Annotated in this window: 46 protein-coding genes and 2 pseudogenes; 6 read left to right on the top strand and 42 right to left on the bottom strand. The window is 69.9% G+C overall.

Annotated features, from left to right (window positions below; all coding sequences use genetic code 11):
* Nucleotides 1-515: 515 nt before the first annotated feature.
* The 3 genes from ACFV3E_RS41015 to ACFV3E_RS41005 are packed head-to-tail and all read right to left on the bottom strand — an operon-like array spanning nt 516 to nt 3,501.
* The gene (locus tag ACFV3E_RS41015) at nt 516-920 is read right to left on the bottom strand and encodes a DUF6009 family protein (RefSeq protein WP_500540794.1); all 405 of its coding nucleotides are present in this window, start codon (nt 918-920) and stop codon (nt 516-518) included.
* Complete coding sequence (locus ACFV3E_RS41010; RefSeq protein WP_500540792.1) at nt 917-2,455, bottom strand: DNA primase family protein; 1,539 nt, start codon at nt 2,453-2,455, stop codon at nt 917-919. The genes ACFV3E_RS41015 and ACFV3E_RS41010 overlap by 4 nt, the downstream gene beginning before the upstream one ends.
* The gene (locus tag ACFV3E_RS41005) at nt 2,452-3,501 is read right to left on the bottom strand and encodes a bifunctional DNA primase/polymerase (protein ID WP_500540800.1); all 1,050 of its coding nucleotides are present in this window, start codon (nt 3,499-3,501) and stop codon (nt 2,452-2,454) included. Before ACFV3E_RS41005 ends, ACFV3E_RS41010 begins: the two co-directional genes overlap by 4 nt.
* A gap of 1,470 nt (nt 3,502-4,971) precedes the next feature.
* Between ACFV3E_RS41005 and ACFV3E_RS41000 the strand changes: the two genes are divergently transcribed.
* The 6 genes and pseudogenes from ACFV3E_RS41000 (at nt 4,972) to ACFV3E_RS40975 (ending at nt 12,648) form a co-directional block, all read left to right on the top strand.
* Nucleotides 4,972-5,166: a hypothetical protein gene (locus ACFV3E_RS41000; protein WP_500540790.1), complete on the top strand. Its 195-nt coding sequence runs from the start codon at nt 4,972-4,974 to the stop codon at nt 5,164-5,166.
* 61 nt (nt 5,167-5,227) lie between these two features.
* Nucleotides 5,228-5,683, top strand: coding sequence for a hypothetical protein (locus tag ACFV3E_RS40995; RefSeq protein ID WP_500540788.1), 456 nt, complete (start codon nt 5,228-5,230; stop codon nt 5,681-5,683).
* A gap of 48 nt (nt 5,684-5,731) precedes the next feature.
* Entirely contained in the window at nt 5,732-7,648 is a 1,917-nt protein-coding gene (locus tag ACFV3E_RS40990) for a hypothetical protein (protein WP_500540786.1), read from the top strand.
* Between the two features lie 30 nt (nt 7,649-7,678).
* Nucleotides 7,679-9,751, top strand: coding sequence for a hypothetical protein (locus ACFV3E_RS40985; RefSeq protein WP_500540784.1), 2,073 nt, complete (start codon nt 7,679-7,681; stop codon nt 9,749-9,751).
* Between the two features lie 517 nt (nt 9,752-10,268).
* A pseudogene (gene istA, locus ACFV3E_RS40980) lies at nt 10,269-11,905 on the top strand (IS21 family transposase).
* A gap of 38 nt (nt 11,906-11,943) precedes the next feature.
* Nucleotides 11,944-12,648, top strand: coding sequence for an ATP-binding protein (locus ACFV3E_RS40975; RefSeq protein WP_500540798.1), 705 nt, complete (start codon nt 11,944-11,946; stop codon nt 12,646-12,648).
* A 145-nt stretch (nt 12,649-12,793) separates the two neighbouring features.
* On the opposite strand, the gene ACFV3E_RS40970 is transcribed toward ACFV3E_RS40975, so the two are convergent.
* From ACFV3E_RS40970 to ACFV3E_RS40780, 39 genes and pseudogenes are all read right to left on the bottom strand, one after another.
* Nucleotides 12,794-13,393, bottom strand: a complete 600-nt coding sequence (locus ACFV3E_RS40970; RefSeq protein WP_500540782.1) for a hypothetical protein — start codon at nt 13,391-13,393, stop codon at nt 12,794-12,796.
* Between the two features lie 197 nt (nt 13,394-13,590).
* Nucleotides 13,591-14,877 (bottom strand): DNA cytosine methyltransferase, encoded by a 1,287-nt coding sequence (locus ACFV3E_RS40965; RefSeq protein WP_500540780.1) that lies wholly within the window; start codon nt 14,875-14,877, stop codon nt 13,591-13,593.
* A gap of 90 nt (nt 14,878-14,967) precedes the next feature.
* Nucleotides 14,968-16,263, bottom strand: a complete 1,296-nt coding sequence (locus tag ACFV3E_RS40960) for a DNA cytosine methyltransferase (protein ID WP_500540778.1) — start codon at nt 16,261-16,263, stop codon at nt 14,968-14,970.
* Nucleotides 16,264-16,507: 244 nt separating this feature from the next.
* Nucleotides 16,508-17,320: pseudogene (locus tag ACFV3E_RS40955) on the bottom strand (deazapurine DNA modification protein DpdA family protein); the annotation flags it as partial.
* 44 nt (nt 17,321-17,364) lie between these two features.
* A complete protein-coding gene (locus ACFV3E_RS40950) occupies nt 17,365-18,261 on the bottom strand; it encodes a Mom family adenine methylcarbamoylation protein (RefSeq protein WP_500540776.1) in 897 nt (298 codons plus the stop codon).
* Between the two features lie 90 nt (nt 18,262-18,351).
* Nucleotides 18,352-19,737, bottom strand: a complete 1,386-nt coding sequence (locus ACFV3E_RS40945) for a hypothetical protein (protein WP_500540774.1) — start codon at nt 19,735-19,737, stop codon at nt 18,352-18,354.
* Between the two features lie 85 nt (nt 19,738-19,822).
* Nucleotides 19,823-20,713 carry a hypothetical protein gene (locus ACFV3E_RS40940; RefSeq protein WP_500540772.1) on the bottom strand — a complete coding sequence of 297 codons (891 nt, stop codon included), beginning with the start codon at nt 20,711-20,713 and terminating at the stop codon, nt 19,823-19,825.
* Nucleotides 20,714-20,958: 245 nt separating this feature from the next.
* Entirely contained in the window at nt 20,959-22,173 is a 1,215-nt protein-coding gene (locus ACFV3E_RS40935) for a hypothetical protein (protein WP_500540770.1), read from the bottom strand.
* Between the two features lie 162 nt (nt 22,174-22,335).
* Complete coding sequence (locus ACFV3E_RS40930) at nt 22,336-23,550, bottom strand: hypothetical protein (protein WP_500540767.1); 1,215 nt, start codon at nt 23,548-23,550, stop codon at nt 22,336-22,338.
* Between the two features lie 173 nt (nt 23,551-23,723).
* Nucleotides 23,724-24,002, bottom strand: coding sequence for a hypothetical protein (locus ACFV3E_RS40925; RefSeq protein ID WP_500540765.1), 279 nt, complete (start codon nt 24,000-24,002; stop codon nt 23,724-23,726).
* Nucleotides 24,003-24,013: 11 nt separating this feature from the next.
* Nucleotides 24,014-24,940 (bottom strand): hypothetical protein, encoded by a 927-nt coding sequence (locus ACFV3E_RS40920; RefSeq protein ID WP_500540763.1) that lies wholly within the window; start codon nt 24,938-24,940, stop codon nt 24,014-24,016.
* Between the two features lie 129 nt (nt 24,941-25,069).
* Entirely contained in the window at nt 25,070-25,624 is a 555-nt protein-coding gene (locus tag ACFV3E_RS40915) for a hypothetical protein (protein WP_500540761.1), read from the bottom strand.
* A gap of 33 nt (nt 25,625-25,657) precedes the next feature.
* On the bottom strand, nt 25,658-26,644 hold the full coding sequence (locus ACFV3E_RS40910; RefSeq protein WP_500540759.1) for a phosphoadenosine phosphosulfate reductase domain-containing protein: 987 nt from the start codon (nt 26,642-26,644) through the stop codon (nt 25,658-25,660).
* Between the two features lie 132 nt (nt 26,645-26,776).
* On the bottom strand, nt 26,777-27,244 hold the full coding sequence (locus ACFV3E_RS40905; protein WP_500540757.1) for a hypothetical protein: 468 nt from the start codon (nt 27,242-27,244) through the stop codon (nt 26,777-26,779).
* Nucleotides 27,245-27,349: 105 nt separating this feature from the next.
* Entirely contained in the window at nt 27,350-27,994 is a 645-nt protein-coding gene (locus tag ACFV3E_RS40900; protein ID WP_500540755.1) for a hypothetical protein, read from the bottom strand.
* Nucleotides 27,995-28,121: 127 nt separating this feature from the next.
* Entirely contained in the window at nt 28,122-29,438 is a 1,317-nt protein-coding gene (locus tag ACFV3E_RS40895; RefSeq protein WP_500540753.1) for a hypothetical protein, read from the bottom strand.
* 104 nt (nt 29,439-29,542) lie between these two features.
* Nucleotides 29,543-29,791 carry a hypothetical protein gene (locus tag ACFV3E_RS40890; protein ID WP_500540751.1) on the bottom strand — a complete coding sequence of 83 codons (249 nt, stop codon included), beginning with the start codon at nt 29,789-29,791 and terminating at the stop codon, nt 29,543-29,545.
* Nucleotides 29,792-29,879: 88 nt separating this feature from the next.
* Nucleotides 29,880-30,155 (bottom strand): hypothetical protein, encoded by a 276-nt coding sequence (locus ACFV3E_RS40885; protein ID WP_500540749.1) that lies wholly within the window; start codon nt 30,153-30,155, stop codon nt 29,880-29,882.
* A 141-nt stretch (nt 30,156-30,296) separates the two neighbouring features.
* Entirely contained in the window at nt 30,297-31,163 is an 867-nt protein-coding gene (locus tag ACFV3E_RS40880) for a DNA-processing protein DprA (protein ID WP_500540747.1), read from the bottom strand.
* A 56-nt stretch (nt 31,164-31,219) separates the two neighbouring features.
* The gene (locus tag ACFV3E_RS40875; RefSeq protein ID WP_500540745.1) at nt 31,220-31,906 is read right to left on the bottom strand and encodes a hypothetical protein; all 687 of its coding nucleotides are present in this window, start codon (nt 31,904-31,906) and stop codon (nt 31,220-31,222) included.
* A gap of 82 nt (nt 31,907-31,988) precedes the next feature.
* Nucleotides 31,989-32,327 carry a hypothetical protein gene (locus ACFV3E_RS40870; protein ID WP_500540743.1) on the bottom strand — a complete coding sequence of 113 codons (339 nt, stop codon included), beginning with the start codon at nt 32,325-32,327 and terminating at the stop codon, nt 31,989-31,991.
* An 81-nt stretch (nt 32,328-32,408) separates the two neighbouring features.
* A complete protein-coding gene (locus ACFV3E_RS40865; RefSeq protein ID WP_500540741.1) occupies nt 32,409-32,987 on the bottom strand; it encodes a hypothetical protein in 579 nt (192 codons plus the stop codon).
* 116 nt (nt 32,988-33,103) lie between these two features.
* On the bottom strand, nt 33,104-33,526 hold the full coding sequence (locus ACFV3E_RS40860; RefSeq protein WP_500540739.1) for a hypothetical protein: 423 nt from the start codon (nt 33,524-33,526) through the stop codon (nt 33,104-33,106).
* A 212-nt stretch (nt 33,527-33,738) separates the two neighbouring features.
* On the bottom strand, nt 33,739-34,839 hold the full coding sequence (locus tag ACFV3E_RS40855; protein WP_500540737.1) for an N-6 DNA methylase: 1,101 nt from the start codon (nt 34,837-34,839) through the stop codon (nt 33,739-33,741).
* Between the two features lie 189 nt (nt 34,840-35,028).
* Nucleotides 35,029-35,799 carry a hypothetical protein gene (locus ACFV3E_RS40850; RefSeq protein ID WP_500540735.1) on the bottom strand — a complete coding sequence of 257 codons (771 nt, stop codon included), beginning with the start codon at nt 35,797-35,799 and terminating at the stop codon, nt 35,029-35,031.
* Between the two features lie 250 nt (nt 35,800-36,049).
* Nucleotides 36,050-36,550 carry a hypothetical protein gene (locus tag ACFV3E_RS40845; RefSeq protein ID WP_500540733.1) on the bottom strand — a complete coding sequence of 167 codons (501 nt, stop codon included), beginning with the start codon at nt 36,548-36,550 and terminating at the stop codon, nt 36,050-36,052.
* An 86-nt stretch (nt 36,551-36,636) separates the two neighbouring features.
* Nucleotides 36,637-37,413: a GP88 family protein gene (locus ACFV3E_RS40840; protein WP_500540731.1), complete on the bottom strand. Its 777-nt coding sequence runs from the start codon at nt 37,411-37,413 to the stop codon at nt 36,637-36,639.
* Nucleotides 37,414-37,565: 152 nt separating this feature from the next.
* On the bottom strand, nt 37,566-38,066 hold the full coding sequence (locus ACFV3E_RS40835) for a hypothetical protein (RefSeq protein WP_500540729.1): 501 nt from the start codon (nt 38,064-38,066) through the stop codon (nt 37,566-37,568).
* A 118-nt stretch (nt 38,067-38,184) separates the two neighbouring features.
* A complete protein-coding gene (locus ACFV3E_RS40830) occupies nt 38,185-38,880 on the bottom strand; it encodes a hypothetical protein (RefSeq protein ID WP_500540727.1) in 696 nt (231 codons plus the stop codon).
* A gap of 209 nt (nt 38,881-39,089) precedes the next feature.
* Nucleotides 39,090-40,022: an ArdC-like ssDNA-binding domain-containing protein gene (locus tag ACFV3E_RS40825; RefSeq protein WP_500540725.1), complete on the bottom strand. Its 933-nt coding sequence runs from the start codon at nt 40,020-40,022 to the stop codon at nt 39,090-39,092.
* Between the two features lie 136 nt (nt 40,023-40,158).
* Nucleotides 40,159-40,692 (bottom strand): HAD domain-containing protein, encoded by a 534-nt coding sequence (locus tag ACFV3E_RS40820; RefSeq protein ID WP_500540796.1) that lies wholly within the window; start codon nt 40,690-40,692, stop codon nt 40,159-40,161.
* A 238-nt stretch (nt 40,693-40,930) separates the two neighbouring features.
* Nucleotides 40,931-41,065 carry a hypothetical protein gene (locus ACFV3E_RS40815; RefSeq protein WP_500540723.1) on the bottom strand — a complete coding sequence of 45 codons (135 nt, stop codon included), beginning with the start codon at nt 41,063-41,065 and terminating at the stop codon, nt 40,931-40,933.
* A 63-nt stretch (nt 41,066-41,128) separates the two neighbouring features.
* Nucleotides 41,129-41,602: a hypothetical protein gene (locus ACFV3E_RS40810; RefSeq protein WP_500540721.1), complete on the bottom strand. Its 474-nt coding sequence runs from the start codon at nt 41,600-41,602 to the stop codon at nt 41,129-41,131.
* Nucleotides 41,603-41,692: 90 nt separating this feature from the next.
* The gene (locus tag ACFV3E_RS40805) at nt 41,693-42,430 is read right to left on the bottom strand and encodes a hypothetical protein (RefSeq protein ID WP_500540719.1); all 738 of its coding nucleotides are present in this window, start codon (nt 42,428-42,430) and stop codon (nt 41,693-41,695) included.
* 113 nt (nt 42,431-42,543) lie between these two features.
* Nucleotides 42,544-43,272 (bottom strand): hypothetical protein, encoded by a 729-nt coding sequence (locus ACFV3E_RS40800; protein WP_500540717.1) that lies wholly within the window; start codon nt 43,270-43,272, stop codon nt 42,544-42,546.
* A gap of 238 nt (nt 43,273-43,510) precedes the next feature.
* On the bottom strand, nt 43,511-44,071 hold the full coding sequence (locus ACFV3E_RS40795; RefSeq protein WP_500540715.1) for a DUF6573 family protein: 561 nt from the start codon (nt 44,069-44,071) through the stop codon (nt 43,511-43,513).
* A gap of 105 nt (nt 44,072-44,176) precedes the next feature.
* Nucleotides 44,177-45,073: a hypothetical protein gene (locus tag ACFV3E_RS40790; protein ID WP_500540713.1), complete on the bottom strand. Its 897-nt coding sequence runs from the start codon at nt 45,071-45,073 to the stop codon at nt 44,177-44,179.
* A 77-nt stretch (nt 45,074-45,150) separates the two neighbouring features.
* Nucleotides 45,151-45,765 (bottom strand): hypothetical protein, encoded by a 615-nt coding sequence (locus tag ACFV3E_RS40785; RefSeq protein WP_500540711.1) that lies wholly within the window; start codon nt 45,763-45,765, stop codon nt 45,151-45,153.
* A gap of 76 nt (nt 45,766-45,841) precedes the next feature.
* Complete coding sequence (locus tag ACFV3E_RS40780; RefSeq protein ID WP_500540709.1) at nt 45,842-46,156, bottom strand: hypothetical protein; 315 nt, start codon at nt 46,154-46,156, stop codon at nt 45,842-45,844.
* Between the last annotated feature and the right edge of the window lie 699 nt (nt 46,157-46,855).

The following is a 46,855-nucleotide window of genomic DNA, read 5'->3' as shown; positions in this document are numbered from 1 at the left end:
TCTGGCACGTGCTCCACCACGCCCAGGTTCCCTACCGCGAACTGGGCGCCGACTACTTCACCAAACGCAACCCCGAACGAGCCATGCGCCGCATGGTCAAAGAAGCCAACAGCCTCGGCCTAACCCTCCGCTTCGCACCCATCTCAGCGGTCTGACCTCACGCACAGACTTTTCGTGTCAGTAGTGCGCCCACAGAACAGCCTGATCACAATCAGCACTCGCGATTTGAGTACTAATTACTCACTAGATCTCCAGTTCCGTCGAGTTGACTTGAGTTTGGCAGAAACGGATGCCAGACCTTCCGGTGCCCTGGGGTTATGAGGGTTCGTTCACACGCTGAGGACAAGTCAACTAGGCTCCCAGCGGCGCCCTTGTCGAAGGCACGTCAGGATCCACTCTCATGAGAGTCGAGTGTAGAGAGCGATCCAGAGTCGCTTTCCTGATTTCCTCGTCGAAGCTGCACGGAAGTGAGCCGAAAAGACCGCTGCCGGTCACGGTCAGCCTAACTACCTTGCTTAGTCTGTCGGTAGAACTATCCCGAGTTCGAGCATTGCTGGTGAAGCAGGGCCCCCTTCAGAGCGCTCGGTCTTGTAACCCTTCACTCGAGGAGCAACAGTGCGGGGGTCGACGGCCTCGGAAGGGGCTCCAGTGGAGTAGAGACCGCTGGGCTGCTGGTCACGGTCATGCGGCAAGAGCCAGAATACGCGCCGCCGGAAGGTGCCGGAAGCGCGGGATGGCTTGGCGTCTTTGCTGAGAATGGCATAGCCCACCATGCGCCCGTCACGGTGGTAGGCCGGCCTGCCTCGCCGTGAGGGAAGTCGGTCGAGAGACTGACGTACGTATTCGAGCGCGCAGGGGTCCTCTAGCCAAACCAGATCGGTCTCGTGCGCGAGTTCTTCGGGGTCGATCAACGCGCTCACAGTTGCCGCTCCTCGGTCGCCAGGTCGGTAACGAGGCCGATGCCTGGATAGTACTTGCGTGAATTAGACAGGACCATCTCCTTCGGTGAGGCCATTCCCAGAGTCTCACGAACTCTGGCAGCAAAGGCGCGGCCGGAGACAGGGTTTGCGCCTTCAAAGCTGCACCAGCGGCTGTAAGCGCCGTACAGTTGGGCTTGTTCAGCGCGCAGTCCGTCGCCGATCTTGCAGGCTTCGATCAGAAAGCGGCCGACGTGGTCTTCAGTCTCGGCGTAAGCGGTGGTGGCAACCTGGACTCGGTCTGGGCCAGCGAGGTCCTTCTCGCCGGAGAAGTACCGGCGGGCGCCAGCGACTAGCCAGGCAAGGATGCCGGGACCTTCTTCGCGGACGAGGACGCTCGCCAAGTTGTCGATCTTGCGTTCCTCGGGGACAACGCGTTCGAAGGGGATCAGGCGCATCCGGCGCCAGAACGCGAAACCTCCGGTGTTGACCTCGGGGCGATGGTTGCCGAGCAGCCACAGTTTGTGGGTGGGGTGGAAGGAGAAAAAATCCTGCCGCATACGGCGGGCCTTGAGTTTGTCGCCGCCGGTCAGGAGCTTGACGCGGGCTTCGTCGAAACGGTCGCCGGGTTTGAGCTCGGAGCAGACTATGATGCGACGGCCGTGAAGCTCTGCCAGGTCGGTGGGGTGTCCTTCGAACACCTTGGCCATCAGAAATCCAGGCGGGGCCGCGTCGGCATAGTCGCCCATCAACTGCAGCATCACGTCGAGCAGCACGCTCTTGCCATTCTTCCCATGCCCGTACAGGAACGGCATGACCTGGGCCCCGACATCGCCGGAGATGGAGTAGCCAAGCAGCAGGTGAAGGAAGTCCGCGGTCCGTAGGCCTTCGGTGTCGATGCCGAAGGTGTCGTCGAGGAACCGCTGCCAGCGTGGGGTGGCCATGGTCTTGGGGGCGACGGTCGTGGAGCGGGAGTGATGCTGGGTCGCGGGGTTCGGTGAGGCCAGGGCGCCGGTGCGGAGGTCGACCACTCCTTCGGGAGTACACAGGGCATATGGGTCGGCGTCAAGGAGACTGGCGTTCATAACCATGCCCGGGGATGCCTTGGCTTGCATCAGCAAGGCGTTCATGCCGGAGGTGGAGAGGGCGCGGCGGCGGTGTCGGCGCAGGTCGGTGCTGGTGTAGGTGCCGGTGGGGTCGCTGGTGGCGATGGCTTCGGCCATCTCGCCGACGGCCCAGAGCACGGTGTCTTCTTCGTCGAGCTGCCAGCGGTGGCCTGCCCAGCGGTACCAGCCTAGGCCTGGGACGTGTCGGTAGTCGCGGCCGTAGAGGTGGACGAAGAGTTTAGCGTTGCCACGATCGCTGAGGGAATCCGGCAGCAGCCCGTGAGCGGTGGCTGGCTGCGGGGCGGCGGGCGCGGGCGTGGCTTGTGCTGGGAAGCCGGAGATGGTCAGGGCTTCCTGGACGGGGCCTGCGAGGATCTGCTGGGCCGCAGCCGCCGCATCGAATCCGCCTGTCCCTGGCTCGGTCGGCGTCATGAGGGTCGTCCTTCGAGGTGGAGCGGTCGCCGGGTGCCAGCATCGAGTCCACTGCGGATGATCTGGGCGCAGCGCCGTTCCTGTCCGGGGCGGGCGTACAGCGCGGCGTCCATCAGTATCCGCTCGGCGTCGGGGGCGTTGAGGTAGCCGCCGGCTGCGAGGCCTCCGGCGGTGTAGGCGGCTCGGTTGAGCTTGTCGGAGAACCCTGCGCCTTCGGCGACTTGGGCGCAGGCTGTCACGTCGGCCAGGACGGTCTCGAGGACCTGGGCGGCGCGGTTGCGGCCGCCGCCGGCTGCGATGACGGCTTGGCGGGCGCGCTGCGGGACGCTGTGGGGAGTCTGGGGGCGGCGGGGTTCGGGGATGTCGAGGTGTCCGGTGCGGGCGAGTTCGGTGGCCACCCACTCGGGGAGCGGTGCCGGTTTTCTCGCCGGGCCGAGAGGGATGTAGGTTCCCGCGGCCGTGCGCGTGCCGGGGGCGATGATGTAGCCGCCGGTGGCGCGGACGTCGACCTGCCAGGCAAGGGCCCGTCCGGCGCTGGACCCGGCGGAGCATAGGAAGCGACGCGTGGCGTCATTGCGGTACCAGATGTGCAGGCCCCCGGAGGGGGTCCTGACGCGCAGCGTGGTCTCGTCTGTGGCCGGGTCAGGCTTGCCGCGTAGGGCGGCAAGCAGGGCCAAGGTGTGGAAGCCGTTGGCGAGGCCGGTCAAGTCGACCTGGTCGTGGATGGCGATGCCGGGCAGGAGGCGGTCGCGGGCCGGCACGGGCTGATGGTGGGCGTCTACGTCGATCACCACGAGACCGGCTGGGCCGCAGGCCACTCCCACGCCGAAGTTCGGCTGGGTTGCCCACCAGGCTTCGATGCGCTCTGTGTTGGTGGTTGCGGCGTGGAATCCGTGGCACCACCGGCCGGCGGCAAAACAGGCACAGTCCGCGGAGCTGTGGCGACGGGCTTGGCACGGGGCGCAGTTTGCTGCGGGGGTCTTGCGGCCTGGAGCCAGAGGGAGGACCGGCCAGCCCTGGGCTGCACACCAGCGGGCGTAGACCACGGAGCACGAGCGCTGCTCGTGGCGGCTGTCCTCAGCCAGGCTCGGCTGCACGGCGTCCTTCCAATTCGTTCAGTCGCTGTCCGTCAGGCTCGCGAACCAGGCTGACCAGGAGAACAAATCTCCTGGTCAGCCTGGTTCGCGAGCGTTTCCGAAGCGACCGAAGCGACTCAACATCCAAACAGGGTCAACATAGATTACCGAAGGACGGATTTTCGGTGTGCCACACCGGTCGAAAGGCCACGTCGTTGTGTCCAACCCGGGGCAGAGCGACTGACGATCGACTCAGTCGCTTGACCTCCAGCGGGAGAGACACCCAGCTCACAGCGTCTCTCGAGGGCTCATGAGCGACCCAAGCGACCGGCAGTCCGGTTTATGACGCGCACACACACGTGCAGGAACGTGGTCATAGTTCTAACCTTGAGTCGCTTCGGTCGCTGTGGGGTTGCCAGAGTCGCTCTGACCCGCAGGTTTCTTCAGCGACCGAGCGCAGCGACCGACCAGCGACTCAAGCCCGCTTCCCTCGGGAAGCGGTTCAGCGACCGCCAATGCTCGCCGTATCGGAGCGCTTACAGTCGCTCGCTGGCGCTGCTGCCGCACACAAAAGGCGCAGCACCCAGCTGTCTGAGCGACCCAAGCGACCCAAGCTAGGAATCACCTTCACAGTCTGCTCACACGTCCGCAGCAATCCCGAAGCCCAGTCGCTTCAGTCGCTGCCCCCAGTTCCCGCCGCCTGGCTATGGATCGGCGTGCCTCCGCGGGAGGCACTACCGCGCACCAATCGCTCAGTGTGCTGGCACCGGACCAATGCCCCGGATACCCTCCAAACACGAATGGTGTTTTCCACTCGGAGGACAGCATGAGCGCCCAGCCCGCGGACACCGGTCCTGTCCCTCAGGCCGCACCCACCATCCGCAGTGTGCGCGCAGCCCTTCCCCGCGGAACACCGGGCCGCGTTCAACGAACACATCGACAACACCGAGCTGCACTTGATTGGTGGGGTCCTGGCTGACTGGGACGCTCGTGCACGAGCTCTCGCAAGCCCCGCGATGCTGGCCATGGCAGAGCGCATCGCAGAGGAGCGAGCTGGCCGCGCCGAACCTCCGGCCACGGCGTCGGATGCCGAGATTCGGGCCGTCGCGCCGTCCTTCCGCCCGTAGTCTGGCTTCGTGCCGTATGAGATCGACCTCAGTACCGAGGTCGTCGCCGATTTCCAGGGGCCTCCAGCCGTGGGCCCGTCGCTCCCTGGAAGCTGCCCCGCTGGCGCCCCGCACCGGCTTCCCGCTATCCCGCAGCAGTCCGAGCACTCGCGGCTCCTGAGCTTTGCCGCCGGCCGAGGGCTGTGCCTGGTAGAGGTCGACGAGGAGAGCAAGCGCCTGGCTGTCCGACTCATCGAGCCGCCCCGCTGAACATAGCGAATCGAACCTGCACACAGGGTGCACAACTCCGACTACCGATCGCTACCCTTACTCGGTGGAACAACAACTCTCGCTTGCTGAGGCCGACGGTCCTGTGCCCAGCCGGGAGCAGGATGCGGTACGCATCCTGCTGCTCATCGATGACGCGTGTGATCCGGTGAAGGGGGCGGAGCTCGGGGACCCTCGCCTGACAGAGGCCGTCGGGGTTGTCCGCACTCAGGTACGTCTGCAAAAGCTGGACTCTGGCTGAGGAACCCGGACTACCTCGCCGACGAACTGCTCGCGGAGTACGAGGTGAGGCGTGAGCTTGCTTGCTGTCGTGGGCCAGCGCGATCTTGGATTCAGAGGAGCCCGAGGTCCGCCGTTACCCGATGCTGCGCCATCACTTCGGGGCGTACGAGCCCTTGGACGATGCGCTCGCTGTGCTGCGCATCGCAAGCCTGGTGGCGCGTCGCCGCCGGGGTACGGTCAAACGGGTGCGTCAGCACGACTACTTCCTCCTGGCCGCCGGCCGCAAGGTCGCGCGTGAGGTGATTCAGGAGGCACCGGTCTTCCAGTACTACGTCGACCGCGTGCGTCTCGTGCTGCTGCTGGCCGAGGGGAAGGGCGGCAGTCAGCTGAAGGAGCAGCAGTACCTCCAGCGTGAGTACGCCGAGGCGGCCCGTGGGGAGCGGATCGGCTCGGTCAGCGCCCGGGCACGGAAGCGCCTGGAGAGACTGCGATCTCAGGTAGCGATTGAGGGGGATGGGGTAGGGGGCCATGGCTGACGGTGATGTGCTGCAGAGACCCGGATTGCCGAGCAGGCGAAGGTCTCGGTGGAGGACGTACGGGATGTGTTCGCCGGATACGGCCTCCCGCTGGTGACTCCGCCGGCGCGGCCGCGCACGGTGCGGCCTCACCGGTTGCGCGTTGCCGGCGTGCGTACGGGATCTGTATATCCCGGCCCCTTCGACACCTCGCTGCCGTTCTCTGAGGGCCTGGCTGCCCTGGTCGCGGCGAATTTCCGAGGGAAGACCAGTGTCCTGGAGCTCGTGACGTGGTGCCTGCGGGGCTCCCCGTGTGAGCCGATCGGCGGCCGGCCGTGGCTGCGCGAGGTCGACCTGGACGCGGAGGTCGCCGGTCAGCCCATGGGCTTTCGGCTGAACTTTGCCGATGAGCAGATCACCTCCGCGGTCCTTCTGACCGGCTCGGATCTCCCCACGTTGGCTACTGTCCGGACACCGGACCCCGCCAGGGACATCGTCCCGGTGCTGCGCGCGTCCAGCACCGGGAGCTATGCCGAGCAGATCCAGGCCTTGATGATGGATCGGCTCGACCTGCACCCGCTGGTGAACAGCCACAAGGAAACAGGCACCCAACCCCACGGCTGGCCGGTGTACTTCGGGGCCATCTACCTGCCTGCCGGCCGTGACAAGGCGCTGCTGGGCGATGTGCTGATGAGCGGCCTGTCAGGTCGCCTCCTGCAGGTGTTCCTGGACTTGCCTTCGGCTGCGGCCCTGACGCGGGTGAAGACGGCAGGGGACGCCCTGGCCGCGAGGCGCAAGGCTCACCAGACTGCGGACACGACCGCTCGCGCCAGGCGCGATGAAGAGCGACGGCAGATCGAGACGCAGCTTTGGCAGGCGAGGGAACGCCTGGCATTCGTCACTTCAGAGAGCTCGGGCGAGACGGAGTCGCTGACCGATCTGGCGGCCGAGGCCGTGCGGCTGGCCCGCGCGGTCGCCGACACCCAGGACGGATGGGAAGAGCTGATGCAGGCGCACCGCCGCGCCCGAGCGCAGCGGCAGCATGACGCGAAGCTCCTCAACGATGTCACCGAGAGCGCTACCGCCCGGGTCCTCTTCCATGGCTTGCATCCGCGGGCGTGCCCCCGCTGCGATCAGGAAATCGCCGCTGACCGGCGACGGCAGGAACGCGATGAGCACGCGTGCGCGGTCTGTGCTCGGCCGGTGCCGGGTGACGATGCCTTGCCCGAGGAGATCATTGTCGAGGTGAAGCAGCGTCTGGAGGACAGTACCTCCGCTGAGAAGGCCGCCAAGCAGGCACTGGAGGGCGCGGAGACGGAGCTGCAGCGGATGTCGGATGGCCTCGACGCGGCGCAGGAGCGGCTACGGCGCGCGGAGTACGCCGTACAGGCGCCGGCCCGGCTTACGGCCCGGGAGGAGGTGTTGCGGCTGGAGGGTGCCCTGAGTGTTTTCCCCGAGCTTCCAGCGCTGGTCGACGACCCGGTTGAAGCCAAAGCCCTCAAGGTCCTCAAATCTGCTGTCAAGGTACTGGAGGCGGACCACGGGTCGGCTTCTCAAGCCCTGTTCGCGGCGGTCAATGATGAGATCGCGGAGCTGGGGCGGCGTTTCGGGATCGATTCTCTGGAGTCGGTCGAGATCAATCGCGCCGCCCATCTGGACGTGACCGAGGGTGGCGGCCACACCAAGCCATTCGGCCACCAGAGCCCCGGCGAGCGACTCCGCCTGCGCATTGCTGTGATCATCGCCCTGCTGCGCGTCGGGGCGGCCCATAACGTATCCACCCACCCCGGTCTGCTGCTCATCGACAGTCCCAAGGCGGAAGAGGTCCAGGACCTGGACATCCGCAGGCTGCTGGGTGAACTCGCCAGCCTGGCCTCCGAGAAGCACCTGCAGGTGCTGATCACCACGCGCGATTTCGCCCTCGCCCACGATGTACTGCCGGACGACCACATCATCGAGGCCCCGGACGGAAAGCCCCTGTGGTGACCGACCGTCGCACAGCCGGAAGGACCGGTCATGGCGCAACTTGCTGAACGGCTGTCCGCACTGGCTGCCGCCGGGGAACCCATCACGTTCCACGCTGTAGCTCTCACGCCCGAAGCCGTCACCGGGGAGGTCGCCGAGGTCGCGGCCAGCCCGTACGCCCCACTGCTGGCCGAAGCCGTCGTGCACGCCTTCGACCCTGCTGGCGACAGCACCGACTGGAACGACGCGGCACAGTGGTTCCCCGCGGGCTTCGCCGGCCAGCGCAGCGTCCTCGCCTTCAACTCGGCCTTGGAGACGCTGCTCAACAGCCCCGTCGCCGCACGCGTGCTGGGCCGGGACCTCACCAACGCACTCCTGGAGGACCTCGGCGACACCGTGGTGGCGGCACCGCTACTGGCGGCCGCTCGCCTGGAAGGTGCGGTGCGCCTTGCCGTCGCCGGTGCCGCCAAGCCCTACCGGGTCTGGGACGCCCTGGACGACCTCACCATCAACGAGCCGGAAGACTTCCTCGAGCGACTGCCCCGCATCCTCGGACTCGCCCTGGACCAGTGGTGCCAGGAGCGCGAGATCACCGAGACGGCACGCGACTTGCTGGAGCGCCTGGCCCATTATGAAGCAGCCGATGTCGACGCAATGTTCGAACTCGGCTGCGACCGGCTCCGCCGCGCCCTCGCCTCGGACAGCATCGCCGACGTCACCAGTCGCATGGCCGAAGCCCGCCAACTGTTCGCCGCAGCCGCGGCTGCGGAGGAGGCACGCGATGACGCCGAGGCCTACACCGCGGTGTGCGATGCGGTCCTGGGCTTCTCGGCCGGGAACACCCAGCAGGTCGGCGCCGCGGCGGACCGTATCGCCCAGGCCCTCGAACGCCGGGCGGCCTGGCTACATGGCTCCCATCAGCCGACGTGGCTACAACCGCAGCGAACCGCCGATCTCGCCTGGAGCCGTCTCCTCCTCCAACTGCGCGCCGCGGCCGAGACCCTGGACGCGCCGGTATGGATGAACCCCTGGCGGGCCCTGGACTCCGTCCTCGCCGCGTACAGCACCGCCCGCACCGTCCAGCCGATCGGCAGCAACCAGGCAACCGCGGGCGTGGCCACTCTGATCGAACCGGCGATCGAAGACCGGTTCCTGCGTGAGCAGTCGTTCCTCGCTGCCCTACAGCACGCTGCCACCCAGCCCCGTGACGACCCCGCCAGCCTGTTCGATGCCGACACGGCAGCTCTCGTCCTCGCCAGGATCGACGCCCGCGAGACTTCCACGCCCAAGGCAAGAGAGACCGACGGCGATGACGACAACGACGACACCGGGCCTGCTACAGAACGGCTTCTGCGTATCGTCCCCACCGTCGTTTTGCGTCTCGGGCTGACCAAGGCACTGAACCTCACCCGCGACATCGATGATGCCGCACTCGCCGACCTCGAAGGCCTCGCCTACAACGACGACGTCGCCCGTCTGAAGGCCACCGACCCCCTCATCGTCCCCCTACTGATCAAGGTCACGCGCGCGCTCGAAGGGCACGCCGCCTTCACCGGCGACGTCAAGCACACCTTCGGAGCCCTGGTCGAGCAGACACTGCTGTTCCTGAAGAGCCGCTCCGACCTGACCCGCACCAGCTTGTTCGGCCCCGGCAAGAAAGACGACCCGCCTTACGACTACCGGCGCAAACCCGAAAAGGGCCATCGCCAGGCTGCCGAACACGACCTGCAACGCGATTTCCACGGCTGGCTCCTTGCCGGCCCCCTGAACGGCATCGTCCAGGTGGAGCCCATCAACGTCGAAATGGGACGAGCCGACGTCATGGTGCACTTCGGCGTCCTGCACTACCTCACCGAGATCAAACAAGACGCCGACAGCAACACCCGAGACCACATCGAAGGCAAGTACCTCACCCAAGCGGCGCAGTACACGAACACCAACGCCCCATTCGGTCAGCTCCTGGTCCTCGACCTCACCCCGAAAACCAAAACCAGCGGGACTCAGCGGGTCGACGAACTCGCCTGGACCACCATCCACCGTCCACGAGGCGCGACCACAGACCGCGCCGTGCTCGCCGGCATCGTCACCGGCAACCGCATCACCCCCTCCGCGTACTCCACCTGACCATGACAGCCCGAACTGCGGCAGCCGCCTTCGAGGTGGTCTGGGCCGCGGGCCGGACGTGCTGCCGTCTGAAGCCGGGGTGTCAGCGGGCTCTGCGACGATGCCGGTGTGGTTCAGCGCGCCGCCCGGCCGTTCAACCTAGGGAAGAGAGAGAAGGCCAGGTTCATGCCCTATGCCGGACCCGAGGAGGAGATTCGATCTCGGGGATTCCAGCCACTGGAGCCCTACCCGGGAAACCGGCGGCGTCCCCTGGCGCTGCCGTTGCCCCAACGGCCACGAGGTCGAAGTAATCCTCTACCGGGTTTCTGTGACAGGTTCCAGTGGCTCCACTGCGGCAGGTTGGACTGGCCCCAGTTGATCGGCATTTGATTTGGCCCCACCTGTCCTGGTGAGTGACGACATGCCCTCGTCTGAGTGAATGGTGTGGGCTGTCTGCCCGATCCCGTCAGGGTGTGTCCGTCGTTCACGGTCATGTCGGAGGCCGTGTCGTTGGTCATGGCCGTGTCGGGAGGCCGGGGTGCGTCTGTCGCGTGTTGAGCTGTTCGAGAATATCCGTCGTGACAGGCGTCTCGATCCGCTGGTCTCGCAGCGGGCTCTGGCCGCGAAGTACGGGGTTCACCGCCGGACGGTGCGGCAGGCGATCGCGTCGGCGGTCCCTCCGCCGCGCAAGGCGGTGAGGCGGAAGTTCCGCATCCTGGATCCGGCCGCGGAGTGGATCGACGCGATGCTGCGGGAGGATCTGAAGGCTCCGCGCAAGCAGAAGCACACTGTCGAGCGGATCCAGAAGCGGCTGGCCGAGGAACACGACTTCGACCGGGTTTCGTACTCCACGCTGCGGGACTACGCCCGCAAGCGGCGCCCGGAGATCGCGGCGGAAGAGCGTGAGGGCCGCCAGCATCTCGCTGGAATGGTGCCGCAGGCCCATCTGCCCGGCGAAGAAGCCGAGGTCGACTTCGCGGACGTGTGGGTCCGGGTCGCCGGCGAGGCGGTCAAGTGCCACATGTTCACGCTGCGACTGTCCTACTCCGGCAAGGCCGTGCACCGGGTGTTCGCCTCCGAGGCCCAGGAATCGTTCATGGAAGGCCATGCGGAAGCCTTCCGCGTGCTGGGCGGTGTCCCGACCAGGCATATTCGTTATGACAACCTCAAGCCCGCAGTCCGGCGGGTCTGCACCGACCGTAACCGCGTGGAATCCGAGCGATGGACGATCTTCCGCTCGCACTACGGCTTCGACGCCTTCTACTGCATGCCCGGTCAGGAAGGCGCCCACGAGAAGGGCGGCGTCGAGCAGGAGGGCGGACGCTTCCGCAGGTCCCACCTGGTCCCGGTTCCCGACGTCCCCTCGCTGGAGGAGTTGAACGCACGGCTTGCGGCGATTGACGAGGCGGAGGACGAACGAATGCTCCGCGGGAAGCTGACCACAATCGGCTTCAACTTCCGCACCGAAGCCGAGGAACTGGCCCCACTGCCCGCTGAGGGCTTCGAGTGCGGGCTGACGCTGACGCCGAAGGTCGACCGGACCAGCCGGATCACGGTCCGTCAGTGCTACTACTCGGTGCCGGCCCGCTTCATCGGCGAGAGGGTACGCGTCCTGCTGCGGGGCAACGAGCTGATGGTCTTCGACAGGCGCAACCTCGTCGCCCGTCATCCCCGGCTGACGCGGCGGGGTAGTTACCGCGACGTGCTCGACCACTACCTGGAGATCCTGCTGGTGAAGCCCGGGGCTATGGCCGGGTCCACCGCCCTGGCAACCGCCCGGGCCGAAGGCTCTTTCACGGCCGTCCACGAAGCGTTCTGGGCGGCTGCCCTGAAAGCCCACGGGGACGCGGCCGGCACCCGCGCGTTGATCGAAGTCCTGCTGCTGCACCGGCGGATGCCCGCTGAGGCTGTCCAGCTCGGCATCGCGGTCGCGGTCAAGGCGGGTTCCACCAGCCCGGACGTGGTGGCCACGAGGCTCGCAAGGCCGAGGCCGCCGCCCGGGACCCTGAGCCGGAGGACAACGAAGGCGATCCTCCGCCCTGGGGGGACCTTCCCGGCGGACAGATCGTGTCGCTGACCGCCCGCCGGATCGCTCTGCCCGAGGACAGGCGCCCACCACCATCGGTGGACCGCTATGACCAGCTGCTGACGCACCGCCCGAAAGGTTCCGCATGAACGACCCCACCGCCGCCCTGTTCGACGTCGGCGAGCGCATCCCCCAGCCCCGCAAGGACATCTCCGCCCAGGGGGCAGTCGAGACGGTGATCGACGAGACCTGCCGGACCCTGCACCTGCCCACGATCCGGGCCCGGTTCGAGGACATCGCCGCCACCGCACTGAAGGAGCGGGCCAGCTACAAGGACTTCCTGGCCGACCTGCTGGAAGCAGAGTGCCTCCAGCGGGAGGAGCGGAAGAAGACCCGGCTGGTCAGGGAGGCGAACTTCCCCCGCCCCAAGCGGCTGGAGGACTTCGAGTTCGACAAGAACTCCGGCACCGGCAAGTCGCACCTGCTGATCGGCATCGGCACTGCGATCGCCGAGGCCGGGATGTGCGTCCGTTACACGACCACCGCGAACCTGGTGAACGAGCTCGCTGAGGCCGTCGACGAGAAGAAACTCGGCCGCACACTGGCGCGCTACGGGCGCGTCGACCTTCTCTGTCTGGATGAATTCGGCTACCTCGACCTGGACAAAGCGGGCGCGAAACTGCTGTTCCAGGTATTCACCGAGCGTGAGGAACGACGCGCGATCGCCATCGCCTCGAATGCCCCGTTCTCGGAGTGGAAGCAGACCTTCACCGACCCACGGCTCTGCGCGGCCATCGTGGACCGGGTCACCTTTAACGCGCACATCGTCGAGACCGGCACCGACTCCTTCCGTCTGGCCCAGACCCAGGAGAAACGCCGCCGCAAGGCGTGACGCGCCCCATCAATGACGGCTCTGCCATCTTCGCCCTCACCCTCAACAGCGACCACGTCGATATCGAGGATGACGCCTACAAACCCAGCACCGCGAGCACCGACCGGCGAGTCACCAACACCCGGCAACGTTCGTGGCCAACGCACTAGCCGTTGAGCTGTGCCAGAAGACGGTGCGCTTGCCGCTCGGAGATGTTCTCGACCTCGGCGATCTGCGCGGCCTTGATGTCGGGCGTGGCCTTGACCATGGCGCGGACCCGCTCGAGGCGCTCCTGGGCCCGCGCGAGGCGGGCGTCGGTGGCGGGCGTGCGGGGTGTGGACTCTTTGCTGCCCTTGGGGCGGCCAGCGCCAGCGCGCTCGCCGGGGCGGCTGGCGGGCCAGGCGTGGATGGTGCTGCGGTACCAGTGCGGGACGCCTTCGATCGTCCTGTCCGCCTTCGGGGCGTAGCCGTTGTTGATGTACGAGCGCCACGCCTCGGGCTTGAGCGTGACGCCGAGCTTGACCAGCTCCTCCCGCGCCTCCTCACGGTCCAGGAGATCCTTCGGGGACTCCACCGCGGGGAGAGTCGGGATGTCCTTGCCCGCCAGGTGCGCCCTTATCTGCGCCTTGTCCCAGTACCGTGTGCGGGCCCCGGGACGGCTGATCGGATCGGGCAGCTGGCTGGCGAAGGCGGGCGTCAGCGCCTTGCGGTCGGCGAGTTCGGCGATGCCGTCGGAGAAGACGGCGGTGCGGCCGGCGGGGATCACGGCGGTTCTCCTTGTGTCTCGCGCCGGAACGGTGCTGCCGGCGCTGCGGGGCTGTGGGGTCTGGGAGCGAGCGCCGCGGGGCCATCCGCGACTGACGTAAACAACTCTACACCACTTATCCGTGAAGTGTGCAAGTGGCGCGGCAGGTCAGGGGGTGGCCGCATGCGTGCGGCCACCCCCTGACCTTGGCAGCCGCGTCAGACGAGGACGGGCATGACGCGCTCGCCGAGCCACTGCGCAGCGCTGACCGGGACCGCATTGCCGACCTGCCGGGTCAGATCGGCGGCGGTCTTGCCCAAGAAGACGTGGCCGTCGGGGAAGCGCTGCGCGCGGGCCTTGGTCCGCAGCGGGATCATCTGGATACGGCAGTCGTCCACGCTCCGTCCCGGATGGACGAGCATGTGGTGGTTACCCTCGGCGGTGATCGCACTGATCGGCTCGTCCAGGGACTGCACCGTGCAGTGGTTGCGCAGGATCACCAGGAACGGCTCCCGGTGACCGAACCGCTCCAGGCCGACGGCGACCTTCCGGCGGGTCTCGTCCTTGTACGGGGTGAACTCGCGCCGGTCGGAGCGGCCGAGCCCGAACCGCCGGTCAGGCTTGGACAGGTCGATGTGGTCGCGGATCGCCCGGACGACCGGCTCCACCCGGCTTCCGCATCGCTTGTTCGGGCAGCCGTAGTGGTACTGGCCGTACGTGCCGACCTTACGGACGCTCGGCGCATGGAAACGCTTCGCCCACACCTGAACGCCCTGCACGGGGCCGCAGCGCCCGCACCACGCCTCGGGGCGGACCCGCAGGTCGGGCAGCTCCAGATGCTTCTTGGTGAAGCAGAACAGGATGCGGTGCCGGTGCTGCGGGGCGGGCTCGTTGCCCGGCCCGCCGATGTGAGCGGCGTTGATCGAGACGATCTGCGTGTTGTACCCGAGGGCGTCCCACACGTTGAGCCACGGCTCGAACAGGTTCCAGCGGGTCGCGAAGTCAGCGACGTTCTCCCCGCACACCACGTCGTAGTCGTGGATCTCCGCAGCGCGGATCAGGTCCCAGGCAGTGGCCCGGGTCCGGGGCCATTCCGGGCCGGGTGCCCTCCCGTTCTGCGCGCCCGGCTTCGGCTTGCCCGGCGTGGAGTGGCGGCCGGCGGGAGCCGCCTCCTTACAGATCGGTGACCCGACCAGTACCCGCGAGTCGGGGATGGCGCGGAAGTCCATGTTGTTGATGTCGCACTGGCTGTAGCCGATTCCGGGGAAGTTGTGCCGCACGGTGGCGATCGCGGGCGCGGCGTGGTTGGCAGCGAAGACGGGACGGAATCCCGCTGCTTCGAAGCCGAGCAGGTCGCCGCAGCCGCCGGAGAACAGGTGGGTGCTGGTGACACGCGCGCTGGCGGCCCCGGTCGGCCCGGTGTGCGGGCTGACGGTAGGGGAGGTCAGGCCGACGTTGTTTGGCTCCAGACCGGGCAACGGGAGCAGTTCGGGGATGGCGGACATGGGCGTCTCCTTGGACTGGGGGTTGTGGTGTGGGAGCGCCCTCGCCGGCCGGGGCCAACCGGCCGTGCGAGGGCGGACGTGCATGGTGAATCAGACGAGGCTGGCCATCAGGCGCTTTGCAGCCCAGTGGGCGAGGTTGACGGGGACGGCGTTCCCGATCTGGGTCCGCTTCTCGGCCTCAGTTCCGTGCAGCTGGTAGGTGACCGGGAGTCGCTGAGCCTGGGCCGTCTCCCGAGGTCCGAGCATGCGCATGAGCGAGCCGTCGACGCTGTCGCCCGGGATGACCAGTGCGTGATGCGGCTTGCAGGCCACCGTGGTCAGGGGCGAGCTGGTCAGCCGGGGCGCGGTGTCCCGGCCCAAGTGCACGATGACCCCGCGGGCCCGGCGGCCGTCCTCGGCGACCCGCCGGTACAGGTCCAGGCCGCCCTGAATCCGGGCACGGGTCGTGTCCGGGTAAGGCGTGAACTCCTTCCGCTTGGGCTTGCCGTCGGCAATGCGCCGCAGCGGCAGATCCCAGTCGATGATGCCCTCGACCGCGTCCGTCACCGGGGCGACGATCAGGTGCCCGCAGCGGCGGTTTGGGCAGACATAGTCGTACTGCTCGCCGTACGCGCCGAGCCGGCGGCCGCGCGGGTTGCGCCACTTCTGGATGCCGCGGACGGGGCCGCACTCGGCGCACACGCACTCCGGCCGGACCCGCAGGTCCGGCGGCTTGATGCCCTTGCGGGTCATCACGCCGATCAGCCGGTTGCGGTCCTGCCGGGCCCGGGCGTTGGTGCTGCCGGAGTCGCCACCCACGTGTGCGGCATTGACGCTCACGACCTGCGGCACGTAGCCGAGGACCTCCCAGGCCCCCAGCCACCAGTCGAACAGCTCCCAGCGGGTGCCGAACCGCACGACGTTCTCCCACATCACCGCGTCGTAGCGGTGAACCTCGGCGGCACGGAGCAGGTCGTAGGCGGTCGCCCGGGTGCGCTCCCAGGACGCGGCAGGCGCGTAGTCGGCTGCCGCGTCGTCGAGCGTCAGCTGCTTCTTCGGCGCCGCGAGGCCGCTTGCCGGGCTGGCCTCCTTGCAGATCGGGGAACCGAACAGGATGTTCGTCCGGGGCAGCCGCCGCATGTCGTAGTTGTTGATGTCCGCCGCGTCGTGCGCGCAGCCGGGGAAGTTCAGGGTGTGCGTGGCGACCGCGACAGGGGAGTGGTTGAGAGCGACGACCGGCGTGATGCCCGCTTCGGCCAGGCCGAGCGTGTCCCCGCCGACACCGCAGAAGAAGTGCGTGCTCGTGATCCCGGTCGCGACCCGATGCAGCGGCGCCTCGGTGTGGAGCGTTTGGCGCGGCGGGCGTGGACGGCCGTGCGGGGCGCGCGGAAGGTGGGTGCGGGTCATGCCGGGACTCCTCGATGGACGGTTGCGGTCTGGGTGCTGGTCGAGGGGCCAACCCCTTCCAGCTTGTGACGTGACTAATTATATCACAGTTATTGCTATGTCGCGGGGTTGATTCAGGCGGGGCCCGGGGCGGCCGGGCCGGAACGCCGCCCCATGCGGCGTCCCAGCCGTCCAGCAGCGACGGCTGACTCCACTCCACGGCGGCGACCTCGCGCCACCCGGCAGGTACCCCGAGCAGCCGGGCACGCCACTGCAGCGCGTACCGAGGGCAGTTCTGGCACCGCTCGGCCCGGTGCGTGCACCCGGGAAGGCGCGGCGCCCGGCGTGCACCGGCCGACCAGGCCATCGAATCGGCCGAAGCGAGCAGGTGGCCGTAGCCGGTGATCCCGGCAGCTTTCACGCCCAGACCGTGAAGTCTCAAGCCTCGGTCAGCGAACGCGGTGACGATCGCACCGATCTCCTTCGTCGCCTGGCGACGACACACCGACCCCAGGCCCACGATCGGTGCCGCCGCGAGGTCGACGCCGGCCGCCTCGTACAGCTCATAGCAGTGCCAGTAGTCGGCGAGCGTCCAACCCTGCAGCACGGGCATCCACGGAATGTCCGGCGCCAGCTCCCGCAGCTCAAGGTAGTTGGCGACCGTCAGCCGCTGATGGATCCGCACCGCGGCTGTCAGGTCCTGCTCGTCCTCGCCCGGGGCCAGGCCGCGCAGCTCCCGGGTGCCGTGGAACCATCCCGGGTGGCCCGGCGGCAGCTCCGGGGTGCCGTAGATGACCCACGGCTCGCACATCAGGTCCTGGCCGGCCACGAAGTCCGGCATGGACCCGACGCCCCTGATGATCCGCCGGACCTCGCTCACGTACTCGACGGCCGTCATGGGCCACCGGCCGTGCCGCTGCAGCATCGTGAAACCGCCCGAGTCCATCGCCCACCGCCCCCGCGCCCGGGGCAGCGTCTTCAGCCGGATCAGCCGGTTACGGGACATGAACAGCGGCACCTGAGCGAACTCCGGCAGCCGAAGCCAGTGCACCAGGTGCGTCCCCAAGTAGAAGACCATCCCATCCGGCTGGAGCGCCGCAGCGGGCGAGGCCCGACGACCGGTCATGACGCGGCCTGGTGCTTCCTCGGGTACGGGTAGGCCGTAACGGTGAGCGGCCGGCGCTCGTTGCGCGGCCCGATCTGCAGCCCGTACCGGTGATTGCCACGGTGATCCAGCACGGTCGCGCCGATGGTGGCGAGAGCCTCCTCCAGCCACTCCTTCCCCGGTTCGCGGGCCGCGCGGGGCCGGGCACCGAAGGCGACCAGCCGTGCCTCGGCTCCACCGTGACCGCTCTCCCCGGCACGGATCTTGCTAATCGCCCTGTCCGGCAGCAACGAGCCGTCGGGCAGCACGGTCAGACGACGCGCCCGCGTCCGGCCCAGGTAGGCCATCCCGCCGGCTTGATACACGCAGCCCACGTGACCTACGTGCAGCTGGCGGGGACCGTCCGGGGTCTGGCGAACCCTCGGCTGAGGGTCGCTGTGGGCGACGATCCCGCGGATTCCCTGCTCCGCGGCCAGACGCAGCGCCCTCTTCGTGAACCACGTCTCCGCGTTGGCCGGAACCTCGTCCAGCAGCACCAACCGGGACAGCTCGAGGGTCTGTGCGTAGGGGGCCAGCCAGGGGAAGACGCCGGTCAGCACCCCGGGGTGCATCGGCACACCGAGAGCGAGAACGCCGACCAGGGCGCCACCGCCGAACTGGCCCGGTGTGGCCCGGTCGATGAGGCCGAACGGCATCCGCACGGCGGGCCAGGAAGAGCTGTAGTGGTGGGTGGTGACGAAGGCCCGGGCGGGTGCGGCAGGCAGGGCGTGAACGCGGTAGCGGGCCGGGTCGAACCCGCCCTCGCTGGTCCGGCGAAAGCTGTGCGCGCGGTACTTCCAGCGCTGGCAGGCGTCGTCGGGAAGCTCGAAGGTCAGCTGCGTCGCCAGCGGCGCGGTCGTGGCGGAAGTAGGCATGGCTGGGACTCCTGACGTGGGATGTGGTCTGGGAAAGGCAGGCCTGTGGGACGGCCGGGCCAACCGCCGTCCCACAGGCGGGGACAAAGGTCAGAGCAGGACCTGCTGTCCCGCCGGGGGCGGGGGCAGCTGGCGGAGCAGGGGGTGTTGCGGGCCGCGGCGGCCGGTCACGCCGGTCCACGCCTTCTCGAAGCCCTTGCGCTGCTTCTCGACCGCCCCGGCCGGGGCGGCGACCAGGAACGCGGCGGCGGCCGGGTAGCTGGTCTCGGGCGCCTGGTAGTGGGCGCGTTCGATGCCCGACAGGGCGCCGCGCTCGAGGCGAACCCCGTCGCCGATAGCGAACTCCCGCACCAGGTCCTCGGCGGTCCCGCGGCTGGCGGTGTGCACGATGCGCACCGATCGCCACGCGGCCCCCTTGCGGGCGGGCTCGATGCACTGCGGTCCGCCGCCGCACCCGGCGCCGCCTGCGGGCGCCTGGTGATGCCGGATGCAGTGCTCGGTGCGGTCGTGCCGGCACCACCACTGCGGGGCCCGGCACGTCGAGCCGTGCTGAGCGCGGCACTCATCGGTACGGCGGGGGAAGTACACGCGGCGCACCTCGTACACCGCGTGCGGCGCGTCGGTCAGCGCGACATCGAACGCGCGCAGGATCTCGCCGTTGCGCTCGTCCTCGGTGAGCCTGCCGTACAGGGACGCCTTCGCGTACAGGCTGGAGTGCTCGTTGAGCGCCATCGACCGGTGCTCCAGCAACAGCGCTTCAGCTGCCAACTCCGGGTACATCCGCAGCCGCTCCTCGTGGTTCTCACGCGATGCACAAACCCCCGAGAAACAGCACATAACGCAGTAAGATTTGCGAATCGGTTCCCCGGTGCGGCCGAGCACGTACGCCTCCACCTGGGGCCGGTCCATGCGGGCCTCGATGAGCGGGTATGACGGCTCGCAGATGACGCGGCCAGCCTCGGCGTTGCGCTGCTGCTGCAGAGCGGTGTCCTTCTTCGCGCGCGTGAGCTCGCCGAAGTGGTAGCCGATGACCCTGCGGAACGACTCGGTCCCGAACTCGCCCTCGGCCCAGGAGTCCAGGACGAATCCCTTCGCCTTCGCCGAACAGGTCCGCGTGCCCTTGGCCACGGTCGGGACCGTGCCAGCGGCGGCCAGGTTCTCCGACAGCCGCCACGGCCCGCGGGCGTGGATGCGGTACGGGGTACGGGTGTCGTCCAGCACGACGATGCCGTCGCCCTCCAGATCCCCACCCCGGGCCACCTGCACCAGCCGAACCCGGCGGGCCCGCAGCAGCGGCAGCACGTGATGCTCCACGTAGGCCAAAGAATCTGGGAACTCGTCGCCCGTGACGGAGTGCACGGCGACCAGGTCGGCCAGGTCCTCGCGCAGCCCGAAAGCCCGCGGGTCGGCCAGCATCATCAGCAGGATCGCCGTGGAGTCGGCGCCCAGCCCGTACGACAGAACAGTCCTGCGCATCACAAAGCCCCCTTTCGCTGAGGCAGTGGTTCGGGAAGCGGTGCCGGGCGGGCGGGGCCAACCACCCACCCGGCACCCCGGGCCCTCAGGCCGCGGCCTTCAAGTCAGCGGCGGTGTCGGCGAACCGGCGCCAGGCGTAGCCGCCGGTGTCCGTCGACCAGCTGGCGGCCCGGCCGACCAGTGCGGCCGCCAGGACAGCGACGTCCTCGGCCGGCGCGGCGCCGTAGGCCAGCAGCCTGCCGATCGGCGAGTACAGGTCCAGGTGCCACTCGTCACCGAGCGCGTAGGCGACGACGCGGGCGCCGGACGGCTCCGGCTCGAAGGCGTGGACGCCTGCGTACTCGCGCCACCGCGAGTCCGCGGTCACGAACGGCGGCACGGTCACCGGCGACGTACGGCGGGTCCCGGTGTCGGCAACGTCGAACAGGTCGCGGATGTTGCCGTCCGGCTGCAATGCCTCGCCGACCAGCCGGAGCACGTCATCGGCGCTGATGCCGTCACGGTCGCGCAGCACGCCGACGACGTGACGCGCCTGGGTCACCAGCCCCGCGTGGTCGTCCAGCCGGTACACCTGTGTCGGCACGTCCTTGGCGAGGGAGAGCATGTGCCGCGCGTCGGACACGATCCCCTTGAGCAATGCGACCCGCTCCGCGGTGGCTCGATCCGGCAGAACGTCGACGGCTTGAAAGATCCGCGTGAGGTACCCCCACTTGCTGGCCACGGCCTGCACCGCGAATGCCTCGGCTCGGTAGAGGGCGTCCCGGCGCTCCGCAGCACGCACCGCGTCGTCGTGCTTGCGTAGGCCGGTCAGCAGCCCCATGTACCGGTCGTGCGCGGCGCGCGCCTCGCGCTCTCGCAGTTCGTAGTCGAGGTTGAGGACCTCGAGGTCGGTCAGGCCGTCGAGCGGCTGGCCCTCGGCGGCGTAGGCCTCGCGCAGAGAGGCGACGCGGTCCTGGGCGGAGGTGATGACGGACATGGGGCACTCCTTGTGCTGGGGTGGTCTGGGATGCCGTCCGGGGGGCCAACCCCTTTCGACATGATTAATTCTATCACAAAAAACGACGTTTCCGCTGGTCAGGTTTCTTCGGAGGCTTACTGGACCCCCTTGTCCCGGACGGTGTTGGGGGCAGTGGTGGCGTGCCGGTCCCCGGCCGACCAGCCGACCCCGCGCAACGGGGCCGGGAGCCCGAGCAGGCTCCCGGCCCCGATGCGGCCGCACTGCTACGTCTGCGGGAGCAGGACGTCGAAGGCGTCGTCGGCCAGGTCGGAGCCGGTCCATCCGGCGTCCGGGAGCAGCGCCGTCCTCACGCCGAACATCAAGGCGTCCCGCAGCGCGTCCTCCACGTCGGCGACGACACCGCCGGGCAGACTCACCGCCGCGCACGGTGCGGACCACAAGGTGCTGCCGTCCCGCCCACGCACCACCCGAAGCCGGCCGTCGGCGCCATCGACGGTCAGCCCTGCCGCCGAAGGCAGGTGAGGGCGCAGCAAGTCGGCGACGTAGGCGGCAGCAGCGGCCAGGACCGCGTGGCGCGCCTGCTGGGCCGCGGCGTGCGCCGTCTCCAGTTGCCACGCCTGGGAAGCGGCGAGCGCCGCACGGTCGGCGCCTTCCTCGTGGCCGTGCTGGCGCATGCACTCCGTTACGGCCTTGACGACCGCCGCGGTGTCGGAGATGAGGTCGGTGTTGACCGTGGCATAGATCTCGGTGAACCTGTCGCTCCCGGACCCGTCGGGGTAGAAGCGAGCCACCCAGCCGGAATGGACGCCGGGGTACTTCCGAATGCTGCCATGACAGCTGATCTGGATGGTGGCACCGCAGGCGAGATCGACAGCGACCCATTCGGCCGACCCGTCGCTGTCCGTCCGGCAGGCGACATCGGCGGTCTGGAGCGCGTCGGTCAGGACGTCGCCGGTGCGTCGCTTCGTGCCTGCCGGCCAGCGGATCGCTGAACGCGGGCGCTTGTAGTCGGCGATGCCCCGCCGGTACAGCAGGGCCCTCACGTCCTCGGTGAGCGCGACGCAGTCGAGCACGCCGAAACTGCCGGTGAGCGCGTAGTGGAACCTCATGTCGGCGTGGTGGACGTCCGACCCGAGCAGCACGGGAACCTCGTCCACCGTCAGCGGCCTGGTCATGGGCAGGTGCCATGCCCACGCCTCGGCCTCGTGTTCACGGCCTCGCAGGGTGACGGACAGGACAGCGGCGGTCCCCCGGGCCAGGACATCGGCCAGGTACGTGAGCAGGGCGTCCACGGCGGGCACCGGAAAGCGCATGGCGTACTCGGCGGTGAGTTCACCGGTCACGGACACTTCGGTCTTCCCGCGGCGATGGATGGCCACGGTCATCCACGGGTCGTCCTCGTAGACCGTGTTGAACGCGGCCACGAAGAGCCCGGCTGCCAGGGCGGTACTGGGCGGATTGGTCACAGCAGTGGTCACGGGACTTCCTCTCTCAGAGGCTGTGGTCTGGGATGCCGGGTGGGGGGCCAACCCCTTCCGGCGTGATCAATTCATGTGCGCTGAGGCCGCAGCCGGCGGCTCGCGCAAACGCAGCAGGGCCGGGCGCCCACGATGACGCCCGGCCCTGCTGACACTTCCCGGCTACTCCTGCGGGAGCACCACGTCATAGACCTGGTCGATCTCGTCGGAGCTCGTCCACCCGGCGTCGGCGAGGGCCGCAGTGCCCGTGCCGTAGCCCAGCGCGTCGCCCAGGACGTCCACGACGTCTTCGATCAGCCCCGCGGGCAGGCCGACCGCATGGCACGGAGCGCTCCACAGTGCCTCGCCCGTGTCGTTCCGCACAGCGCGCAGGGTGCGGCTGGTGGCGTCGAAGGTGATGGCGGCCGCTCCCGGCAGGTGCGGTCGCAGGAGGCTGCCCACGTAGGTCGCAGCCAGGACCAGAAGGTTTTCGCGTGCCTCGGTCGCGACGGAGTGCGCGTAATCCAACTGCCGTCCTGTGCTGTCGATGCGTGCCTTGTGTTCGGCGTCGGGCTGGTGGCTGTGGTGGTGCATGGACTCGGTCACTGCCGAGACGACCGCAGTCGTATCGGCTGCGATATCCGCGCTGTCGGATGAGTAGATCTCCTGGTGCCTGGTGCGCGCGGCTCCGTCCGGGTGGAAGCGGGCCACCCAGCCGCGGTGTGCGGTGGCAGGGGTCCCGACGCTGCCGTGGCTGCTGACGCGAATGGTGGCGCCGCAGTCGAGGTCGACGGCGATCCAGTAGCCGGACGCGTCACTGTCGGTCCGGTGGGCGATCTCGGCCGCCGTGAGCGCGTCGCGCAGAACGTCGCCGTTGGTCGTGCCCGGGCGGTGCGGTCCGGAATCGGCCGGGCGTCGGTCCTCGTAGTCGGCGATGCCTCGCCGGTACAGCAACGCCTTGACGTCCTCGGTGAAGCAACTGCCGTCCAGAAGAGCGAAGGTCCCGCCGTTGAGCGGGCGGTGGTGCCGCAGGTCGATGTGGTGGACGTCCGGCCCGAGCAGGCCGGTGACCTCCTCGAGGGACAGGGTCGTCGTCTCGGGCAGGTGCCAGGCCCACGTCTCGGTCTCGTCCCGGTTGCCGCTGCGGGCAGGAATGGTGACGGACAGGACGGCGGCGGTCTCGTTGGCCAGGAGACCGGTCAGGTGCATGAGCAGCCCGTCCATGGCGGCCGCAGGAAACTGCATGTCGTATTCCTGGTTCAGTTCCCCGGTGACGCTGACGGCTGTCTTGTCGAGCTCCCGGATCTCCACCGTCACGAACTGGTTCTCATCGAAGACGGCGGCGACGGCGGCGGCCAGGATCGCGGCCGCGCGGGCTTCGCTGGTCGGAATGGTCACAGGATTGCTCCCTTGGATGCTGGGTGGTCTGGGATGCCGGGCGGGGGGCCAACCCCGTCCTGACGTAACTAATTCTATCACGAAAAAGACGTTTCCCCAGGTCGGGATATGCCCCGGAAAATGGCAGCGGGACCGGGGAAGAACTCTCGTCCCCGGCCCCGCTGACTACCGTGCTACGCCTCCGGCAGTGCCAGGTCGTAGGTGTCGCCTCCCGGCCCCGGATCCGTCCATCCGGCGTCGTCCAGCGACCATGCGTCCTTGCCGAGTTGCAGCAGCTCCCGCACAGCTCCTTCGACCTCCTCCACGACCTGCACCGGCAGCCCGGTGGTGTCGGTCGGCGCGAACCACAGCGTGCCGCCGTCGGCGCTGCGGACCGCCCGCAGGTCCCCGGAAGCGACGTCGGCGGTGAGGGTCGCGGCGGCGGGCAGCCGTTGTTGGATCAGGCGACCCACATACACCGAGGTCAGTTCCAGCAACGCCCGCCGCGCGGACCGGGCCGCGTGTCGGGCCTCGGTGAATTGCGCGGCCAGGACAGCGCTCCCGGCTTCGTCCAGCTCGCGAGCGGTGGCCGGACTGTGCGGGTGGTGCCGGATGGCGTCGGCCACGGCCGCGACGACGCCTGCCGTGTCGGCGGTGATGTCGGTGCGCTCCGAGACGTAGAACTCGTCCTGGATCCCGCTGTCCCGCCGGTCGGGTAGTAGCAGGCCAGCCATCCGGAATGATGCCTGGGCAGGTAGTCGGTCTCGTTGTCGTTGCCGTTGACCCAGATCGACGCACCGCATGGGAGGTTGACGGCAACCCACGCGCCGCTGCCGTCCCCCTCGGCGACGGACGTGATGCCTGCGGCAGCCAACGCGTTCCGCAGGACGTGACCAGCAGCCTCCTGGCTGTCGCACGGCGAGGGGAGCGTGAGCTCCGGGAGTCCCTGCGCGATCCCCCGGCCGGAGAGTGCCTTCTTCACCGTGAGGGTGAGGTGCGCGCACTCCAAGTGGCCGAACAGCCCGCCGTTGAGGTGGTGGTGTTGGCCGGTGAAGCGGATGTTCTGCCCGGACACTCCCAGCGTCTCGGCCTCCTGGCGGGTCAGGGGGTGCGTTCCGGGGAGGTTCCATCCCCAGGTCTCGAACCCCGGATTCCAGGCAGGCGCGCGAACCGTCACGGCGATGGTGCCCCCGTCCTCGCGGTCCAGGGCGCCGGTGAGCTGGTCGAGCAGCCCTTCCAGGGCGTCGGGCTTGAAGTTCATCAGATGTGTGCGGGTGGCCTCACCGGTGACGGTGATGGTGGTCCCGTCGGCGTGCCGGACGGTGACCTCCATCCATCGGGCGTTGTCGGGGGCGCTGGTGATCGCGGCGAAGAAGATCGCCGCACTGCGGGTGCTGGTGCGTGAGCGCACAGGAAGATCCCTTGAGTGCTGGGGTGGAATGGGAAGTCGGGCGGGGGACCAACCCCGACCGACGTGATCAATTCTATCGCGAAAAACGCGCATTGTGGCTGTGGTGAGTCTCCGCGAGTGCGCGGAACGCTACCTCCGAGACTGGCCGTCGGTGGTCGGGGTAACAGTGCCGTCGCAGGTGACGGTGTAGGCGGGATCGCCTCGGCGGGCCTCCCACAGTGAGCCGGGCCAGTCATTCGCGCTGACGGACGCGACCAGATGGCCCGCGGGGCAGAGGACCAGGACCCGGCCATAGCTGGTGTGGCGGAACTTCGGGCGTCCCGTGTGCCGCTGCGGCACGTGCACATAGCGGCGGTAGATACCGCGCAGCGTCCGGTGCAGCCGTACGTGGTCGGTGACGTCATCGATGCCGATGTGGTGGTGTGCGGTGAGGTTGTGGTGCCAGCTGGTGAGTTCCCAGCACTTGGTCCGGAGGCGGAAGCAGGACCCGGCGGGGGCGGCGCCCGGGATCGGGTGGTCGGCGTGGATGGTCAGGACCGGGCCGGCCGGGCCGTACCGCTGGACGACGCAGCCGGCGGGGCCGTGCAGGATCCAACTGCCGTACGTACCGCCCCGTACGAGCGGTTCGTGGTCCAGCCGAAGCGTCGGCAACTGGTAGGCCGGACGATGGTCGGTCAAAGGCATGAGACCTCCGGAAATTGAGGTAGGGGTGCCGGATCACGCGGTCAGGCTCAGAGACCGCTTCAGGTAGTCACGGGTTCGGCTCGCGCTGACCCAGCGGGCCATGGCGGTGCCGGGCGGGTGCCGCACGATCTCGCCTTCGGCCGCGTCCAGTGCCGCGGCCCGGCGCAAGATCTCGGCGATGGACAGGTTCTTCTTGAAGCTGTGGCCGACCTGCTGTTCGACCGTCAGGTACTCGCGGGCCTTGGCCGGCCGCAGCCGTGCGGCGCACGTCAAATCCGCCTCCGAGGCCAAAACACAGAAGCTGCACGACAGGCGAGACATGCCCCAGTCGTAGGCGGCGCTGTACGGCAGGCCGGAGTCCGCGATCTGTGACCAGACGTGGAACTGGTCCCAGCTGTGCAGGGGCAGCCAGGTCAACACGGTCCGCTTGCCGTTGCTGGCGTCGTCCAGGGCGAGCACCGGACGCTTCTTGCGGGCCGGGCTCTCCTCGGCCCGCATGCCCATGCAGTTCAGGATCCGCACCGGGCGTCCCAGGTTGCCGAATTCGCCGACCAGAGCTGTCATCAGCGCTCTGACCTGGCCCCTTTTGTGATCGCTCGTGCAGTAGCGGGCGCCCGATGACGGCCACGCCGGTGTGGTGGTGTCACCGCGGGCTCTCAGCTCACGGTCCCGCTGCAGGATGTGCTGGAGCAGGTCGCCCTGGGTGCGCGTGACGACCTCGAAGCGCAGCCCATAGACGGCGGCCTGCTGCTCGGCGAGCTCGCGGGTTCCCTGCCACTCCACGTCACCGAGGTCGCAGTGAACCACCACGATGCGGTCGCGGACTCCGGCGAGGTCGGCGAGGGAGACGAGGTAGGACAGTATGGCCTGGCTGTCCTTGCCGCCGGATGACGAGATGAGCAGGCAGTCGGCCCATTGCAGCAGCTCCATGGCGGTGTAGGGGTTGTCGCCGTCACGGCAGACGAGGTCGACCAGCGGATTCAGGTAGGCGGGCATGATGACGGGGCGGCGGGTTGCCATGGGTGGCTCCCTCGACGTCGGGGTGTGGTGTTGGGACGGCCGCGCCGGCGGGGCCAACCGCCGAACAGAGCCGAATGCACCGGGGGCGGCGCGGGTCGCCGCCCTCGGTAGAAGTGCCGTTATGCGGGGCCGTCAGTCGGCCGGGTGGACCGGGACCATGGCGTGCGGGTCCCTCTCGTACGGGCCGGGGTAGTCGGGGTGGTCGGTGAACAGGTGCCACTTCCCCCGGGGCCCGGCTTCGGCGACCGTCACGGTGTGCAGTTCGCCGTCCAGGGTGATCACGTCGCCGGGCTTGAGCTGGGCGGCCTCGCGCGGCTGGTAGGCGGGCTGCTGCCATTCGCCCTGGTAGTAGGCGGTGAGGTGGTTGTAGGTCTCGGGTCCGCCGACCTCGGTGGTGAAGCAGGGCAGGCCGGACAGCGGCGGGCTGGTCGGGCTGTGCCAGCGCACCATGCGTGTCGTGGCTTCCACGGCCAGCGACCATCCGCTGAAGTCGAGATAGACCCAGTTCTCGCCCTGGTCGATCACGCGCGGCAGCGCGGCGGGCGCGGACGTGCGAGGCGGTTCGGCCGGCGGGGCCGATGGCAGGCGGGAGTCGGGCACGGTGTCCTCCGGTGAGCTGGGCGTGAGCTTCAGGTCCTTGCAGGCGGGCGGGCCGGATGCCCGCCGGGCGGAGAGGGCGGCAGCACGCCGCCCCCTCCGCTGGGGCTAGCTGTCGGTGTCGACGGCGGTGCGGTCGACGACCGCGGCGATGCGGTCCAGGACGTCCTGGTCGGCCTCGCGGCCGTGGTGGATCGTGTGGATCAGGCGGGCCGCGGCATCCGGGTCCATGAAGTGGTCCGGGAGTGGCAGGCCGTCGCGGTCGACGCCGTGTGGATGCCGGCGGCCGACGACGAGCCCGGCGGCCGCGAGGACCGCCGGGACTTCGGCCAGCGTCTCGAGGGTGCGGGGCCGCTGCTGGAACAGGGCGTGGATGCGCCGTCCGGCCTCGGCAGGTTCGGTGGTGGCGTACGCCTGCCACACCCACGAGTTTCCGCCGATCTGGAAGCGGCCGTCGTCGTCGGGCAGGCACAGCTCGATCCACGGCTGATTGTCGGGCGCGCCGCCCTCGACGCGGACTTCGGCGTAGCCGTCGTGCCAGAACACCCGGGACTCCCAGCCGACGGTGTCCTTGGCCGGCTGCTGGACGACCTCGGCGGTGAAGCGCGGGATGACCACGTTTCCCATCCAGCGGTGGTAGCTGATCTCGGCGTCGTACGGGCCGAGACGGCGGGGGCCCTCGTCGATGATGACGCGCGCCGGGGTCCAGCCGTGGCCGCCCTGGGCGTGGTCGAAGTGGATCTGCACGGACATGCGGTTCTCCAAAGGGCGAGTTGGGTTCGGGTGGCCTCGGGCGCGTCGGCATCGCCGGACGGCCCGGGCAGACAGAGACGGAGCGGAGAGGCAGCTGATCGGGCTGCCCCTCCGCTCGCGAGTGCTACTAGCTGAGGGAGGCTGCCGCGTGCTGGTGGTGCCGACGGTTCAGCCGGACCCGCAGACCGTGACGGGCGACCTTGCAGCGGCGGAGTTCGGCCGCCTCGACCGGGCACCGGTCGGCCCAGGCGTCGGCGATGTCCCGGTCCAGCGCGGGCCAGGAAAGGGTCAGTGCCTCGCGCACGCGGATCTGGGGGCGGGTGGCCTGCCGCCACTTGCCTCGATCGAGCAGATCGGTGCCCTCCTTGCACGCGGCGAGCAGCGACCGCCCGTGGTCGTCGTCCGCTCCCCGCTCGCGGACAACGGCCGTCCCGAGGGCGAACAGGGCGAGCATCGTGTGCGTGTGCAGGATGCGGGACGCCAGTGTCTCGGCGCGTGTCGGCCCACCGTCTTCCAGCCGCCACCGGTCATAGGCGGTGCCGTAAGGCTCACGCAACCCGGCACGGGCGCCGTACCAGCTGGCGAACTCCTGGTCCGCATCGCCGAGCGTGCGCATCACCGACTGCGCCCACTGCCGGGGCGACATCCGCGCGTACCTGTGGGCGCCTGCCGCGTCCTCCCGGCGGATGATCTCCTCCGCTTCCACCACGGCCTGCATCGCGGCGAACTCCGCCTCGGCGTCGGGCAACATGCGGTCGACCTCCTTCGCGAAGGTCTCCGCCCGGTCGGCCAGCGCCCGGGCACGCCCGGCCAGCTCATACGCCCGACGGGTGTCCGGTTCCCTGCCCTCGTCCGCCGCGTACCGCTCGACGTAGGCATCTCCGGAGGTGGTGTGAGCCCGGATCGCAAGGCGGTTGATGACCTGGAGGTGCGCGCGGATCAGGGGTGTCGTCTTCCGCGCCCAGGGCTCGCGGCGCCGCTCGGCGTCGGCGAGGACGTTGGCGACGTGCTCGTACGCGCCGGATGCCCGGTCGGTGTGCTCGCCCGCGGTCTGTCCCCACTCATCGACCGTGTAGCCGTGCACGGTGAGGCCGGACTCCTCAGCGGCAGCATCGACCAGCCGGGCCCCGAGCACGGTGTTGCGTACCCGCTTGTAGCTGGGGGCGGCCTCGAACGGCTCACCGTTTCGCGTGGCCCGGGTGTGCTTGGGGAGGTAGCTGCCGGTTGTGGCGTGCCAGGCGATGATCAGCTCACCGGTGACGGCTCCGTCTTGGTGGGCCAGGGTGCCGGAGACGGTCAGTTCCCACCGCTCCCCGTGGCGGATCTGCGTCTTCCAGCCGCGCGGGGCTGCGGTCTCGGCCAGGGCCAGAAGGTTGCCGGGCGCACCGGCCAGGCGGGCGGTTTCGACGGTGAGTTCAGCGGGCGCGACGGTGGGCGCTTGCATGGTGCTCCTCCGGTTGGATGCTCGGTGTGGTCTGGGTCGCCGTCCGGGGGGCCACCCCCTTTCGACATAACTAATTCTACCACGAAAAACAGTGTTTCCCCTGGTCAGGCTTGGTACACGGTGGTTCCTTGGACTGTGACGTGCATCGGGATCTTGCCGTTGCGGACCAAAGCGGGGTGCGTGGTGTCCAGGTCGACGCTCACCCGCAGGGTTCGGCCGTCGCTGTCGACGTAGGCGAACACGAGGACTCCGGCAACTTGGAGCGCGGGCAGGGATCCGGGTTCGGCGCGGTCGGCGGGCCAGAAGCGAGCCATGCGGTGCAGGCGGGTGCGCAGGCGTGCGGAAACAGCCATGGGGCTCTCCTCCATCGAGGGCGGGTATGAAATCCGGGCCGGGACACGAGGTCCCGGCCCGGCGGTGTGCTGCTCGGTCGCAAGGTGGTCAGACCTCGAACGGGAAGACGTACGTGAAGAAGTCGCTCCCGTCCGTCTCGTGCAGGAAGGTGATGCGGTTTCCGTCGATCCGGCACTGGCTCGCCTTCGGCCAGGCCGTGTTGGTCTCCGCGCGCTCCGCGCCCGGCCGTGTGGCACGGATGCGGGTGCTGGAGATGCTGTCGACGGTGCGGGGACCGGTCCGGTCCGGGAAGCGGTGATGCTCCACTTCGAAGGTCTGGCACAGCGCGGCGCGGCGCTTGAACTCGGCAAGGCTCAGGGGCATGACGGCTCCATCAGGGGCGAGGGTGGGGCAGGCAAGGTCGCGGCTCTCGCGAGGGTGAACAGGCCGAGCCGGCTGGCTTCGGACTCATATCCGTTGGTGCCTGGCCCGGCGCGGGCCAGGCACCACCCACGGGAGCAGGGGTCAGCTGAGCGCGGTCAGCACACCGGAGGCGTCCAGCACGGGACGGGCCCGTACCGGGGACAACAGCTGGTTGTTGCCCTCGCAGCGGCCCCGGGCGTCGACATCGGGCGCTACGGCGACGCTGGCCGGAACTGCGAGCAGAACCCGGCCCAGCCGGTGTGCTTCCGCGGCCACGTCCAGGGGCGTCGAGTCGCGGGTGCACTCGAACATCACCGCTGCCCTCGCCAGGGCTGCGGTCAGCCGCGCGGCGCCCGCCACGTGATACCCACAGGCCGGCTGGCCGGGGCGGCACGAGCTCACCAGCAACCCGCCGTGCCCGAGCACCCGGCGGGCCAGGACGTCCTGGTCGCGCGGGTGGTACTGGTCCAGCCCGCACGGCAGCACGGCCAGCGTCGGGGCCGGAACCTGATGCGCGCCGGCGTGGGCGGCGTTGGCGATGCCGAAGTCGAGGGTGGCGACCACCGTTCGCCCTGCCCGGGCCACGTCCCGGGCCATGTCGCGGGCGGCGCTCAGGCTCGCCGCGGTGGCGTAGTGGTTGCCGGTGAACGCGACAGCGCATTCGGAGAGCTCCGCGAGGTCGCCGTCACCGCGCAGCCACACCCCCAACGGCCCGGACACCTCGGAACCGTCCAGCAGGGCGGGCCAGTCCGGATCGCCGGGGATGACGAAGCGGGCAGTCAACTGGGCCGCCGACAGCTCCTCTTCGGCGTCATAGGCGGCCAGGCGGGGCATCCCACCATCGGTGACCAACCGGCGCCACAAGCCGACGGCACCTTCGGCGTCCAAGCCACCGGCGATGTTCTCAGGTGTGAAGAAGTGCGCGAGAGCTGCTCGAGCGGCGCGCTCGCTGAGGGCCGGAGAAGACATGGCTTTCACCTCACGGGATGGGGGTCGGACAGAACGGATCGGGCGAGAAGCGCTGGTCATGCGATCCGGGAGGGCAGCAGCGCCGCGCTCCAGCAGTCGCGGGCCGGGCAGCCGTACCAGCTGCCGACCGCGTGCGGAGTGGCATCGGGATGCGCGGGGTGCAGCTGCATCGGACCGTGGTCGGAACACGCGGGACGCGAGGCAGGCAGCGGCCGCGGGTCGTTCGTGCCGGGGGCGTCGATGCGGACGTCGATGGGACAACTGGCGAGGTTCCACAGACCGCGCACACCGCCCTCCTCGCGGGCTCCGAGGTCCTGCGCGGTGACAGCGAACAGGCCCGGGAAGGGATGGTGCGCGGTGAGCCAGGTCGCGCCGTAGCCGAGAGCCCAGGTGTTCCACGCCGGTAAGTCCTGGGGCCAGGGGCCGTTCGCGACGGTGACGGCGTGCTCGGTGACGGGGGTGGCGTTGGAGGTGCCCGCCCGTAGATCCCAGACACTGAGCAGCACGTTCCGGGGGCCGGTGAGGTAGTCCAGGAGGAGACGCACCTCGGCGTCGTCGGTGTCGGCGGGCTGCCCGGTCCGGGTGACGTGGCAGCCGCCGACGGCGTCCGGGACGGCCCGGTACAGGGTGTCGCCGAACGCCGCGACGGCGGTTCCGTGCTTGCGGCGGCGGGCGACGGTGTAGGTGTCCGGCGGCATCCGCAGTCCGAGGATGGCGGGTCGGGCACGACTTGGTGCGGGCATGGGTGTCTCCGGTGAGTGGCTGGTGATGAGGAAGAAGGCGCCCGGCCGGCGCCGTGGTGACGGCCGGCCGGGCGGTGAGTAGTCAGCGCGGGCGTGCCCCGGCCGGGGCGGCGTCGCGGATGAAGCCCTCCGTGTTGGCGGCCCCGTACTGCTTCACCAGGTAGGGGACTTGCGCGCTGAGCCCGGTGTTGTTGATGGCGGCCGCGGAGTGGCCCGCCGCGTCGTACAGCGCGTCAGTGGCTTCGTCGTCGTCTACGGCGCCGCTGCTGTTGCAGGCGTCCGACGCGTACCGGCTGGCGGCGTCGTGCACGGCTTCGTCGAGGTCGACGGGGTCGATGCCGAGCTGTTCGGCCAGGGCGAGCAGCTGTTCGGCGGACCCCTCGTCCGCGTGGCGCAGGGGTTCGTCGGCGTCGATGTCCATGGGTGTGCCTCCCGTGATGGAGGGGTGCCGAGCCGCAGGGGCGGGCGTGACCGAGCAGCGGCCCGCCCCTGCGGGCGCCGGTCACCAGTCGTCGACGTTCCGGACGAACTCTGCGGCGATCCGCTCCGGGACGGCGTCGGCCGGGGCGATCACGGCGTACTCGTCCCAGTGGCCGTGCGGGTCGTGCCGCAGCTGGCACAGCAGGACCCAGCCGCGCCCCGGGTCCAGCGCGACGGCGAGAGTCTCCGACATGGCATCGGTCACCACCACTCCAACGTGACCAGGGGAGATCGGGCTGACATGGGCGTCATAGGTCTCGGGTCCGCTCATCAGCAGACCCGCGATGCGCCGCAGCTGAGGGAGCTGGGCTTGAGTGGAATCCCAGTAGCGACTTGACGCCCGGGCGACCTCGTTCCCGGCCATGCCGGACGTCACGGCACCCGGCGGAAGTGCGCCGTCACCTGCGATGCCGCACTCCTGCTGCTCGTCGTCGGCGTCCGGCAGACGCCAGGCGGTCTGGTCGTAGGTGAGGTCACGAGGGTCGAAGCCGTCAGTGACCGTGATGCTGTCGATGCGGCCGTCCGGGTTGGTGCGCACCAGCAGGTACAGGGGCGGCTGGGCCGGGGTGTCGGCGGGCGTGCTGGGGCTGGGCGTGGTCATGCCGGTGAGTCCTCTCGATGCGGCCGCCGGTGGGCAGGCAGCGGCGACCTGAGACGGGAAGAGCGGGAAGGGCAGTGCGGTGCCGGGGGCGGGTGGGCCGCCCCCGGCGCAGCTGCTCAGCTGGGGAGTTCGAGCGGCACGTCGCGGCCGATCGCGACGGCCAGGCTGCGCGTTACCGCGAGGAGGTCCAGGACGTCGGTGACCTCGTCCGGCAGGACGCTCGGGATCGTCACGCGGGAGCCGAATCCGTGGCTGAAGTGGGGGAAGCTGTTGGCACCGAACTTGGCGTCGATCACCCACACCTCCTCGCCGACCAGCCGGGACATGAAGAAGGTGATGTGCCCGCCGTCGTCGAGCACGTGGTGCACTTCGGCGTACAGGCCGGTGACCGGGCCGCCGAGCAGGTCGGGGCGCGGCTCGGTGCGCTGCTCGATGACGGGCACGACGACGGTGATCGTGCGGGTCGTGCCGTCTTCGAGGCCGAGGGTGACGGTGTGGCCTTCGTCGGGCGTGCCGACCGCGGTGGTGATCGTGGTCACGGGGTCCTCCGGGGACTTGTGGGTTGGTGGTTCGGGCTGCCGTCCGGGGGGCCAACCCCTTTCGGCATAACTAATTCTATCACTAAAAACGATGTCCGTTGGTCTCGTTTTCGCAGGCAGCAGCCATGATGCGCGCCCTGGCACGCATCGGAACGGGCACCGCGCGCGCTCGCGCGGTGCCCTGAGGCCGGGGCCGCGGGCCGTGGCGCCCGTCAGTCAGCCTGCGCCTGGTTGGCCATCAGCTTGTCGACCATCGCCATGGCCTGACCGACGGCCTCGACCGTCGCGAGGTAACCCACAACCTGGTCCCGCTCCTCGATGAGCTTCTGCCGTGCGTGCGCGGCTTTCTGCGGCAACTCGGGGTCGGCCAGCGAATCGCCGCAGGAAATGAGCACGTTGGGTCCGAGACCCCACACGTGAGCGTTGACGGCCGCCCCGGCGGCCGCGAGCGGGTCGATGTCCGTGAGCGCCCATCCATACTGGGCCGGGTCCAAGCCGAGTTCGCGCAGGTGCTGAGCCAGTGAGCGGAACATCCCGCCGGTTCCGCCGGCCGGATCGCTGAACCAATAGCCCTTCTCCGGCATTTCGTTGCCGCAGGTCATGCGGGCCATGACGTCGCAGACCTCCGGCGGGGTGTGGTACTCGCCCAGCCCTTGCCGGGCTCCGTGCGATCGGAGCGAGGTGACGGTCCAGGACATCAGGTCGACGTCGCACCGGTTGGCGGGATCGGGGTCGCCCGTCATCTGCAGCACGCCGTACCGCAGCGCGGTGTCTGTCACCCGCCGGACGGCATGGACCTTCTCCTCTACACCGTCCTCGACCAGCCAGCCCATCAGCGGGGCCATGGCGGCTCCCAGGTCGGGGCGGGAGCTCCACACGCTTGTGTACACCTCGCGGTAGCCCTGCAGCAGCTCGAAGTCCGTGCACCCGCTGATGATGCGGGTGACGTCCTCGGTGTGGCCCTTGATCGGGAACATGGCCAGGGCGGCGACGATGCTGACCGGGATGTCCATGCGGTATCCGCCCTGGTTGGAGGCGTGCCAGGCTTCGGCGACCGCCTCGCCCAGGCGCATGCCGGCGCTGCGCGGGTTGCCGAGCAGTACCGGAGTGACGGTGCGTCGGGCGGGGATGCGGGTCTTCACGGCGGGCAAATCGGGGCGGGGGTCGGCGAACAGGCCGTCGGGCTCGCCTTCGGCCGCGAGGGCCGGGCGTGGGGCCGCGGCCGGCCGGGCGGCCGTGCGGCGGGCGGTGGCAGGGCGGGCGGTGAAGGTCTCCGGGATGTCGTCGTCACCGAATAGGCCAAGCTGGTTCATCGGGGCTCCTTGGGCATGCCAAAGGCGGCGTCCCGCCGTCCGGGCCGGGGGTGGCCTGGACGGCGGGGCGCCGTTGGGGATGTGTGGGGTCAGGAGGGGTCGGCGGCGGGGGCCGTGATCTGCTGAGTGCTCTGCTCCGAAGCGGAGTCGGCCGGGGCGTGCTCGCTGCCGCAGCCCTCGCAATGCGTCTCATGCCAGTCGTTGGCTTGCCCGCAGGAGCACCACCAGGACGCGAAGTGCCAGGTCCACTCGAAGCCGCCAATGCCGTACAGGCCCTGGGTGTCGGGCTCGACGACCACGGCGGCCGACGGGTTCCCCTCGAGGAACTGCCACCGGATGTGGACGACGACCGCGCGCGGCTCGCCTTCGCTGTCGGTGCCGCCGTCGATGACGTGGATCGTGGGGGACGTTGTCGTGGCCGCATTCGTCGGCCAACTCCTGAGTGCGGGCGGCCAGCTGTCGTGCGGTGTCGAGAGTGAAGAACGGGCTCAGCCACCCGTTCCACCGGTGCGTGGGGTCAACCCTGGCGTCGTAGGGGCCGAGCGTCTCGCCGATGCACACGCGGGTCTGCACCCATGGGCTGGGCGGCCACGCGCTGCTGGAGGTCTCCGCCCAGCCGTTGTCTCCGTCGACCAGCACGGCGAGCCGGTCCGGGTGCAAGACGTAGACGTACTGGATGTCGGCGGGCGCGTTGTCGTTGGTGAGCAAGCCCATGTCGTGCCAGGTCTCGTCATGGCACCAGCACTTCCCCTTGCCGTCGGGAGCGGGCAGCCTCTTCCAGCCGAAGGGGTGGTCGTCGATCAGGAAGCGGGTCGCGGTCTCGACGTTGCCGCGATGGATGTAGCGGACGAAACCGTGCACCAGCGGCACGACGGCGTCGGGACTGCCGTCCACGTGGACATGGCGGCCAGCGAATCCACCGTTCTCGGTGGGGCGGGCGACGATGGCGCGGGTTACCAAGGTTTCCTCCTGGGGTCGCGGGTTAGTGGTTCGGGCTGCCGTCCGGGGGGCCAACCCCTTCCGACATGACTAATTCTACCGCTTACGGAGCGTGACACCGGATCGATTTCCGCAGGTCAAGGCGGGTGCTACTGCCTTGCCGAGTAATGCCGTCACGTGCGGATGTGGTGAATCAGGGCGCAGACGGCGACTGCCTGTGCGGGAGTGAGGTCGTGCACGGAGAGGCTCACGGTCTCCCCGGCGGCGTCGATCACCGCTCGAACGTCGCTCGGGTGGTGGCTGTGCCGGTACGCCGGACTGTGGTGCGGCGGTTCCGATCCTCGGGCGTGACCTGGACGGCTGCGGTCGGATCGTCGCTGATGCCGGGGGCGCCGAGAGCGCGTGCGATGTTCTCGGCGACCTGTCCGCGCTCTGCACGCTCCGCGTGGTCCTCGCCGGCCAGCCGTCGGCAGGTCGCAAGGTCGGCCGCGTAGCGGGGGAGCAGGCGGCGGCGGATGTGCCCGAAGACGAATTCGGCAGACGCGGCGGCGGCCGTGATCTCGGGGGCCCGGGGCCGGTCGGGGTGCCGGAAGTCGGGCAGCAAGCCACGGGCAATGACGCGACTGCCTGCCGGGATGAGCGCGACACTGCGGCCGTCGGGGCAATCCAGCCGGACGGCATCCCGCCACGCCGGATCGGGGCACGTCGTCCAGTCGTCGCCGAGCAGCGCGGCGACCTGGTCCGCGAGGTCGGCAATGGGGCTCGTGGGCATGGTGGTTCCTCCGTGGGTGCGGTGCATGGGCCGGGGCGGCCCGCCGGCGAGGCGGGCCGCTGTCGGGGTGAGCAGGTCGACGGAATTCAGGCGCGAAGCGAGGGGGCGAGCGGGCTGTAATCGGCTGCCGGAATGGGGGCCCGGCGACGGCGGGCTCGCCATTCGTCACGGTCGCGTTGCAACTCGCCGAACGATTGCCGACCTTGCATCTTGACCAGATGGGGGATGCGGTTCGCCGGGATGCCGACGCGAGGCGGTCCCGTGACGGCGAGCAAGTCGGACGCGCTTTGTGAGAAATACCCGGCGGCGGTGAGTGCATCCTCGTCGGGGAAGACATCTGCGTGCCGGTCGTGGTCGACGTCGATCAGGTGGTCGCGGCGTCCTCCGAAGCTGAAGCACCATCCGAAATTCGGCGGCGGGTCGGGCTCCACAAATTCACGGAAGAGAGCGACTTCTTTGGTGTAGCAGTAGAAGCGAACGTGCGGTGCGGTGCGCATGATCCGCAGCCAACACCGCAGGTAGTCCGCGCTGTAGAAGTCCCCTGCGTCGTGAAGCCTGACAGTCGCGCCCTTGGCGTAGCGGCGGTGCCGGAGCTCGGCGGTCATCATCTGCTCGAACCCGGAAAGGTCCTCCAGCGTGAGCAGGAGATTACGCATGTGGGCTTCACGCACATTTCGGTACCGGTACGTTCCGGTCCGGGCGTAGCAGAGTTTTGCGCAGATGTCGGCGCTGGGGCAGACGTTGATGTGGCGGCCGGATGGCAATTTCACCACCCATGCGGGCAGGGTCCACGTCCAGATTCGGTCTCGCCTCAGGTCGCTGTTTCCCTGGCGGAGTAGCGCGGGCGCGGAGTTTTCGGGCATGGCTGTTTCCTCTCGGCGGCGTGGAGCGGGTTTCGGGCATGGCAAGGCGGCCGGCGCGGGCGGGACGGCGCGCGGCGGCCTGGGAGGCGGGGCAGATGTCAGGGCCGGGTGACCCGCAGCGTGCGGGTCACCCGGGAGCGGCGGGCTTCGGGTTACCGGGCCTGGGTGGCGTCAGCGGCCGCCTGTTCGTGGGCGTCCCGGACAGCGTTGGCGATGGCCTGGTGCCGGGGATCGATGGGGCGGCCGCTCGGGTGCCGCCAGCGCAGCGCGATGTGCACCGTGCGCAGCTCGGTGAGGGTGAGCTCCCACGGACCCTCGTCCGTGAGCCGGTGACCGTGCTTGAGCTCGTTGGCCGCGTACACCTCGTCAGCCCGGGAGAACGGGCTGGGGAAACGGAGGACGGCCCGGGCGAGGGTGGCGCACACGTGAGCGGCCTGGATCCGGTGCGTGGGCGTGATCGTGTAGCGGGCCGGGCCCTCGGTGCCGCGCTCACGGGTGTGCATCGTGCCGTCGTGCTCGACCAGCTGTTCGCCGGGGTCGAGGACGAAGTCGCTGCGGCTGAGCTCGTGGCCGCACGCGGTGCAGACGTAGAGCGCTCCGCTGGGCCGGTAGCGGCCGGTGTCGCAGGTGCCGCAGATGATCGGAATGGGCATGTCTGCCGTCCTTGTTCGCTTCGGGTGTGGTCTGGGATGCCGGGGCAGGGGCCGACCTGTCCCGGCGTTGCGGTCGGGCCGGGGACGCGCGGTGCGTCCCCGGCCCGAAGTGAAGTCCTCAGGTGCGGGGGCGGATCCGGCCGAACGACTCGGCGCACTGCGCGCACGCCGGGCGGGAGCTGCCGAACGTCGTCACGCGGGTGATGGCGTTGCGGGAGCAACCGGCGAAGTCGCACTCCCACTCCTCGCGCGGCCTGCAGAGCGCGCACCTTCCGCCCGCGATCCCGTGGTCCTCGCACGGGTTGCGGCGATCGGCGTCCGACATGGCCGCGAGCCGCACCCGTCGGCGGGTGAGCGCCATGGCGGGAGTCATGGGGTACACGTCCCCGTCCTCGGCCGCGTGGAAGATCACCTGCAGCCGCCTGAACCGCTCGGGCGTGGTGTAGAACGGCGCGCCCTGCGAGCTCCACACCATCCGCACGTGCCCCGTCGACACCAAATCCGCGAGCGCGTACGGGCTGCACAACTCGAACGCGTCGCACTGCTCCAGCGACCACGCGTACCCGAAGCGGCGCAGGGTGCGCCGGAAGTCGGCGGCCGGGCCGGTCTGCCCGGCGTCCAGCAGCGTGACGGCGGCCAGAGCGGCGGCCGGGCTGGCGTTGAGGTCACCGGCCGCGCGCTCGGCCTCGGCCGGGGTGCTGTGGCGGCTGAGGGAGTAGCCATTGATGCGGTCCTGCACGTGGTGCATGTCGCCTACGCGGGCGGTGACGTACTGAGGAGCGGGAGTGGGAGCGGTGCGTGAGCTGCGAGGCATGGCGGTCCTTCCGGTCGCTGGTGTGGCCTGGGTGCCGTCCGGGGGGCCAACCCCTTCCGACATGACTAATTCTATCACCTAAACACTTCTTCGGGGTAGGGATTTGATCGCAAACGTCGTTCTGACCTGCGCTGTTGTCCATGTCGGCTATCCGCGTCGGCGCCCGCCGATGCCCGGACACGGTCGGTCCGGGCACCGGCGGGCGACTGCTAGGCGGCCCCGTGTTCCCGGTCCGGGGCGACCGCGTCCAGGATCTTTTGCGCGGCGGCCATCACCTGCTGTCCGGTGGCCTTGATCGTGTCGCGAACGGCTTCGGGGGTGTCCCCTGCCCAACCGGCCACGTACGGGACCGACACCGTGGCGGAGTCCATGCCGAGCGCGCGGCAGACGACGTACGCGACGGATTCGGCCTCGGTCTCCATCCGGCCGCGGTGCTGCCGGTACTCGTCCATGTCGGCCACGTGATCGCACGTGATGTGTGCCGCCTCGTGGCAAAGAGTCTTGGCGGCGTGGGCGTCGGGCAGGGTGTCGCTGACCCGCACGATGCGTCCTTCGGGGCGTGTCCAGCCGTTCGCGGGGGCGGTGTCCCCTCGCTCGACGGTGTATCCCTGGGCGGCGACGTAGTCGGCCAGGCTTGCCCACATCCCCGGGGGGACCTCACCGGTGAGTCGCGGGGCCGCATTGACGGGCTCGGGGTCGGGCTGTCCATCGATGCGGTCGGTCTGGGAGATGTCGTATACGCGCACCGGTTTGAAGAACGTTCGCGGTCGCGCCCTCTTCCCGTCCGATTCGGGTTCGCCGGCGTCGTCGCCCTCGGCGTCCTTCGCGCGGATGGGCATCGGTGCGAGGATGTAGATCGGGTCTTCACCGCGGCGGACCTGGCGGCCCTGCCTCTGCCACTGGGTGTAGCCCTCGACGTGGGTAGCGTGCGGGCACTTCCGCAGGATCAGGATCATGTTCCGGAAACTGCGGTGCCGGAAACGAGCGACGGACTCCAGCACCGCGGCCCATCCCTCGCTGGTGACCAGCTGTGAGACCGCGTCGTCGAACTCGGATTTCAGGTCGGCGACGTGCTGAGCGCGGTTGGCGGCCCACTTGGCGCGCTCCTCGGGTGTGGCGTCCTTGCGCCTGGTTCGGGGCATGGCTGATCCCTCCTGCTTCCTGGGTGTGGTCTGGAGTGCCGTCCGGAGGCCAATCCAGCGGCGGTGAGTGGACAGCAGACGGCGCCCGCCCCCGGGTCGGGGCGGGCGCCATCTGTCGTGCGTCGGCGGTGAGCTGTCAGGCGCGGGTCAGGGACTCCGCCCATTCGGCCAGCGCGCGGAAGTCGGCATCGGTCAGACCGGTGTCCGGGTCGATCTCGTGCAGCAGTGCGGGGCCGCCGTGGTGCTCGGCGACGTACTCGTGATCGGCCTCGCCGATCTGGTCGTCGATCCACGCGAACGGGCGGCCGGCGGCGTACTCCACGATCGGCCACGTCTTGATGTACGTACCGTCGGGCCGGGGCGGCTGGTCCTGACTGCCGAACGCGATGAACGGCAGGTCGACGTCCCTCGGCAGGCCGATACGCCACCCGATCCAGTCGTTGGCCTCGCCCTCCCACGTGGTCGCCCAGATCAGCTGAAAAGGCAGCGCCATCAGGGCCGGGCCGTGCGCGGGGTTCAACCACACGTCGAGGTCGGGGACGTCGTCCTCGTCCTTGCCGGGGTGCTGCACCATCCACACGTCCGGCTTCATCGCGTAGCTGACGAATCCCGGGCGGTGCGTTGGCAGCCCTAGGGGGTTCAGGACGCCGTCGACGTCGACCAGCAGCATCGGCAGCTGCTCGGCCTCCGGTGCGATGGCGGGTCCGTCGGCGGGTGTGGGGCTAGTGGTCACAGGTCCTCCCGGTAGGCGTTGCGGCTTGGGCTGTCGGGGCGGGGGGCCAACCCCTTCCGACGTGACAAATTCTAGCACTAGTTATGCCGTCTCGGGTGAGGTGATCGGCTGTCGGCGGGCATGGCTGAGGCCCCGCCCCCCGGCCTTCAGGGGGCGAGGCCAACGGGGGGCCGCGTCAGTTCAGGACGTCCCCGGGAGCCGCCGGAGACACGTCCTGAAGTGCCAGCAGGACGCGTTCGGCCTGGTGCGCGGACAGATCGGACAGCTCGATCCGCACACGCTCGCCGTTGTCGTTGGCGCCGACCGTCACGCGCGCCTGCGGCGTGATCGCGTACGCCGCGCCTCGGCCGTCCGCCCCGCGCGTGGCACCGCTTCAGCGCAGGTGCCAGGTGTCACTGTGCTGGTGCGCGGCGGGCCGGGGCTGAGACATCCCGGGGCCGGCACCGAGCCGCTCGGCGACCGTCCGGCGCCGGTCCTCGTGGGCGCGTAGCCGGGCGACCTTGGCGTGCCAGACCTGGTGCGCCTCGGTGACGGCGGGCAGCAGGCGGCGGGTGATGTCGGCGGCGACCCGGGCGGCGGTCTTGTCCGGCGCCATGCTGATCTCGCCGGCGTCGATGCGGGTGGTGTCCACCGTGAGGTCCCTGGGAGCGTCGGGCAACTCGCCGCACGCGTACAGGCGTTCCCGGGAACCCTGCGAACTGCGGTACAGCATCACGGTGCGGCCGTCGCGGTGGCTGAGCTGCTGCATGCCGCTCCACTTCCTGTGGGGGCGGGCGGTCCATCCGCCGCCCAACAGGGCGGCGACCTGGGCGGCGAGGCCGGCGAGGTCGGGCGTGCTTTCGAGCATGGGGACTCCTCGGTGTGGTGGGTGGGCTGGGATGGGCGGCCCGGGGCAGGCCAGTTGCCCCGGGCCCGCGGGATGCGGCCGGCCGCGTGGCTACGTGGCCTGGGCCTTGGCGCGGAAGGTGTCGCACCGGGTACCCCACGTGCCGTGCTCGGGGTGCTCGCTGGCGTGGCGGCGGCACGTGCCGCACTTCGGTCCCCAGTCGGCGGGGGCGTGCGCGGGCTCGGCGGTGTACTCCGGGGAGCCACTCCAGGGGAACCCTCGGCCGGCGAACGTGACGGTTCCGCCGTCGGTGATGTGGGCCCAACCGTCCGGCCAGTCGACCGCTCCGGGGGCCGTGGCGTAGGTGACGGCGGCGCGCAGGGTGCCCGGGGTCCACAGACGCGGGGGCCGGTCGTTGCCGGTGACGCGGTAGGCATCGGCGGTGACCTGCCGACCGGGGGCGGTGAGCAGCCGGTCCGATGAGGGGTCGGGGGTGAATCGCAGTGCGGCGTGGTTCTTGGTCTTCCGGTAGTGGAGTGTTCCGTCCTCGGTGATGGCGGCTTCGCTCCATCCCTCGGACCGCAGAGCCCCGCGGAGCCAAGTGCGTACGTCCTTGCCAGCGACCTCGGGGAGGTAGCCGACCCGCTGACGCACGGGGTGCCCGGCGCCGATGACGGCTTGCCGGTAGCGGACGTGGAACAGGACGTCATTGATGCCGGGGAAAGCCGGGCCTCCATACCAGGGGAGGGGGTCCCATGCACGGATCGGGATGCCGGGGAGTGGAACGCGCGGGGCCACGGTTGGCGCGGGCTCGTCGGTGCTGGGGGCGGGGGCGTGCGTGTCGGACATCGGGAGTTCTCCTGTCGGGGCGGTGAGGTGGCCGGGGAGCCCCGGGGCCCGCGCGTTGGGGCCCCGGGACGGGGCGGTGAGTGACGGCCGGTGAGCAGCTGCCGGGGGTGTGGCTACTGGGGCTGCGGCTCGGTGCGGAACTCGTCGCACGGGGTGCCGAACGCCCCGCGGTCGGGGTCGTGTTCGCTGAGGTGGCGGCGGCACGTGGCGCACTGCGGTCCCCAGCCGGCGGGTGCGTCCGTGGGCTCGGCGGTGTACCGCGGGGGTGTGCTCCACGGGTCCCCGCCGCGGGCGAACGTGACGGTTCCGTCGCGCGCGATGTGGGCCCAGCCGTCCGGCCAGTCGACGACGCCGGGAGCGGTGACGTACGCGATGACGGCGCGCAGTGTGGCCGGGGTCCACAGCTGTGGGGGCCGGTCGTTGCCGGTGACGCGGTAGGCGTCGGCGGTGAGCTGCTGGTCGGGGACGGTGACCAGCAGGTCCGATGCGGGGTCGGGGATGAGGCGTACTGCCGCGTGGTTCCTGGTCTGTCGGTAGTAGATCGTTCCGTCATCGGTGACGCTGGCCTCACTGGACAGCCAGAAGCGCATGCTGCCGCGCAGCCAGTTGCGCACGTCCTTGCCGGTGGCCTCGGTCCTGTAGCCGACCTTCCGGGCGGGGTATCCGTCGCCGACGACGGTCTGCTCGTAGCGGAGGTGGAACAGCAGGTTGTCGACGACGACGTACGGACCCTGAACCCACGGGAACGGCTCGCAGCGCCTTACCTGCGTGCCAGGCAGCGGCACGCGCGGAGCGACGACAGGTGCGGGCGGGGAGGGCTGGGGGGAGGTGGCGTCGGGCATGGTGAGTCCTTCGGCGGAGTCGGTGAGTTGGCACGCGCACCCGCCGGGGCCCGCGAGGTGCGGGCGCCGGGGCGGGGCGGTGAGTGGCGGCCGGCCGGGTGTCAGACGACGTGGACGTCGGGGTCCGGTGCCGCGAGGGGAGCGCGGCACCGGACCCCGGGGGGGCGGCATTCCACAGTCGTTGTCGTGGGGGTGCGGGGCCGGGTGGGGGCCGCGGCCCCCGCACCCGGGGAGGGCGTCAGTCCTCGTGGGGCTGGCGGATGGTGATCACGGGCTCGGCGTTGTCGCCGAGCCCGATGCCCACGGACAAGGTGACCTGCTCGGCCTCGCGCGCCCTGCCGTCGCGCGGGACGCGGCTCATCTCGAACGGGACGCGGGTGCGGTCATGGCGTGCCTGCCGGATGCCGTACCGGGCCGTGATCAGTACGTCCCTCAGCCGGGCGGTCTCCTGCTGCGGGGTCTGCCGGTCGGTGTCGGCGTCACTCCAGCGGACGCAGTCGTCCCACGCGGCGCGGGTGAGTGCGACGGGGTCCGGGAACCGGGCTTCGCGGGCGAGGTCTTCGGGGACCGCGACCAGGTCGCCGTCCGCGAGCATGTCCGCGCGGGTACGGGGGTCGATGACGACGAAGATGACGACGTCGGGCTCGCCGCTATCCTCGCCGTCGAACGGCTCGGCCGGGCCGGTGTCGGAGGGGGACACGGCCCCTTCGGGGACGGGGGCGGCCCGCATCGCGTCGGCGCTCACGCTCAAGGCGCCGTCGATCTGGGCCAGGATGCGGCCGGTGCGGTCGCTGGACATGGTGGCTCCTTCGCCGTGGGTGTGGTCTGGGTGCCGTCCGGGGGGCCAACCCCTTCCGACATGACAAATACTAGCACTTTTTGCCGTGTGTCCGGGTGGTGATTTTCACGCCGTGGTGTGTCTGACCAGCGCGGATGCGGCCTCGGTGATCCGCTCGCGGGTCCATGCGGAACCCGACAGGATCGCCTGTACGTACGGCGCGGCGTGGTTCCGGGCGGGGGCGAGCGTGAGCGTGACGTTGCTGTGCCCGTGAGCGATTCCCAGGTGTCGGCCGTCGGTGACCTCGGGCAGGATCACCGGATCCCAAAGGGAGAACGGGACGCGGCCGTCGTCGGTGCGGTCGGGCGTGGCCTGACTGACGGCGTTCAACATCACCTCGTCGTGGCGGCACTCACCGGTGCAGGTGAGCAGCACCGCGCGGCCGCCGGGGATCGTGACCACGTGCCGGGTCATGCTCCGATAGGCGCGGGTGCCCACCTGGGCGTGGGCGGCGGGCTCGGCCGGCGTGCGGTGCAGCCAGAAACCCTCGCCGTGCTCGTCGACGTGGCGCCGCCCGATTTCCCAGCCACGTACGCGCGTGATGCTCTCGAAGCTCCATTCCGGGGCGGTGGTGCGCCAGGCGGGGGACTCGGGCCGGTCGGTGACGTACAGCTGTGTCCGTACGGTGGCGTTGAACGCGGCCGCCGGGTCGGGGTCCTGCTCGGTGACCATGCGCACCAGCACGCGCGCGGCGTGGAACGGCATGCGCTCGGCCGGCTGCCGGAGCGCCGCCCACACCGGGCATGCGTCGTCGCACGCGCGGCGGCCTTTCACGCATGGCCCGAAGTTTCCCCAGCGGGCGCGGCGGGTGTCCTGCGACTCCCACAGGGTGGGCAAGGTGCGCGGCCGCAGTGCGCACTGCGGGCTCGGGCTCGCCATGTGGGCGTTGAGAGATAGCCGGTTCCAGCCGCGGCCGTCGGGTCCGCCGGGCTGTGGGGCGGGCGGTTCCAGGAAAACGGGCATGGGGGTCCTCCTTGACCTCGGCGGGCCGCACCGGTCGGTGCGGCCCGCGTTCGGTGGTGCCGGGGTCGGGTCGGTGGTCAGCTGGCGGGGCGGGCCTGTCCGGCGCGCATGAGCTCCTGCTCGGCCTTGACGGTCCGGTGCGCGCGCCGTGTCCAGTCGGCAAGTCGCGCGGCCATTTCGCAGACGTCGGCGGCCTGCTGGCTCGGGCGGGTGCGGGCAATGTCCGCCCAGTGCTCGTGCTCGGCCGTGATCTCGCGGTGCGTGGCCGTGATGACGGCGTGCGCGCCCCGGTGGCGGGTGATGCGGTCCCACGGGGCGCATCGGCCGGTCTCCTGCTCCAGCACGACCAGGGAGCAGCGCGGCCACGTCTCGTTGCGCTGGGCGGCCTCGGCGTGGAAGTCCAGCAGGCAGGACACGCGCGGGTCGTGCAACGGGTCGTAGCCGTACGCGTGCTGCGTGGCCGGGATGGGGCTCGCGGTCCGCTCGCTGAGCAGCGCGGCGAACTGCTCAAGGGACGGCGCAGCGTTCGCGCGGTGCAGCCTGACCAGGTATGCGGCGAGCGTCGGCAGCTGCCATGCAGGCGTGCCGAACGGGGCGGCGGGCATCGACCAGGACTGATGGCGGGTGCCTTCGCGGCCGGTGACCGACAGTCGGATTACCAGCTGGGACGGGCGGCGGACGGAAAGCGGCATGACGGATCCCCTCGGGGTGGTGGGCGGGTACGGGGCCGGGCGGGGCCGTGGGTGCGGCGCCCGCCCGGCGCGGCGGCTAGTCGCCGTAGCGGCCCAACGTCATGGCCAGCGGAATCAGGTCCGCGTGGCCGTCGTGACGGAGCGCGCGGGCCGTCATGCGGGCGGCGGTACGTCGGCGGTCCTCGCCGCTCTGCCCGCTGAGCTGACCGCAGAGGTAGCCGAACGCCAGGGGGGCGAAGATCCCATCGGGGAGGGACGCGAGCACGGTTTCCGGGTCCCGACCCTGTTCCTTGGCCATCTGGCGGATTTGCTCGACAACCGGGGTCATGGCGGCATCAAGGGCGGCTGACAGGGTGGCGCGGTCGAGTTCGTCTCGCTGCTGCTGGTCCATTGCTTGCCTTTCGCTGGGTTGTGGTCTGGGCGCCGGTCCGGGGGCCAACCCGTTCCGACGTGACTAATTCTAGCACTGTTAGTACAGATGGCGGGGGTGCGCGGGAGAACAGACCTTGCCGGGCGGTTCGCTATGCTGGGCGTACATCGCAGCTCACGCGGGACCGGTTTCGGCCTCCTCGCTGGGTTGTGGTTTGGGAAGGTCCGACGGTTGGGCCAGCCGCGAAAGCGGTCCGCTTCGGCGGACAACCGTCGGACCGCCACACGCCAAAAGGGGCGGACGCTGGGAACTCGCGTCCGCCCCTTCGTGCTGCCCGGGTCCGCCTCGCTTCCGGGGCGGCGCGTCGATGCGGCGCGGTCGGCCGTCCGGCGGGGAACTCCCGGCGGGGCGGGGAGCTCGGCAACCCTCGGCGGGCGGGGAACTCCCCCGGGCGGGGAACTCGCGCTGCGCGCGCGGGGAGCTCCGGTCGGCGGCCCCGGTGATGACTCGACGGACACCCCGGCCCGGCGCGACGGGCCACGCAACGGCTCGGCCGGCGTGAGGGCGACCGCCGGGCGGGCACACGAAAGTGCCGCGCGGCGGGCTGCCGCGGGGCCGCCGTCTCGTAGGCCCGTCGCCGAGCCCCCGTGACCGTCATACAACGCCGCGGGCGCCAACCCCCCCACGCCCCCGGCGCCGGGGGCGCGGGGCCCGCCGCGG

This window comes from Streptomyces sp. NPDC059718 (assembly GCF_042733315.1).
Classification (GTDB): domain Bacteria; phylum Actinomycetota; class Actinomycetes; order Streptomycetales; family Streptomycetaceae; genus Actinacidiphila.
Note: the sequence above shows the minus strand (reverse complement) of the source record. Positions and strands in the feature narration are given on the sequence as shown.

Bases quoted from the DNA above. Each gene is read 5' to 3' on its own strand.
- ACFV3E_RS41010 (WP_500540792.1), bottom strand. From the start codon at position 2,455: ATGACGCCGACCGAGCCAGGGACAGGCGGATTCGATGCGGCGGCTGCG.
- ACFV3E_RS40985 (WP_500540784.1), top strand. From the start codon at position 7,679: ATGGCGCAACTTGCTGAACGGCTGTCCGCACTGGCTGCCGCCGGGGAA.
- ACFV3E_RS40965 (WP_500540780.1), bottom strand. From the start codon at position 14,877: ATGTCCGCCATCCCCGAACTGCTCCCGTTGCCCGGTCTGGAGCCAAAC.
- ACFV3E_RS40960 (WP_500540778.1), bottom strand. From the start codon at position 16,263: ATGACCCGCACCCACCTTCCGCGCGCCCCGCACGGCCGTCCACGCCCG.
- ACFV3E_RS40950 (WP_500540776.1), bottom strand. From the start codon at position 18,261: ATGCCTACTTCCGCCACGACCGCGCCGCTGGCGACGCAGCTGACCTTC.
- ACFV3E_RS40945 (WP_500540774.1), bottom strand. From the start codon at position 19,737: ATGCGCAGGACTGTTCTGTCGTACGGGCTGGGCGCCGACTCCACGGCG.
- ACFV3E_RS40940 (WP_500540772.1), bottom strand. From the start codon at position 20,713: ATGTCCGTCATCACCTCCGCCCAGGACCGCGTCGCCTCTCTGCGCGAG.
- ACFV3E_RS40915 (WP_500540761.1), bottom strand. From the start codon at position 25,624: ATGCCTTTGACCGACCATCGTCCGGCCTACCAGTTGCCGACGCTTCGG.
- ACFV3E_RS40910 (WP_500540759.1), bottom strand. From the start codon at position 26,644: ATGGCAACCCGCCGCCCCGTCATCATGCCCGCCTACCTGAATCCGCTG.
- ACFV3E_RS40900 (WP_500540755.1), bottom strand. From the start codon at position 27,994: ATGTCCGTGCAGATCCACTTCGACCACGCCCAGGGCGGCCACGGCTGG.
- ACFV3E_RS40895 (WP_500540753.1), bottom strand. From the start codon at position 29,438: ATGCAAGCGCCCACCGTCGCGCCCGCTGAACTCACCGTCGAAACCGCC.
- ACFV3E_RS40890 (WP_500540751.1), bottom strand. From the start codon at position 29,791: ATGGCTGTTTCCGCACGCCTGCGCACCCGCCTGCACCGCATGGCTCGC.
- ACFV3E_RS40885 (WP_500540749.1), bottom strand. From the start codon at position 30,155: ATGCCCCTGAGCCTTGCCGAGTTCAAGCGCCGCGCCGCGCTGTGCCAG.
- ACFV3E_RS40880 (WP_500540747.1), bottom strand. From the start codon at position 31,163: ATGTCTTCTCCGGCCCTCAGCGAGCGCGCCGCTCGAGCAGCTCTCGCG.
- ACFV3E_RS40875 (WP_500540745.1), bottom strand. From the start codon at position 31,906: ATGCCCGCACCAAGTCGTGCCCGACCCGCCATCCTCGGACTGCGGATG.
- ACFV3E_RS40870 (WP_500540743.1), bottom strand. From the start codon at position 32,327: ATGGACATCGACGCCGACGAACCCCTGCGCCACGCGGACGAGGGGTCC.
- ACFV3E_RS40865 (WP_500540741.1), bottom strand. From the start codon at position 32,987: ATGACCACGCCCAGCCCCAGCACGCCCGCCGACACCCCGGCCCAGCCG.
- ACFV3E_RS40855 (WP_500540737.1), bottom strand. From the start codon at position 34,839: ATGAACCAGCTTGGCCTATTCGGTGACGACGACATCCCGGAGACCTTC.
- ACFV3E_RS40845 (WP_500540733.1), bottom strand. From the start codon at position 36,550: ATGCCCACGAGCCCCATTGCCGACCTCGCGGACCAGGTCGCCGCGCTG.
- ACFV3E_RS40840 (WP_500540731.1), bottom strand. From the start codon at position 37,413: ATGCCCGAAAACTCCGCGCCCGCGCTACTCCGCCAGGGAAACAGCGAC.
- ACFV3E_RS40835 (WP_500540729.1), bottom strand. From the start codon at position 38,066: ATGCCCATTCCGATCATCTGCGGCACCTGCGACACCGGCCGCTACCGG.
- ACFV3E_RS40830 (WP_500540727.1), bottom strand. From the start codon at position 38,880: ATGCCTCGCAGCTCACGCACCGCTCCCACTCCCGCTCCTCAGTACGTC.
- ACFV3E_RS40825 (WP_500540725.1), bottom strand. From the start codon at position 40,022: ATGCCCCGAACCAGGCGCAAGGACGCCACACCCGAGGAGCGCGCCAAG.
- ACFV3E_RS40820 (WP_500540796.1), bottom strand. From the start codon at position 40,692: ATGCTGCTGGTCGACGTCGACGGCGTCCTGAACCCCCTAGGGCTGCCA.
- ACFV3E_RS40810 (WP_500540721.1), bottom strand. From the start codon at position 41,602: ATGCTCGAAAGCACGCCCGACCTCGCCGGCCTCGCCGCCCAGGTCGCC.
- ACFV3E_RS40805 (WP_500540719.1), bottom strand. From the start codon at position 42,430: ATGTCCGACACGCACGCCCCCGCCCCCAGCACCGACGAGCCCGCGCCA.
- ACFV3E_RS40800 (WP_500540717.1), bottom strand. From the start codon at position 43,272: ATGCCCGACGCCACCTCCCCCCAGCCCTCCCCGCCCGCACCTGTCGTC.
- ACFV3E_RS40795 (WP_500540715.1), bottom strand. From the start codon at position 44,071: ATGTCCAGCGACCGCACCGGCCGCATCCTGGCCCAGATCGACGGCGCC.
- ACFV3E_RS40790 (WP_500540713.1), bottom strand. From the start codon at position 45,073: ATGCCCGTTTTCCTGGAACCGCCCGCCCCACAGCCCGGCGGACCCGAC.
- ACFV3E_RS40785 (WP_500540711.1), bottom strand. From the start codon at position 45,765: ATGCCGCTTTCCGTCCGCCGCCCGTCCCAGCTGGTAATCCGACTGTCG.
- ACFV3E_RS40780 (WP_500540709.1), bottom strand. From the start codon at position 46,156: ATGGACCAGCAGCAGCGAGACGAACTCGACCGCGCCACCCTGTCAGCC.